Source organism: Corallincola spongiicola (assembly GCF_004284785.1).
Lineage (GTDB): Bacteria > Pseudomonadota > Gammaproteobacteria > Enterobacterales > Neiellaceae > Corallincola > Corallincola holothuriorum.
The window spans coordinates 461,291-518,961 of sequence record NZ_SHLY01000001.1 but is presented as its reverse complement, the minus strand read 5'-3'; the positions used below and the strand labels follow the sequence as shown (position 1 = coordinate 518,961).

General features: G+C 47.1%; 48 protein-coding genes and 1 riboswitch (2 of these 49 running past the window's edge). Of the genes, 26 read left to right on the top strand and 22 right to left on the bottom strand.

What is annotated here, in order from left to right:
• The 4 genes in view from tssL to tagH are tightly spaced (at most 32 nt apart) and all read right to left on the bottom strand, a layout consistent with a single transcriptional unit that may run on beyond the window.
• Positions 1-474 carry the 5' end (the start) of a type VI secretion system protein TssL, long form gene (gene tssL / locus EXY25_RS02235; RefSeq protein ID WP_130565573.1) on the bottom strand. The gene continues 819 nt to the left of window position 1, outside the view, so the window shows 474 of its 1,293 coding nt (coding positions 1-474); its start codon is at positions 472-474; the stop codon falls past the left edge of the window.
• 32 nt (positions 475-506) lie between these two features.
• Entirely contained in the window at positions 507-1,835 is a 1,329-nt protein-coding gene (gene tssK, locus EXY25_RS02230) for a type VI secretion system baseplate subunit TssK (protein ID WP_114336648.1), read from the bottom strand.
• A gap of 29 nt (positions 1,836-1,864) precedes the next feature.
• The gene (gene tssJ, locus EXY25_RS02225; RefSeq protein ID WP_114336649.1) at positions 1,865-2,317 is read right to left on the bottom strand and encodes a type VI secretion system lipoprotein TssJ; all 453 of its coding nucleotides are present in this window, start codon (positions 2,315-2,317) and stop codon (positions 1,865-1,867) included.
• Between the two features lie 5 nt (positions 2,318-2,322).
• Positions 2,323-3,627 carry a type VI secretion system-associated FHA domain protein TagH gene (tagH, locus tag EXY25_RS02220; protein ID WP_165419226.1) on the bottom strand — a complete coding sequence of 435 codons (1,305 nt, stop codon included), beginning with the start codon at positions 3,625-3,627 and terminating at the stop codon, positions 2,323-2,325.
• A 279-nt stretch (positions 3,628-3,906) separates the two neighbouring features.
• Here tagH and EXY25_RS02215 point away from each other — a divergent pair, with 279 nt between their 5' ends.
• Positions 3,907-5,997, top strand: coding sequence for a serine/threonine-protein kinase (locus tag EXY25_RS02215; protein WP_130565571.1), 2,091 nt, complete (start codon positions 3,907-3,909; stop codon positions 5,995-5,997).
• Between the two features lie 96 nt (positions 5,998-6,093).
• Positions 6,094-6,891 carry a crotonase/enoyl-CoA hydratase family protein gene (locus tag EXY25_RS02210; RefSeq protein ID WP_130565570.1) on the top strand — a complete coding sequence of 266 codons (798 nt, stop codon included), beginning with the start codon at positions 6,094-6,096 and terminating at the stop codon, positions 6,889-6,891.
• A gap of 21 nt (positions 6,892-6,912) precedes the next feature.
• On the opposite strand, the gene EXY25_RS02205 is transcribed toward EXY25_RS02210, so the two are convergent.
• The gene (locus EXY25_RS02205; RefSeq protein ID WP_246019477.1) at positions 6,913-8,634 is read right to left on the bottom strand and encodes a mechanosensitive ion channel family protein; all 1,722 of its coding nucleotides are present in this window, start codon (positions 8,632-8,634) and stop codon (positions 6,913-6,915) included.
• A gap of 167 nt (positions 8,635-8,801) precedes the next feature.
• Between EXY25_RS02205 and EXY25_RS02200 the strand changes: the two genes are divergently transcribed.
• From EXY25_RS02200 to EXY25_RS02170, 7 genes are all read left to right on the top strand, one after another.
• Complete coding sequence (locus tag EXY25_RS02200) at positions 8,802-9,029, top strand: PGPGW domain-containing protein (protein ID WP_114336653.1); 228 nt, start codon at positions 8,802-8,804, stop codon at positions 9,027-9,029.
• A gap of 83 nt (positions 9,030-9,112) precedes the next feature.
• Complete coding sequence (locus EXY25_RS02195; RefSeq protein WP_130565569.1) at positions 9,113-9,514, top strand: translation initiation factor; 402 nt, start codon at positions 9,113-9,115, stop codon at positions 9,512-9,514.
• A gap of 4 nt (positions 9,515-9,518) precedes the next feature.
• Entirely contained in the window at positions 9,519-10,025 is a 507-nt protein-coding gene (locus EXY25_RS02190) for a DUF4124 domain-containing protein (protein WP_130565568.1), read from the top strand.
• Positions 10,026-10,163: 138 nt separating this feature from the next.
• Positions 10,164-10,266: riboswitch (TPP riboswitch) on the top strand.
• A 46-nt stretch (positions 10,267-10,312) separates the two neighbouring features.
• Positions 10,313-12,505 carry a TonB-dependent receptor gene (locus EXY25_RS02185; RefSeq protein WP_130565567.1) on the top strand — a complete coding sequence of 731 codons (2,193 nt, stop codon included), beginning with the start codon at positions 10,313-10,315 and terminating at the stop codon, positions 12,503-12,505.
• Between the two features lie 8 nt (positions 12,506-12,513).
• On the top strand, positions 12,514-12,774 hold the full coding sequence (locus tag EXY25_RS02180; RefSeq protein ID WP_130565566.1) for a YkoF family thiamine/hydroxymethylpyrimidine-binding protein: 261 nt from the start codon (positions 12,514-12,516) through the stop codon (positions 12,772-12,774).
• Positions 12,775-12,785: 11 nt separating this feature from the next.
• Positions 12,786-13,424: a nicotinamide riboside transporter PnuC gene (gene pnuC, locus EXY25_RS02175; protein ID WP_130565565.1), complete on the top strand. Its 639-nt coding sequence runs from the start codon at positions 12,786-12,788 to the stop codon at positions 13,422-13,424.
• Positions 13,409-14,305, top strand: a complete 897-nt coding sequence (locus tag EXY25_RS02170; RefSeq protein ID WP_165419225.1) for a phosphotransferase — start codon at positions 13,409-13,411, stop codon at positions 14,303-14,305. Before pnuC ends, EXY25_RS02170 begins: the two co-directional genes overlap by 16 nt.
• Before the next feature lie 137 nt (positions 14,306-14,442).
• Here the strand turns inward: EXY25_RS02170 and gltS are convergent, their stop codons facing one another.
• Positions 14,443-15,675 (bottom strand): sodium/glutamate symporter, encoded by a 1,233-nt coding sequence (gene gltS, locus EXY25_RS02165; RefSeq protein ID WP_130565563.1) that lies wholly within the window; start codon positions 15,673-15,675, stop codon positions 14,443-14,445.
• Between the two features lie 283 nt (positions 15,676-15,958).
• Here gltS and EXY25_RS02160 point away from each other — a divergent pair, with 283 nt between their 5' ends.
• On the top strand, positions 15,959-17,146 hold the full coding sequence (locus EXY25_RS02160) for a Bcr/CflA family multidrug efflux MFS transporter (RefSeq protein ID WP_130565562.1): 1,188 nt from the start codon (positions 15,959-15,961) through the stop codon (positions 17,144-17,146).
• Between the two features lie 96 nt (positions 17,147-17,242).
• Positions 17,243-17,941 carry a glutathione S-transferase family protein gene (locus EXY25_RS02155; protein ID WP_130565561.1) on the top strand — a complete coding sequence of 233 codons (699 nt, stop codon included), beginning with the start codon at positions 17,243-17,245 and terminating at the stop codon, positions 17,939-17,941.
• Positions 17,942-18,004: 63 nt separating this feature from the next.
• Here EXY25_RS02155 and EXY25_RS02150 read toward each other — a convergent pair whose 3' ends face one another.
• Positions 18,005-19,576, bottom strand: a complete 1,572-nt coding sequence (locus tag EXY25_RS02150) for a SulP family inorganic anion transporter (RefSeq protein WP_130565560.1) — start codon at positions 19,574-19,576, stop codon at positions 18,005-18,007.
• A gap of 225 nt (positions 19,577-19,801) precedes the next feature.
• Between EXY25_RS02150 and EXY25_RS02145 the strand changes: the two genes are divergently transcribed.
• The 7 genes from EXY25_RS02145 to EXY25_RS02115 all read left to right on the top strand — a co-directional run bounded on the left by EXY25_RS02145 (position 19,802) and on the right by EXY25_RS02115 (position 25,100).
• Entirely contained in the window at positions 19,802-20,005 is a 204-nt protein-coding gene (locus EXY25_RS02145) for a DUF1289 domain-containing protein (RefSeq protein ID WP_130565559.1), read from the top strand.
• A 79-nt stretch (positions 20,006-20,084) separates the two neighbouring features.
• On the top strand, positions 20,085-21,734 hold the full coding sequence (locus EXY25_RS02140) for a vWA domain-containing protein (RefSeq protein WP_207232091.1): 1,650 nt from the start codon (positions 20,085-20,087) through the stop codon (positions 21,732-21,734).
• A gap of 12 nt (positions 21,735-21,746) precedes the next feature.
• The gene (locus EXY25_RS02135; RefSeq protein ID WP_130565558.1) at positions 21,747-22,283 is read left to right on the top strand and encodes a sigma-70 family RNA polymerase sigma factor; all 537 of its coding nucleotides are present in this window, start codon (positions 21,747-21,749) and stop codon (positions 22,281-22,283) included.
• Complete coding sequence (locus tag EXY25_RS02130) at positions 22,270-23,214, top strand: hypothetical protein (protein ID WP_130565557.1); 945 nt, start codon at positions 22,270-22,272, stop codon at positions 23,212-23,214. The genes EXY25_RS02135 and EXY25_RS02130 overlap by 14 nt, the downstream gene beginning before the upstream one ends.
• Positions 23,215-23,217: 3 nt before the next feature.
• The gene (locus tag EXY25_RS02125; RefSeq protein WP_130565556.1) at positions 23,218-23,853 is read left to right on the top strand and encodes a tRNA-uridine aminocarboxypropyltransferase; all 636 of its coding nucleotides are present in this window, start codon (positions 23,218-23,220) and stop codon (positions 23,851-23,853) included.
• Positions 23,844-24,305, top strand: coding sequence for a hypothetical protein (locus EXY25_RS02120; RefSeq protein WP_165419224.1), 462 nt, complete (start codon positions 23,844-23,846; stop codon positions 24,303-24,305). The genes EXY25_RS02125 and EXY25_RS02120 overlap by 10 nt, the downstream gene beginning before the upstream one ends.
• 135 nt (positions 24,306-24,440) lie before the next feature.
• Positions 24,441-25,100, top strand: a complete 660-nt coding sequence (locus tag EXY25_RS02115) for a YiaD family glycine zipper/OmpA-like lipoprotein (RefSeq protein WP_114336668.1) — start codon at positions 24,441-24,443, stop codon at positions 25,098-25,100.
• A 41-nt stretch (positions 25,101-25,141) separates the two neighbouring features.
• Here the strand turns inward: EXY25_RS02115 and EXY25_RS02110 are convergent, their stop codons facing one another.
• The 5 genes from EXY25_RS02110 to EXY25_RS02090 all read right to left on the bottom strand — a co-directional run bounded on the left by EXY25_RS02110 (position 25,142) and on the right by EXY25_RS02090 (position 30,267).
• A complete protein-coding gene (locus EXY25_RS02110) occupies positions 25,142-25,459 on the bottom strand; it encodes an MGMT family protein (protein ID WP_130565555.1) in 318 nt (105 codons plus the stop codon).
• 6 nt (positions 25,460-25,465) lie between these two features.
• The gene (locus EXY25_RS02105) at positions 25,466-26,275 is read right to left on the bottom strand and encodes an SAM-dependent methyltransferase (protein ID WP_246019476.1); all 810 of its coding nucleotides are present in this window, start codon (positions 26,273-26,275) and stop codon (positions 25,466-25,468) included.
• On the bottom strand, positions 26,259-28,046 hold the full coding sequence (locus tag EXY25_RS02100) for a GGDEF domain-containing protein (protein WP_130565554.1): 1,788 nt from the start codon (positions 28,044-28,046) through the stop codon (positions 26,259-26,261). The genes EXY25_RS02105 and EXY25_RS02100 overlap by 17 nt, the downstream gene beginning before the upstream one ends.
• Positions 28,047-28,262 (bottom strand): hypothetical protein, encoded by a 216-nt coding sequence (locus tag EXY25_RS02095; RefSeq protein ID WP_130565553.1) that lies wholly within the window; start codon positions 28,260-28,262, stop codon positions 28,047-28,049.
• A 205-nt stretch (positions 28,263-28,467) separates the two neighbouring features.
• Positions 28,468-30,267: a tetratricopeptide repeat-containing diguanylate cyclase gene (locus EXY25_RS02090; protein ID WP_130565552.1), complete on the bottom strand. Its 1,800-nt coding sequence runs from the start codon at positions 30,265-30,267 to the stop codon at positions 28,468-28,470.
• A 447-nt stretch (positions 30,268-30,714) separates the two neighbouring features.
• Here EXY25_RS02090 and EXY25_RS02085 point away from each other — a divergent pair, with 447 nt between their 5' ends.
• Positions 30,715-31,137, top strand: coding sequence for a hypothetical protein (locus EXY25_RS02085; RefSeq protein ID WP_130565551.1), 423 nt, complete (start codon positions 30,715-30,717; stop codon positions 31,135-31,137).
• Positions 31,138-31,174: 37 nt separating this feature from the next.
• Here EXY25_RS02085 and EXY25_RS02080 read toward each other — a convergent pair whose 3' ends face one another.
• The 4 genes from EXY25_RS02080 to EXY25_RS02065 all read right to left on the bottom strand — a co-directional run bounded on the left by EXY25_RS02080 (position 31,175) and on the right by EXY25_RS02065 (position 37,343).
• Positions 31,175-32,038, bottom strand: coding sequence for a putative RNA methyltransferase (locus tag EXY25_RS02080; protein WP_130565550.1), 864 nt, complete (start codon positions 32,036-32,038; stop codon positions 31,175-31,177).
• Positions 32,039-32,204: 166 nt separating this feature from the next.
• A complete protein-coding gene (locus EXY25_RS02075) occupies positions 32,205-34,085 on the bottom strand; it encodes a tetratricopeptide repeat-containing diguanylate cyclase (protein ID WP_130565549.1) in 1,881 nt (626 codons plus the stop codon).
• A gap of 157 nt (positions 34,086-34,242) precedes the next feature.
• Positions 34,243-36,132, bottom strand: a complete 1,890-nt coding sequence (locus tag EXY25_RS02070) for a sensor histidine kinase (RefSeq protein ID WP_130565548.1) — start codon at positions 36,130-36,132, stop codon at positions 34,243-34,245.
• Entirely contained in the window at positions 36,132-37,343 is a 1,212-nt protein-coding gene (locus EXY25_RS02065; RefSeq protein WP_165419223.1) for a sugar ABC transporter substrate-binding protein, read from the bottom strand. Before EXY25_RS02065 ends, EXY25_RS02070 begins: the two co-directional genes overlap by 1 nt.
• Positions 37,344-37,574: 231 nt before the next feature.
• Here EXY25_RS02065 and EXY25_RS02060 point away from each other — a divergent pair, with 231 nt between their 5' ends.
• Positions 37,575-39,221 carry an AMP-binding protein gene (locus EXY25_RS02060; RefSeq protein WP_130566025.1) on the top strand — a complete coding sequence of 549 codons (1,647 nt, stop codon included), beginning with the start codon at positions 37,575-37,577 and terminating at the stop codon, positions 39,219-39,221.
• A gap of 67 nt (positions 39,222-39,288) precedes the next feature.
• Here EXY25_RS02060 and EXY25_RS02055 read toward each other — a convergent pair whose 3' ends face one another.
• Both EXY25_RS02055 and EXY25_RS02050 read right to left on the bottom strand, forming a co-directional pair.
• The gene (locus EXY25_RS02055) at positions 39,289-40,977 is read right to left on the bottom strand and encodes an NAD-dependent malic enzyme (RefSeq protein WP_130566024.1); all 1,689 of its coding nucleotides are present in this window, start codon (positions 40,975-40,977) and stop codon (positions 39,289-39,291) included.
• 137 nt (positions 40,978-41,114) lie between these two features.
• Positions 41,115-41,603 carry a YajQ family cyclic di-GMP-binding protein gene (locus EXY25_RS02050; protein WP_130565546.1) on the bottom strand — a complete coding sequence of 163 codons (489 nt, stop codon included), beginning with the start codon at positions 41,601-41,603 and terminating at the stop codon, positions 41,115-41,117.
• Between the two features lie 483 nt (positions 41,604-42,086).
• Between EXY25_RS02050 and gltB the strand changes: the two genes are divergently transcribed.
• From gltB to EXY25_RS02035, 3 genes are all read left to right on the top strand, one after another.
• Positions 42,087-46,694 carry a glutamate synthase large subunit gene (gene gltB / locus EXY25_RS02045; RefSeq protein ID WP_130565545.1) on the top strand — a complete coding sequence of 1,536 codons (4,608 nt, stop codon included), beginning with the start codon at positions 42,087-42,089 and terminating at the stop codon, positions 46,692-46,694.
• Between the two features lie 20 nt (positions 46,695-46,714).
• Positions 46,715-48,202 (top strand): glutamate synthase subunit beta, encoded by a 1,488-nt coding sequence (locus tag EXY25_RS02040; protein WP_130565544.1) that lies wholly within the window; start codon positions 46,715-46,717, stop codon positions 48,200-48,202.
• 313 nt (positions 48,203-48,515) lie between these two features.
• Entirely contained in the window at positions 48,516-50,774 is a 2,259-nt protein-coding gene (locus EXY25_RS02035; RefSeq protein ID WP_130565543.1) for a DUF6351 family protein, read from the top strand.
• 51 nt (positions 50,775-50,825) lie between these two features.
• Here the strand turns inward: EXY25_RS02035 and hinT are convergent, their stop codons facing one another.
• Positions 50,826-51,176 (bottom strand): purine nucleoside phosphoramidase, encoded by a 351-nt coding sequence (gene hinT / locus EXY25_RS02030; protein ID WP_130565542.1) that lies wholly within the window; start codon positions 51,174-51,176, stop codon positions 50,826-50,828.
• Between the two features lie 127 nt (positions 51,177-51,303).
• Here hinT and EXY25_RS02025 point away from each other — a divergent pair, with 127 nt between their 5' ends.
• The 3 genes from EXY25_RS02025 (at position 51,304) to EXY25_RS02015 (ending at position 55,629) form a co-directional block, all read left to right on the top strand.
• Entirely contained in the window at positions 51,304-53,109 is a 1,806-nt protein-coding gene (locus EXY25_RS02025) for a M61 family metallopeptidase (RefSeq protein WP_207232090.1), read from the top strand.
• 28 nt (positions 53,110-53,137) lie between these two features.
• Positions 53,138-55,174 (top strand): HAMP domain-containing methyl-accepting chemotaxis protein, encoded by a 2,037-nt coding sequence (locus EXY25_RS02020; RefSeq protein ID WP_165419222.1) that lies wholly within the window; start codon positions 53,138-53,140, stop codon positions 55,172-55,174.
• Positions 55,175-55,434: 260 nt separating this feature from the next.
• Positions 55,435-55,629, top strand: coding sequence for a hypothetical protein (locus EXY25_RS02015; RefSeq protein WP_130565540.1), 195 nt, complete (start codon positions 55,435-55,437; stop codon positions 55,627-55,629).
• Between the two features lie 197 nt (positions 55,630-55,826).
• Here EXY25_RS02015 and asd read toward each other — a convergent pair whose 3' ends face one another.
• From asd to EXY25_RS02000, 3 genes are all read right to left on the bottom strand, one after another.
• Positions 55,827-56,939, bottom strand: coding sequence for an aspartate-semialdehyde dehydrogenase (gene asd / locus EXY25_RS02010; protein ID WP_130565539.1), 1,113 nt, complete (start codon positions 56,937-56,939; stop codon positions 55,827-55,829).
• Positions 56,940-57,155: 216 nt separating this feature from the next.
• Positions 57,156-57,368, bottom strand: a complete 213-nt coding sequence (locus EXY25_RS02005; protein ID WP_267896986.1) for a DUF3820 family protein — start codon at positions 57,366-57,368, stop codon at positions 57,156-57,158.
• Positions 57,369-57,383: 15 nt separating this feature from the next.
• On the bottom strand, positions 57,384-57,671 hold the 3' portion of the coding sequence (locus EXY25_RS02000; RefSeq protein WP_130565538.1) for a S9 family peptidase. The gene runs 1,776 nt beyond the window's last position; only the last 288 of its 2,064 coding nucleotides appear in the window; its start codon lies off the right edge, out of view — the gene reads right to left on this strand; the stop codon is at positions 57,384-57,386.

The window sequence follows — 57,671 nt, the reverse complement described above, 5'->3', positions numbered from 1 at the left end:
AAGTGAACGATCGAGCAATGTGAAGAAATACTCGCCTCCTAACGTATCAGAGTGAAACGTAGACAACAGGCTTTGGGATGACCATATAGACTGCTCCCCCCATGGTGTATTCAATACGGTTTCATCAATTAATGAACAGATACAGTATCGCGCGCCTTCGATCTGTTCACCATCAATCCCATGCTTCCGCAGATCAGTCTCAAATTCTCTCACAAGATCGATACAGGCTTGACGTAAAGATGGAACATCACCATGACGAGGCGTTGCACGTATCTGTGATACGAGGGAGAGCAATACGCTCGCGCTATCAACCACTAAGTTATCCCCCAAACCAGGGATCTTAGCTTTTGAATGCTTCAAGCTCGGCTGGCTGAATATTACAGTGCTCTCAGCCGCCTGATCGTTTGCGGGTGCAGGTGATAAATCCCTTTTACGACCACCTGGTCGAGGTTTAATAATTGTTGACTCAGACATTACTTATCATCCCTGATATGCCATTAACGCGATTATTGATTAATTGCCCAAAGATCCATCTCTAATCCCGGGTAGTTACCCGACAAATGCACTGCAATACCGCCACTGGCATTCAGGCGTTTCCAATAGTCATTGCTTTTGTCCAGCTCAAAGTAATGATAACCAGCGTGATATGGAATTTGGCGTGGTGCAACCGGTAATACCGCAGCTAAGATCCCTGGCAATTGGTTATTTACCAAATCACGAATATGTTCGACTGGTCCCACTTTAAGCTGGGCAGGTAGGTTACTCCGCAGCTCTTCTGGCGGAATATCGGCCTTAACCGCCAGTACAAATGTCGCGGAAGTGAACAACCCTTTGTCTGGCACAGACGACACCCGAATACCAAATTTAGTCACTTCCATAGGAAGATTAATCGCTGTCTGCTCAAGCACCGTACTCAAGCTTTGGTTTAGGAGTACGTCTAAACTGCCAAACAAACTGGTGAGTTCGTCATGGCGATAGCTTGGCATCGGTTGTGGCCGCTTGCTATCAGAACAAAACGTGCTTAGCTCGCCAACCAAACCATATAACTGCTGCACCAGCGCATAAGGGTGGGTGCCTTCATGGCAAGCAAGTTGCTCGATCAAAGGTTGCTGCCGGTTAATTAATTGCAACATTAAAAAGTCTGCAATTGAACTCGCGGTACCTTGCCCTTGACTGAGTCGGCCAGCTAAAGCATCTCCTCGCTGCGCCAGCATTCCAGCCAACTCTTTGATCAATGCTGCGAGCCTGGGGATCCGTTGCACGTTTAGGCAAGGTGGGACGTATTTAGGATCTAGGGCTACTCCACCTTCTTCTGTGACCTCTAATACTTTGGCAATAGGCATAAAGGTGTATCCAGCCATCTCATCGCCTTCCAGTTTCAGACTCATCACCAACCTGGCGAGTTGCAAAGTTTCTGCGGCATCGCAGCCAACAGAAACATCTATAACCTCATGGTCCGCGTATTGAAACCGGGTAACTTGCCCATCTTCAACAGCAGACAGATTCAAATTATTCGCATGCTCAGTAGGTACGGCAATGTAAATCAGTTTGTTTCTCGTCGATGGCGGGATCGCCAATGCTTGCGGGAGCGCTTCTCTCGCAGGTGCATTTACAGAAACGCCATCCGGCAAGATACCGCTGTACTCACGCAAACCAAATTGGCCGCACTTTAATGCTGCGGTATCTGTTTCATAGGAGGACACCCCCCAAGCAAACGGCAGCAGCTGACTCACTAATGCCCGATGCTGCGCACTAACATGACGCTCCTGCTGTTGAAAATGCTGTGGCCGCAAGAACATACCTTCTGTCCAAGCCACACGGCAAAAATCGCTCATTAGAATCCTTTCCGAACTATTGTTTGGTATTAACGCTGATATACAGCAAGCTCTTCGATATAAACATCAAGGTCATCGTATGCGGTGGTATCAATCTCTATCACTTCACGCCATTTAGCGTTTTCAATATCACGATACGCAACTAAAACCCCGGCATAACGAACATTCGGATTTATCTTCATTTTGAACTCGCTGACCGCACCAGGCTCAAATTCAAACTCATCTTTAACCAATAGATCTGGGCCCAAAACCGATTCAGGTTCATCATAAAGCGTAAAGAAGTCCTGACTGTCGAATACCGTTCGCGAGCTTAATTCGTAAACTTTCACTACCACCGGAGACGGACGCCCCTTAGCATCAGGGTTGCTATCGTCCGCGACGTGAAAATTAAGATAGGTGTAGGGCTCCACCACTGCATTGACGGCTTGGCATCCAACCAAGCAAAAGAATAACAACCCTATTATCTGCGTTTTGTAGAACATCACTATCAGTCCCCTTGTTGATCTTTTTGTTGCTGAATACTCGCTTCGTACGCTTTTACGAAATCGTCCATATACAGGCTTGGCCCCTTTTCACTTAATTCAGAGTGAAGATCCCCATACAGCTGGCAGTAGAGGTTCCAGTAGCGTGCTTTTACCTGCGCCGGGTTCACTTTTTCAAGTAATGTCTGCGCATACTGGCGACTTTCAATTGAGCCTGGTTCTAAAAGCCCAAGCACGCCGACCAGAGTCCCCTCTAACCCGCTCATTAAAGCGCATTCATGCTGAGCTATATCGCGGTGCGCTTCCTGAATGGCTGTGACTGCTGGCAAAAACCCTGGACCGTTCCGATTGAATAGATTGTGTAGCGCGTCCTCAAAAGTCGCAGAAAACTTAAGAGGATTATTTTCACGGGTATTAAACATGGTTTGGTTAACCCGAAACTCGCTCTTAAATTCAGAACGGGAGTGAAGAGTTGCCATTAACCCACTCATCATCTCGTTGAATGCCATACCTAGCTGTCCCCACCACTCGCCCTGATGCTCTTTTGGTATCATCTCTGCAGGGATGCCTGCGCCTTTCATAAACGCTTCCATCCCTGTGCTTGCAACCGAAGGCGCGGCAGATTTACTCACCACTTCTGCAGGCTTTGGTGTTTCAACTGCTGGACTGGCGGCAGCCACAGCTGGGGTTGCTAGGTTACCGACAAGGCTATCCCACTCATCTGGAATAATAGTCTCGGCGGAAGTTGTGTTTGTCTTATTAGCTTCGGTCGATGGCGGGAAAAAACAATCTGAAAGGTCGAAAGACGGTGTGGCAGAATTGTGAGAGACAACAGTTTTCGGTTCGCTCTGCTTGGCCTGATTATTCAACGCGCTCATGCTGAAGCCAAACTCTTCCTCAGCTGCTGCTAATTTTGACGGGTTGTCGTTTAATATCTGCGGATGTACAGGCTCGCTAGCAGCGTGCTTATCATCGTTCACTTTTTCACCCGAGGAGATTTCGATTTCGTAATCTCCCAGTGTTAGCAAGTCGCCTGCAGTTAATAGGTGCTCGTCATCACCCAAGGGGCTAACTGCGCGATTAACATACAAACCATTAGTGGACGTATCACGAACAACCCAACCTTCCTCGGATTGGCATATATCAGCATGACGTCCAGAGATAACTCGCTCAGGATCGGGAAGCTGCCATTCACAATCAGGCGCTCGTCCGATGGTAAGCCGCTCATCACTGTGCTTTGTCAGCGTCTTTGAGATTTCCAGACCAGAGGTAAAACGATGGTAGCTAACAACAGAAAGGGTCAATTCCATTTCTAATCTCTTCTTCATTCCATGAAGGTACTAAGGCGAGTTGAGACTCGCTAAACATCTTCAACTCAATATTTAACAAGGCAAGGCTAATTTGACTTACATTGAATGTCAAATCATTGACACTCAAATTGGATCGACGACAGCTTATTGACCAAAATGCTTGTTTTCTAAACTTAGGATCGCTAAAGTCCGACGTCAGCTCATTTGCAGACAGTTAGGTCAATAGTAATCAGGTTGTCTGCTCGAGGTTGAAGGCAACTCACTGGAATAGGTCGTGACATGGAAAGTCAAAAATCCCGTAATACAGATCCACGAAAAACTGACGGCACCGCAACAACATCTTCGAAGCCAAGCCAACCCGCTATCGCACAGAGCACTCCCCCATCATCTGCAGATAAAACCCTTATACGCAGTGAAAATGGCGCGGGTAAACGCGCAAAGAAACCGACAACAGACGCACCAAATCAACTCATCGGCAAAGTAATCAACGGTCGGTACAAAATTGATAGCTTGCTTGGTAGAGGGGGAATGAGCGATGTATACAAAGCACACGACCTTCTTCTCCAGCAAGCGGGATTAGAAAATACCGCTGTCGCAATTAAGATCTTGCAAAAGCAATTTGTCAACCAACCAGAAGCGCGCCAGCTACTTGTCCAAGAAGCGCGCAGAACACAGCAGCTAAGTCATCCTAATATCATTCGAGTTTACGATTATGGCTTCGAAGCGGGTCAACACTACATGGTGATGGAGTGGCTAGACGGCGAAACACTAGAAGCGGTAATCAAGCGCTCTCGGCCCATCGGCCTGCCCTATAAAAACGCCAAGGCACTGTTAAACCAACTAGCCGATGCCCTGAGCTATGCTCACAGCCAAGGGGTTGTGCATGCTGATCTTAAACCCGCCAACATAATGCTAACCCGGGATGGCACCATCAAAGTTTTTGATTTTGGTGTCGCGCACGCCAAGCATAAATTTAATGACAAATATTCAGCTGTCATTGCAAACACAAACGCACCGGTAAATGGCTATACCCCAACATATGCGTCTCCTGAACTTATCGCAGGTAAAGAGCCTAAAACCAGTGACGATATCTACGCATTCAGCTGTATTGCCTATGAGCTAGCATCCAGCAAACATCCCTTTGATCGCCAGCCTGCAGATATAGCAAAAAAACAGAATATCTCAGCGAAGAAACCTAAACATATTCCGTGGTGGCGTTGGTTCACCTTACGCTCAGGCCTAGCCTTCAGTGCGGACAGCCGGATCGGTAGCATGGCTGAATTTACACACAAATTTAATCGCAACTTATGGCCGCTAGCCACCACCATCATGCTAACCAGTTGCTTGGTATTCGGAAGCGCTCATATCTATCGCATGAAGCAAGATGAACTACTACTTGTTAGCGCCGAATTACAAGCGATGAGAAGTGAAGCGAATCAAGAGCAAGCGATTGCAGCGCTCTCGGCGGCGGAACTTATTAAACTACTGCCAGAGATCCCAGAGCATAAGCAGCTCTTTATCAATGGCGTTTTACGTTCGAACCGGACGCAGCTATTAAGTTTTTATGAACAGCGCATTGATGACATTTTAAATAATAGAGACGGCACCTACCCCGACTACTATGCCATTGAATCCGAACTGAACGCAGCTAAAACACTTTACCCAGACTCTAATCTTTTAGCGCGCTTAGATGTCGACCTACTGCAACGCTGGCAATCTACGGTCGACATCTTAGATGAACGCTTTAACAAGCTATTAGAGAAAGGTAATTACGCTCACAGCGAAGATGGCGATGATATCTACCAGCTACTAGCGGAACTTAAAACCATAGAAAACAGATACCGGCCCAATCCAACGGAAAAAGCTGAGCAACTGTTTGCGAAAGAGTTTAACACTGCGTTAGCCAGCCATGATGTTACCCAATTGAACGTTCTCATTGACGCCGGGGAAGCCGCATTCTCGGAGAGTCCTTCCTTAAATGACCTCATCCTGCTAGGTAAAGAACTAAAGAGTGCCGTTGCCGAAGTAGCGAATTACCAGAGACAACTCGGTTTAGGAAATGCCCCTGACTACCCGTATGAAGCTGCTGATATTTTCTATCATTCAACGTTTAACAGTTTCGATGAGCGGTTAAAACATGCGAATACCGTGGCAAAAATTGACAAAATAAACAAAGATGTCAATGCCTTAGCTAGAGATCTTCCCGGCGACTTTACCCCGTTAGTTAAGATAAGACGGTCGCTTGCGAACCGTTATCTCAACTTTTCAAATTCGTTTATCAAGCAAAGAAAAGTGCGTTCAGCGCAAAAATTGATGGAGAAAGCGAATACGCTGTTTGCCCAACTTGAAGCGGCACAAGTTGCACTTTAGTGCCATTCAATGAGAGTTCAATCTGTTGATTGGGCTCTCAAAACAAACCACTGAGAACTGTTAATCTTACCCTCTAGAAAGTGGTCGGATGAGATAATGTTTAAACGAATTACACTCCAGTTCGAAAACCAAGTTGCCCGCGTTACATTAAATCGCGCAGATAAACACAACGCGTTGGATATGTTGATGTTTACCGAACTAGCGGCGGCACAAAAGGTGATCAAACGGGATCGTCACTGCAGGGCGGTAATCATTGACGCAAACGGTGACGATTTTTGTTCTGGATTAGACATTAAATCGGTATTAACAGATCGTCTTGCCGGACTAAAACTACTCTGGAAATGGCACCCGTGGCAGCCTAATTTAGCTCAGCAAGTGAGTGTTGGCTGGCGAACAATGCCAATCCCTGTCATTGCGGTGATCCAAGGGCGCTGCTGGGGAGGCGGATTACAAATAGCTTTAGGCTGTGATTTTCGCTTCACAACACCGTCAGCTGATTTTTCTGTGATGGAAACGCGTTGGGGATTAATACCAGATATGGGAGGGAATCGCGCCCTAATGGAGCTATCGCGTCGGGACATAGCGATGAAACTGGCTATGTCAGCGGACACCTTTGACGCAAACGAGGCTCTGCGCTTTGGTGTCATCACCGAAATCCACGACGAACCATTGGCCGCAGCAATAGCGTTCATCGACTCTCTTTGCCAGCGATCACCTGATGCCATTTCGGCCATTAAGACTTTGTATCAAAAGCACTGGCTAAGCCCCCTTCCACGTATTTTACGGCGGGAAACTTGGTATCAATGGCGTATTCTACTCAGCCGAAACCAATCTATCGCCGTTGCCAAGCAAAAAGGCAAAGATAAGAGCTATCAAAGACGCCAATCTTGGTAGCTCTTAATCGCGAGAAGTTAATTACTGATCTGCCGGCAGGTTGCCGTTACTGCTTGGTTTCACATCAACAGTGACGGGATCGGCAGATGGAAACAGGTGAACATCCCTTTGTGGGAATGGAATACATATCCCCTCTTTATCAAAGCGCTGTTTGACTGACTTTGTTAGGTCCCAAAATACATCCCAGTAGTCCTCAGTCTTAACCCAGGGGCGCACCCAAAAATCAACCGAAGACTCCCCTAAGTTGGCTACTTTTATCATGATTTCTGGTCGTTTTAGTACCGCCGGATGTGAAGAAACAACGTCATGGAGCACCCTTTCGGCATGGTCAATATCGTCTTTGTAACTGATGCCAAACACCATATCGACGCGTCGTACTTTTTCCGCGGTGATATTGGTGATCACATCATTCCAAATCATATTATTCGGTACGACAATCCGTTGATTATCGATTGTTTGAATAGTGGCACTAACGAGACTTAGCTTCTTCACATTGCCCTGCACGCCACCAGCTATCACCATGTCACCAACGTCGAACGGCCGGTAAATCAGGATCATCATTCCAGATGCAAAATTAGACAAGGTGCCCTGTAAAGCGAAACCAATCACTATCCCTGCCACACCAAAACCAGCCAACAGCGGTGCGAGCTGCACCCCCAATTGGCTTAAACCAATCATCAAGCCAATAAAAAATACGACCTTACCAGCCATAGAGATAAAGAACTCTTGCAGTAGCTTGCTCAATTTTAGCTTTGAATTACTGACCGCTTTGGTCGCGACGGTACGGGCAACATCAGCTAAAAGGTGAAAACCGAACAAAATTGCACAAAATACAATTAACTTAACAATGAAGCTGATCGAATTTTCTCCGAACCAATTAGTTGCAGCTTCTGTCCAATTTTCGAGCAGCCTTGATAGTACTTTCACCTCAAATATATCTTCACTAACAGCCCCAGTACTGGTGATCAATACCTGCTTAAAATAGTCAGAATTCACATCAAGAGATTCAAGCACTGTCACTGCAGCCTCAATACTCTCGGTGCAAATTTCTCGTTTAATTCGCAAGCGGCGTAACGCATATTCGATATCTTCTTTTTCATAGGAAGTGGCTTTGGGGAGCTCTGCCGCCAACTCACCAATTCTAGTGTTGGCGAAATTCAGCAGTAAGCTAAGCTCGTTCGCGCGCAACGTAACATCTGCAACCAATAACGCACTCTGTTCAGTCACATCAACGCCGAGCTTGGACTCCCAACCCAATAGTGCCAAGCGTAACGATAACAAGCGGTTAATCCCCCTCTCTACATTAGCCATGGCTAACTCATTTTTTAGAGCTTGCTTACTATCCAATCCATCAAATGCCGCCCGTTTATCTTCTAGATCGCTATTCCTTTGCTGATAGGATCGGTTGAGTATTTGCCCTTGAGCTACCAAGGTATTAGTGATCAAGGTCCGCGTCTCATCGCTAACCGTCGCATCAGGATTAGCGAGCTCCTCTAGCAATCCAGGTAAAACTTCTGTTTGATAATCGAGCAGAGACTGCACGCGCAGATGCAAAAGCAACCTTTGCTCTCCTTTGGCCGTAGCATACTCATCAATAAGCAATTTGCTTGTTTCATGATTATCAACGATACGCCTAACTTCTGAGTCAATATCATCTGCAAGCGCGGGGAATGTAGCGACGGCCAGCAAGATGGAAAACACCTTGCAGAGAAAAAAGGAGGTGAAGCAACGCTTCCTTTGCATATCTAAGTTCCTGAAGAAGTTATAGATCTAACTACTAGTATGCATGAAAATCCTATAATTCAAGTAATCACCGTGTGGAATGTTCACAGGGTGTTACCAAATACAACTGGCATCTCAGCGGTTCAGAGTAGATATTAGTTATTAAGCGCGTTTAGAAGAGGCGAAGCATGATGAAAAAGGTACTACTCACAATCACTGGCGTCACATTAATATTATTGGGCGCAGCGCTAATCATTACACCGGTACCTGGAATACTATTTATGATCATAGGGCTAGCCTGTTTGAGCCTGGTGTATGAACGTCCTAAATCTTTACTGCGCTTGCTGCAAGCAAAGCTACATCACGGCGCACGACGCATTGATAAACGCCGTATGCAGAAAAAACTCTATCGTTAACATCAATATTGAGGAAATTTGCTTTACCCACGCCATAGGGTTGGTGACAATGTAACAATCATTAAGCTGATTGCCCGCTACAGATGTCTAAGAAATTATCCTCATTTGCCGATCTCGCTGCACTAACCGGTCAGGCAGCACCGTCCACGGTGTCGACCAATGAATCACAACAAGATCTTGTTTATAGCACCGACGGTGGTCGCGTGGTAACACAAAAGCATGTCGATACGACGGCGATAATTGGAGACGGTCGTGTTCGGATATCTCGCTCAACGAAAGGCCGCGGAGGGAAAACTGTTTCAGTTGTGACAGGGCTAGCTCTAACTCATTCAGACCTGCAAAAGCTTTGTAAAACCCTAAAGAAACAACTTGGTTGTGGTGGTGTGGTTCGAAACGGCGAACTTGAATTTCAAGGCGACAAACGCGACCTACTGCTTAACGAACTAACTAAAGCTGGCTACCAAGCCAAATTAAGCGGTGGCTAAAACAATGAAAAAATATCTTACTCTTCTAGTGCTGCTTATCGTTTGTGCCTGCGCTGGTCCATTCTTTATTAAAGGCCCCGATGGCAAACCATTGCTAACCACCGCAACGATCTTTCCTCAAGATCAAAGTACCGTTTGGCGATACTGGAAAAACCGTATTTTGTTATCGTTTAAAATGCTAAGCCGACAGGCGCAGGAGAAATTAGGTGTCGAAGCTGACGCACCTAACGTGTACCGGTGGCAGGACGAACAAGGCAATTGGCATTACGGAGATGCTGAAGCGGGCAATAAAGCGGGCGCTCAAACCGAGCAAGTAAAACTTAAACCGGCAAAAATTGTTGGGCTTGACGGGCCATTACAGGAAGAAGATAAACCCACCGAAGCACCGGCGGCTGCTGATGGTGTCTCTCTCAGTGAATACACCGAGCGTCTCGGTAATATTAAGCTTGATGCAGAAGAAGCAAAGCGACTAATGGAACAAAGAAACGCTGCGCTGGAAAAATCAGAATAGAAAACTCAACAGCAACGTCAACTCCTGGCGTTTCTGGTATTGCTCCCCTATTTCATCATTTGCATCAGTTATGGCTCGCCTTAACATGAGTAGTTGTAAAACTATTGTCACTATTTAGTTAAAACTCATTTATAATTGCTCTCGGCCAAGGGGTGTTCTTGTTCAGAACTGAGACATCAATGATGAACCCTTTGAACCTGAACCGGCTGGTACCGGCGTAGGAATGGCGCTTTTCATCGAGCACAAATACCAGCCCCAATCTTCCCCAAAAACTGGTAAATGCATATATGCTCTTTTCCACTCTACCCCGTAAAACTAAGCTTGCCGCCGCCATCATTACCACTTTGGGTATCCCTCTGCCTGTATTCAGCGCAGCACCTACGGTAGCAGATGAAGATATAGAGCATATCAAAGTTACCTCCAGCTTCCGCTCCGAATCACTACAACACTCAGCTTCGAGCATTACTGTTCTAGACAGTAGCCTGATCCAAGACGAGGGCGGCGAACATTTTGAAGACCTCTTACACAACGTTGCCAATTTAAGTTGGGCAGGTGGAAGTTCCCGGCCAAAGTACTTTCAAATCCGAGGTGTAGGTGAACAAGAGGAGTATCAAGGGGCCCCCAACAGTTCTGTTGGTTTTGTTGTCGATGACATTGATCTTTCTGGCTTGGGAATGACCTCCAGTCTTTATGACATAGAGCAGGTGGAAGTGTTGCGTGGCCCCCAAGGCACCCGTTTTGGCGCTAATGCCCTAGCAGGTATGATCTATACGACCAGTAATGATCCGACTGACACGAGAGAGTTTGGTGCAGAGATCAGTGGTGGCCAAGAAGACCTATTCAGTTATGCAGGTTTTGCCTCTGGCCCAGTTGATAACAGCGGTGATCTGCTCTATCGCGTTTCGATACAGCAACATAACGAAAATGGCTTCAGAGATAACGATTATCTCGGTTCAGACGATAGCAACGAACGTGACGAACTAACATTACGTAGTAAGTTTCGCTGGTTTGCGAGTGATGAATTGCAAGTTGATTTAGCCCTGCTCTACGCCAACTTTGACAATGGCTATGACGCTTGGACATTAGACAATAATGGTTTTACCACCCTAACCGACCAACCTGGTAAGGATAAGCAGGAAACAACAGGCGGCTCCCTTAAGCTAAACTGGGAGCTTAATGAATTTGTTGATCTGGTATCAATATCCAGTGCTGCACATACCAATCACCGTCATGCCTATGATGGCGACTGGGCAAATCCAGAATATTGGTCTGCGTTGAGCTGTACTGATTATTATGATGAAAACGGCAATGGCGATTTCACTGACCAGATCCCCTGTCAGTACGACTACACTTGGGACAAACAGGCCACTCGTGACACTTACACTCAGGAAGTTCGCTTGTTATCTACTGAAGAATCAAGGCTTTTTAGCGGCACTACTGACTGGTTGACCGGGTTGTATATACAACGTTTAGAGGAAGATAATGACCTGGAAAGCTACTATAACGGCTTCCCCGATCTGTTCCTGCAGAGTGACTACGAAGCAACTAGCATTGCGCTATTTGGTCAGTTAGACACGCAGCTCAATGCCGCTACCAGTTTGTCATTAGGACTTAGAGTAGAACAGCGAGACGCTTCATACGATGATGACGGTGGTGACTCCTTTGATCCAGACGAAACGATGTGGGGCGGCCATATCACACTCAACTACTTAATCAATGAACGCTGGCAAAGTTACGGCAAACTGGCGCGCGGATATAAGGCTGGAGGGTTCAACACCGGTTTACCCGATGATTTCAGTGATAACCGAGAGTTCGACAGTGAAACACTGGATAATCTTGAATTCGGCATAAAGGGATACTGGCCAGAGCAGCAAGTATCAGTGCAGGCTGCCCTGTTTTATATGCATCGAGATGATCAACAAGTGGAAGCCTCTACTCAAGATCCGAACAACCCTCAGCGCTTCTTCCTATATACCGCGAATGCAACCAATTCCGATAGCTATGGCTTAGAGTTAGAAACGTCGTGGCAAGCGACGGATAATCTTACTCTGTACTCAAGTCTAGGCTTATTAGATACTGAATTTGACGACTATGTCGTCACCCAAGCAGATGGCTCTGAGCTCGATTTATCTGGTCGAGAACTAGCACATTCTCCCAATTATCAGTTCAGTATTGGTGCCACATGGCGTAACGATGAAGGCTGGTTTGCCAATATCAACTTGAACGGCTCTGATGGCTATTACTACTCAGATAATCACGATCAAAAAGCTGACAGCTACGAGTTACTTAACGCACGTTTAGGCTATGAAAAAGAAGATTGGTCCGTGTATCTGTGGGGCAGAAACATCACAGACGAAAAGTATGGTGTCCGTGGCTTCTACTTTGGGAACGAACCCGATCAGGATTGGGCTCCCAAACTTTATGAACGCTACGGCGATCCGCAACAATTCGGTGTTACTTTCCGCTATCACTATCTATAGGAATCATCATGAAAACGGCCGTCGAAATTAGTCTCTACCCGCTACAGGATAACTACATCGATATCATCAAGTGGTTTATTGGTCGTTTAGATGCTTACCCACAACTCGAGCGTAAAACCAATGGCATGAGCACTCAAATTCAAGGCGACCACAATGCCATTATGACTATTTTAAGTGATGAGATGGCGAACGCCTATCAGAAATGGGGACGCGGTGTGTTTGTGTGTAAGTTTATTCCCGGCGGGGTCAATCTTGACCATAGTGAATAGCGTCATATCTGATGACTGAACAATCTTTTTCATGGTGGCAGCAAGCGATAAACCAACTTCATGGTATGTGGGGATGGGAGTTGGTGGCTGTCATACTTGCTCTGGCCTACCTGATACTAGCAATGAACCGCAGCCAATGGTGCTGGCCTGCTGCATTCGCAAGCACACTCATATATACCGTGCTTTTTTGGCAAGTTGCACTACTCATGGAATCAGCCCTAAATGTCTACTACATGATAATGGCGATTTATGGCTTTTATCTCTGGCACAGGGACACGGCTGAGAACCAACAACTAATGGTTATATCTTGGTCAGGGCAAAAGCACTTTGCTATCGTCAGCGTAGTCACTCTGCTTTCTTTGATTGCAGGCTACCTGATGTCTACCTACACCCATGCTGAGTTTGCTTACTTAGATGCCGCGACCACCTGTTTTGCAGTCTACACCACCTACCTTGTCGCCATCCGTGTACTACAAAACTGGTTGTATTGGATAGTTATCGATGGCGTATCGATCTATCTCTATTTCGAAAAAGGCCTCTATCTAACCGCGTTGCTTTTTGCTATCTACATTGTGCTGGCAATACTGGGCTACTTCAGCTGGCAACGTAAGCATAGGCAGCAGGAACTATCACAGTGTCACCAGAGCTGATCGCCAGAGACTGCTTAGCGCGTGTTCCTCAAGCGCTTCTTTGTGGGCCACTGGAGAGCTTATCCATAAGCCCACTCAATCAAGGCCTTGGCAATACAGTCTTTGCCATCAGCCAGGGGGATAAGCCGCCTAAACAAGTCCTACGCCTTCTCAATCAAAACTTGGCGCTGATTAATCGCCACAATGAAGCTTTGGTCTGGCAACGATGCGCTGATATAGGTATCGCACCCGCACTCCTGTTCTGGAGTCATGAGCATCAATTCTGTGTCACAGACTATGTATGCCAACAAACGCCTTTCGTATTGGATATAGAGGCTCTGAGCCGCTTATTGGTTCGTCTGCATGCTTTACCTGCGCTACCCACCACGTCATATTCATATCAGCACCGCGTTGAATACTACTGGAATAACCTGGCTGAAAAATCACATCCTCAGTGGATCACTGCGCTGAAGCCGTACATCACTCAAATACCAAACATCGTCAGTTCAATTGAACAGAGTAAACTGCCCTCGTGTGTTTGCCATCACGACCTAACACCTGAGAATATTTTGATCGGCAACGACGGAATGCAGTTAATCGATTTTGAGTATGCCGATCAAGGTCACCCACTATTTGACCTTGCCAGCGCAACCGACGCGCTAGATAGCAGCAATAGTGACCTGTTATGGCAACATTACGCAGCACAACGGGGCATTAGTACGAGTAATCGGAACGAACAATTATCGTGGCAGAGCGCACAAACGCTATACACGTTACTCAGTCTATTGTGGGTATTGTCGGAGCAAGTCGTTCATTATCGATGCGAGCAACGCGCGTCAACACTGAACCTTCTTGCCAACCGCTATATGCAACGGCTCTCCAATAACGATTTTTCGTTATAGCAACAGAAAGACGCCGTCGAACGCCGCGCCGGAACCCTACTCTGGGCTCGATAAACACCTGCCACTCCCTGCGTCGTCACAGATTAGCTACTAAAAAAACAGGAAAAGCAGCCCAAGCCACCTTCCCTGCTGGTTTGCTAAAAGTTTGCCAAAAAGAATGGGATCATCAGTGCATTCACCAAATCAATAAAGAATGCACAAACCAAAGGCACAATAATAAACGCCAAATGGGATGTACCATAACGCTGAGAGACTGCAGACATATTCGCCATGGCTGTGGGGGTGGAGCCCAGGGAGATACCACCAAAACCGGAGCACACAACCGCTGCGTCATAGTTTTTACCCATGGCAGGAAAAATAACAAAGATGTTAATCAATATTGCCATGACAAATTGCGCAGCGAGGATGGTAAACATAGGGCCAGCAAGATCAATTAAACTCCATAACTGCATACTCATCAAAGACATCGCTAAAAAGGTACCCAATGCCAGATCAGCGATTAATGCGACTTCAGGTGTTCTTGAGGGCCACTTGGTACCGCTGATGCGAGGAAAAGAATCAGGTAACAAGTTAGTGATTAATATACCGGCGAACAGACAGGTCACAAACAGAGGTAATTGCAAGCCAAGTGAAGCAACACCTTCGTTCAAGAACATACCTAAAATGGCGCTGATATGAATAGCAAGCACGGCATCAAGGAAACCAAACGCGGTGATGTTTTGTCCGCCCGCTTTTTCATCAACAACACCAATATCTATCGGCGCTTGCTGCGCTGGTTTAAGATCATGTCGATTAATAAGGTACTTGGCAATTGGACCGCCCATCAGACTGGCCAATATCAAACCAAAAGTGGCACTGGCAATACCGATCTCCATGGCATTCGAAATACCAAACTCTTCACTGATGCGAGGAGCCCACGCGATAGCAGTACCATGCCCACCAATCAGCGAGACCGAACCACTGAGCATACCCACAGCGCCTTCAAGCCCAAAAGCTGCAGCGACACCTATCCCCGTTAGGTTCTGAATGACCATATAGCTAACGGTCAGCCCCAGCAGAATAACCAAGGGCAAACCGCCTTTAAGTAGGTCTTTCAGGCTGGCGTTAATACCTATGGTGGTAAAGAAATAGATCAGCAGTACATCTCTGGCCTGCAGATCAAACTGTACTTCCACACCAAATAGCCCATAAACAATACCAATAAGGATAGAAATAAGTAGTCCGCCGGTAACAGGCTCTGGAATACTAAACTCTTTGAGAAACCCGATCGCACTGTTCAGCCGTCGACCAATAAACAGAACCACAATCCCGATTGTTACAGTAAGGTATGAATCTAAACTTAGTACGCCGTCGATAAACGTTAATTCCATAATTCCCCCATTATCAACCCCTTTGAAAACGTTTGTTTGGATCTCGTCGACGCTTTCGCCGAACTCGGTTATGCAGTTGAGTCTATCAGCTCTGTTACAAATCGTTACTGTAAAACTAAATAATTCAGATCTTTAACCCCACTAGGCGGTTAGAATAAACCAGTTACGACCACCTTTACTGCACTATAGTTACAAGCGGTATAGCAACATGCGCCGTAAAACAACCTAACGTAGTTTCGGCTATACAAAACTCTTACCTGATAATTAAGGATGCGCTTCTATTATGTGGCGGAGCGTTCTACTTCTTGCCTCTATCGTTGCACTGACTCCCCTTGCTATCGATATGTATTTGCCAGCGATGCCAAGTATGGCGCGCGATTTTTCTACGCCGTTAAGCACCATCCAGGGTTCAATGAGTACATTTTTGATCGGCTTTGCCATCGGGCAGCTGATTCACGGTCCGTTAACCGATGCATTGGGCCGGCGCCCCATCGCCCTGCTCGGTTTAACGATCTTTTCTTTGTCCAGTTTTTATCTCGCTAACGTTACTACGCCTAACGAATTCCTTTGGGTCAGAGTGTTACAAGCACTCGGCGGTGCATCCGGCTCCGTGGTCATCAACGCGATCATCACTGATCGCTATCGTGGACATGAAGCGATCGTAGTGCGTTCAACCATTATTATGGTGATGACGTTAGCGCCAATGTTAGCGCCGACATTAGGCGGCATGCTGCTCCACTTTTTCGGCTGGCGGAGTATTTTTGTATTCTTAGGTGCTTGGTCATTGATGGTGCTGCTATGGAGCTTTTTTGCGCTCAAAGAATCAAACAAACATAGACATGCGCTTAACTTTGGCAACATAAAGAATAACTACCTCAGCGTAGTAAAACGGCCATTATTGTGGCCTTGGTTGCTTGGTATGGCGCTCAATAGTGGCGCTTTCTTTGCCTTTCTAACGGCTTCGCCTTATGTCTACATTGAAGTATTGAAGATCGATCCACAGAGTTTTGGTTTTTACTTTGGGGCTAATGTGGTGGTGATGATGTTAGGAGCCGCGTTTAATAGCCGTTTAGCACGACTATTTGGCCCAAGAACCGTGCTACGTAAGGCGCAACACTGTCAGTTGGCAGCTATTTCAACATTAGTTATATGTGTCTCCATGGACATCGTCTCCCTTTGGCTCCTAGTCCCTTTATGTGCAATATTTATGGGATTAAATAGTTTTGTATTTCCCAACGCCAGTAGCCTGTTACTAGAGAGGTTTAGCATGAACGCTGGTACGACATCGGCGCTGCTTGGTGCCACTCAATTCGCTATGGGCGCGCTATTTAGTATCGCTGTTGCCCAGGGCCATGGCGACGGTGCAGCGCCAATGGTCATAGCCATGTTCTTCGGTGGTTTATGCGCCCATATACTGATTGGGCGAGGATTGAAATTACTCGCAACCGGTGATGTAAAACAACACGCTTAGCCAAACTGTGTGTTAAGTAATACTTTGAACATAAAACAATCAAAATCTAAGAACACTTCGCTATGATATCCCCATAATTAGAGTGAAGGCTGTCAAATGATTGATCTATACCAGTTTCCTCCCTCTTTGGGCGTGCCTAATGCGAGTTCATTGTGCCTTAAGCTTGAGACCTTTTTAAAAATTGCAGGACTAGATTACCGCAACCATTACGGGGCCGATCTGCGCAACGCGCCCAAAAGCAAAATGCCCTACGTTGTTATGAACGGTAAGGTACTAGGCGATTCAGAACTTATCATTGAACATTTGCTAGCTAACGAGGCAAAGCAAGTTGACGCGTGGCTAACTCAAGAGCAAAAGGCGATCGCTAAGAGCTTCTCCCGTTTATGTAATGAGCACCTTTACTGGGTGCTGGTCTATAGCCGCTGGCAGGACGACACCGGATGGGCGCACATAAGGCAGGAGTTCTTTAAACCACTTCCTGGAATTATCCGTCCATTAGTAGCTACGGTACTCCGCAGGAAGATAAAGCGTGACCTTTGGGGTCAAGGGTTGTCTAGGCACTCAGCAAAAGAGATATGGCAGATTGCTGATAAGGATTTACAAGCATTGTCTTTCTACCTGGCAGATAAGCCATATATGATGGGCGAGCAACCCTGCAGTGTTGATGCCAGCGTATTCGGCGTACTCGCCAACGTATGTCTCTCCAAGCCATCAACCCCCCTCACACAACTGAGCCATAACTATCCAAACTTAAACCAATATTGCGATAGGATGATGGCGCGTTTCTACGAGTAGCGGATACAAAAAAGTCAGCCCATAGGCTGACTTTTTTGAAATGACGCAGTTAAAACCGAAGCGTTAGTCTAACTTGTCAGCAGCAACATGATATGACGGATCTTCAATCACATTCACTTCAACTAGGTTACCCGCTTTGCTCAACAACATTCGACATTCAGCACTTAAATGGCGCAGGTGCAAACGTTTACCTTCTGCTAAGTATTTTTCGGCGATCGAGTCAATCGCTTCCAAGCCAGAGTGATCACATACCCTCGCCCGTTTAAACTCAATAACGACATCATCAGGATCGTTTTTCGGATCGAACAACTCTTTAAAATCACTGACTGAACCAAAAAATAGCGGTCCATCCAGCTTATAGATCTTCCAGCCATCTTTATCGATGGAATCCCTGACACCGATATGTTTAGCGTGCTCCCAGGCAAAAACTAACGCAGCGACGATAACACCGACAACAACGGCGATCGCCAGATCTGTCACCACAGTTACACCAGATACCAGGATCAGCACAAATGCGTCATGCCTCGGCACCTTGCTCAAAATACGGAAACTAGACCATTCAAATGTTGCGATTACCACCATAAACATCACACCGACCAGCGCGGCGATGGGGATCTGTTCGATCAGCGGTGCGCCCCACAAAATGAAGCCAAGCAAGAATAAGGCTGCGGCGATACCAGATAAACGACCCCGACCACCTGAGCTGACATTGATCATACTTTGCCCGATCATGGCACAGCCACCCATGCCACCAAAACTACCCGTCACGACGTTAGCCACACCCTGTGCGACACACTCTTTATTACCTTTACCGCGGGTATCTGTCATATCGTCAATCACAGTCACGGTCAGCAATGACTCGATCAAACCAATTGCAGCGAAGATAATTGAATAAGGTAAGATTAACTGCAGCGTTTCCCAGTTCAACGGCACCTGGGGCAACGCAAAACTTGGTAGTTCACCAGCGATACTAGCGAGGTCACCAACGCGCTTGGTGTCTAAATCAAACATCAAAACAACCACACTAACAGTCACAATCGCTACCAGAGCAGATGGAATCGCTTTAGTGAATCGGGGTAGAAAGTGGGTGATCGCCATTGTAACACCCACGGCTCCCAACATTAGGACAAGTTGCATCCCACTTAGCCAGTCACCAGATAACCAGCCCCACTTCCCTTCCGGTGTGAATGACTGCAATTGTGGCAGTTGAGCAAGGAAGATGACAATAGCCAGACCGTTAACGAAACCAAGCATTACAGGTGTCGGCACCATACGAATGAACTTGCCCAGTTTTAACGCCCCAGCTGTGATCTGAATAAAGCCCATCAGAACCACTGACGCGAAGAGGTATTGCACACCTGCATCCGCACCATAGCGCCGAGTAGCTTCAGCCACTAGCGCAACCATCACAACAGCCAAAGCCCCGGTTGCCCCAGAGATCATGCCTGGGCGACCACCGATACAAGCCGTGATCAAACCGACCATAAATGCTGCATACAATCCCACCAGCGGGTGCACACCAGCAACAAAGGCGAACGCGACTGCTTCAGGGATCAGGGCCAAAGCCACTGTCAAACCTGAGAGCAAATCCGCCCGTGGATTTTGCGTTAAAGATGCAAATAACTTGGATAACATTTAAGACCCGACACTTTTTGAAGTAGCTCACAAAAACAGCCGCGTATGCTAACAGAATGTGACATAAAACGCAGCGCCTATTTCTTTTATGCTAGCTGCATAGTAGTCCACATTAACCGTGCCAAAACACATACTGCTCGCTATTAGTGACAAATGGTAAAGATCTGGCATTCTTTAACTTGAGACAGATTAGTCGTCACGCTATCTAACAGATAAGAAGCAAAGATGAACAACAACCCCACGCCCAAGCAGATAGTTTCCCCTTGCATTGGCAACTGCAAGCTCATCGATAATGCGTGTGTTGGCTGTAAGCGCACGTTAATTCAGATCACTAACTGGCGCACGATGTCCTCACAACAACGGGATCAAATCATCAGTGAACTCAATGAAAAACGTTCGTTGGCACCGTTGCAGACTTCAGCACCCTAATAACATTCGCAAACAGATTGCCCCAGATCCCATTCGCCGCGTTTAACAGGGAAACAGCGCGAACAACTAAGGTGATCAAATGCGCCACATTATCCTGCTTTCAATTATTACGGGTGTATTCACCACGGCATGTAGCTATTACAACGAAACCGATAACGAGGAAACGGCCGGCAACGCCGTGGAAGCAGAGATCCAGGCGCGACAAGTCGCGATGGAAAAACGGCAACAAAAGTCCGTTGCCCACAGTGATATGAGTATAGCCTTGGTCATGCCCCGCCCTGCTCGCCAAGCGCCCGCAGAAAAAAATCGAGAAAACTATCAGGCATACACCTCAAATCCTATTACTAAGGTTCTCGAACAACCTGTTTCTACTTTCTCCATTGACGTCGACACCAGCAGCTATAGCAATGTGCGTCGTATCTTAAATCAGGGGGCCTTGCCTAATCATCACGCTGTTCGCGTAGAAGAGATGGTGAATTATTTTAGTTATGACTACCCGGCCCCGAAATCAGTAGAGCAACCCTTCACCGTCAGTACGGAAATAGCCCCTTCGCCTTGGGACAATGATCGTTTACTTCTCCAGATCGGTTTAAAAGGGTATGAGCTCAGTAGCAATAAGGCATTACCACCCGCCAACTTAGTTTTCCTGGTTGATGTCAGTGGCTCTATGCAAAGTGAAGCCAAGCTGCCTTTGGTCAAACGATCATTGCGAATGCTGGCATCGCAAATGCGAGGCGTAGATACGCTGTCGCTCGTTGTCTATGCAGGTCAAGCGGGCATCGTTTTACCACCCACCGCAGGGGATCAAAAAGCAACCATTTTTCAAGCGATTGACCAGCTTGAAGCGGGTGGTTCAACCAATGGCGAAGCTGGCATTATGTTGGCGTATCAGTTGGCCGAAGATGCACTAGTGGCTGACGGTGTTAACCGCATCATATTGTGTAGTGACGGCGATCTTAATGTGGGCACCACCAATATTGACGCGCTAAAACAGCTGGTGGCTCGAAAGCGCGAGGACGGCATCAGTCTCACCACACTGAGCTTTGGCCATGGTAACTATAACGACGAATTGATGGAACAGATTGCTGATGTCGGTAACGGTAACGCTGCCTATATTGATACGCTGCTAGAAGCTAAGAAAGTCCTGATAGATCAGATGGGCGGTACTTTGCTAACGATCGCCAAGGACGTAAAGATCCAAGTAGAATTTAATCCCTCCCGCGTTCTTGAATATCGTCTGATTGGTTACGAGAATCGGATGCTATCAAATGATGAGTTTAATAATGACAAAGTAGATGCCGGTGATATTGGCGCAGGTCACACAGTGACGGCCCTGTACGAGCTCACCATGGTCGATGCAAAACAACCTTCCACAGACCCGTTACGTTACCAAAATGAGCATCAACCACAACCAAGCAAGAGTGAAGAAATTGCGTTTATTAAGTTGCGATATAAGCAGCCAGAAAGCAAACAGTCATTGCTGATTGAACGCCCCGTCACTGCCGACCAGATTAAGAATCCAGCCGCTGTTAGCAACAACTTTAAACTGGCAACCGCGGTCGCTGCGTTTGGACAAAAGTTACAAGGGGGGAAATTTATTGGTGATTTCGATTATGATGCCATTCTGACATTGGCTAATCCGGCCAGCGAGACAAACGCCACACCGCTTCAGAGCCAATTCATCGAACTAGTTGAGCTGGCGAAGCTTAATAGCGAATCAGGTGTATAAGGAGCAGGTGCAATGACCGAGATGGTCACCGATGAACAGTTGATGCTGCGTTTCGCCAAAGGTGATTCGACCGCGTTTAATCGACTGTTCAGTCGTTATAAACAGCGTCTATACGGCTTTCTAAGGCAACAGCTGCCGGGCGCGTTAGCAGATGAACTATGCCAAGAAACATGGGAATCCGTTATTCGGCACTCTGCAAGTTATCAACCAACAGCAAAGTTTCAAACCTACTTGTTCACCATAGGTCGTCGTAAAGTGATCGACCACTGGCGGACACAGAAGCCCAGCGAATCGCTGGATGATAATTTGCTCTACACCACAGGGCCCGAAGTGCGGCTAGCCAGTGAACAAACCGCCAGCGCCTTGATGACGCAAGTTGCCGCACTGCCTTTCGTTCAAAAAGAAGCATTTTTGCTCAAAGAATCAGGCATGAGTGTACAGGAAGTCGCGGATATTACCGGCGTGGGTTATGAAACAGCAAAAAGCAGACTAAAACTGGCATTTAGAAAACTTCGTTCAACACTGGAGGCCCAATATGCAGAGGCCTGATTATGAATTCGAAAAGTACCTGGATGGCGATCATCCAATATCTCAGCAGTTCCAGAAGGAACAAACGGCTCAGCCATCGATGCCAGCTGATCTCGAGCAAAGCATACTCAGCATGGCTCATAAAAGCGCGCGGCGACGCTCTCCTCAGTGGCGCTGGTTAGCCATTGCCGCCAGCTTCGTTCTGGTATCGGTGATCTATCGCGGTAGCGAATGGGCGATCGTGGACAGTCTGACACCATCCGAAACCATGCCTCTGAGTTTTGACGAAGTAGCACAACTTAAGCCGGTACCGCAAAATACCGGCGGAGGCCCAGGCGAGGTAACGCTCGCGAAAAGGTCGATGCGAAGCCAACAAGCTATCGTTGCGGAATCCGAGATTGCAATGCCGATAGTCCCTGACAGTAAAGCGAAGTTTCATGCGCAGTTAAGACCGTCTGGTGACACCGATCTAAGCTACCTGGTCGCCGCAGCGCCAGCAGCAGTAGGCGAATATCAATCTGGCTTAAACAAGCAGTGTCTATTATCTCAGTTCGACCGATTTACAGAACAGCAGTTGGCATTAGAACAATGGTCGAGACATTGGTTACAGATGCGCTATCCCCAGTTGGCGCAATTGGCGGTTGCACGCCAAGAGCAACGCAGTTGGAAGCTTCAGTTCGAACAGCAGTTAGTTCGACAGGTCGGTAGAGATGCGCCACAAGCTTTGCCAGCGGCTTTGCCATTCGCCGATTGGGCGGCAAGCTTTGACACCGATACACTAGAAGCAGCATGCCAAAGTAACGGTGCGCTCTGCGCGTCACTCGCGTCTTGGCAATACCAGCTAGCGCAACAACCTGAAACTCTGGCAGAAGGATTCAGCGACCTGTTCCGCTCAACAGAGTACCAAAGCAAACTACAAGCCATACCGGCACACGTGGAAGGTTGTCAGTAGTCGATGCCCAAGCAACCTGAAGAGAAACGACAGCGCTGTTTGGTGTGCCACTATCCGCGCAAGACCTGCGTTTGTGCTTGGGTATCTCGAACGCAAAACAAAACGCAGGTCTACGTTTTGCAGCACCCGAGTGAGGTTAATAAGGCGAAAGGCACTGTACGACTGCTGCAACTGGCGCTTAGTAATATCAAAGTGGTGGTTGGCGAATCGGAAAGCGATTTCACCTCACTACGAGATGAAATAGTTAAACAGGCGGCCCAAGGAACAAGCGTCGCGGTTCTGTTTCCCACTGACAGCTCAATCTCAGTAGAACATTGGGGCGCCACTGTTGCTCTGCGCCAGCCACAAGCTATCATCGTACTCGATGGAACTTGGCGTAAAGCGCTGAAACTTTACCATCACAACCCTTGGCTAGCCCAATTTAGAAGTCTTGTTCTAAGCACCGCCAGCGAGTCACAATACACCATAAGAAAAGCCCCTAAACAGGAACAGCTGTCAACACTCGAGGCCGTAGCTTGCACGCTTGAACACTTAGAAGAGTTCAATACGCAGCCGCTCTATCGGGTATTCGAAGCAATGATTACTCAGCAGATGAAGATGATGCCCGCCGAAGTAAAAGGAAGGTACCGATGCCGCTAGTACGTTACCTGTTATCCACCTCACAAGTGATCGCTTTGTTAGTCTTGTTGCTTCCAAATGGCTTTGCCAACACCATTGAATTGAAGCCATTCACAACTGATGGATGCAGCCTCTTCCCCGACGGTACACTTATGCAACGAACGCTTTGGCTAGCCTGTTGTGAATCTCACGACATTGCCTACTGGATGGGCGGAACATCGAAGCAACGTGTCGAAGCTGATTTAGCATTAAAACACTGTGTCGCCGATATCGGTGAACCCATGGTTGCCGAGCTCATGCTAAACGGTGTACGTATTGGAGGTACTCCTTTCTTACCCACGCAATTTCGTTGGGGATACGGCTGGCCATACCCAAGAGGCTACGAACCATTAACAGCGAAAGAAAAACAAGAGGCAAGCCAACTTCTGCGAACTTTTATGCAACTAAAAGACTCGAACAAAAAGGTAAACTAGGCTGTTTCTCCCAACTTTATCCAACACTTTTGTCATGGTATGGTTCAAATCTGATATGGCCTGCCCATTTTTCTAATTAGAAAACGATTTTGTTATAAATTTTAAATCATCTATTTGTATTTTAAGGCTTTAAATATGCGTTCAGTTATAACCTCTACAATTTTGATATCTGTATTAGCGCTCTCTGGCTGTCAGACAACACGGCAAAACGCCATGACAGGGGAAGAAGAAACTAACTCAACCACGAAAGGCGCGCTTTTAGGTTGTGCTGGCGGTGCACTGCTTGGTGCCATGATTAAAGATAAAAAAGCCGCGGCGATCGGTTGTGTGGCCGGGGGAGCAACAGGTGGCGCCATCGGTTATCAACTAGACGAACAGGAGGCGGCACTGCGCAAGGAGTTGGTAAATAGTGGTGTTCAGGTGCAGCGAGAAGATGACCGCATACGCTTAATTATGCGTGATCAAATCGCATTTGAAACAGGTAAATCCAGCCTGAGTCCAGCCATTTACAACCCGCTCAATAGCGTAGCTAAGGTACTCGGTGAGTTCGATGACACCGAACTGGTTATCAGTGGCCACACTGACAGCACAGGCTCAGATGCAATAAATGATCGGTTATCCAATGAACGAGCTATGGCTGTTCTGGTATATATGCGTGGTGTTGGTGTAGAGAGCCAGAAAATGCACGCTCAAGGCTACGGTAAGCGTATGCCAATGTGTAGCAACGACACGCAAGATGGTCGCGCATGTAACCGCAGAGTTGAATTGGAATTAATCCCCGCTTCAAAGAGCTAATGCCATGCTTGGTGCCAATAGCAAATCAGACATAAAACTGGCTATTGGTGCCAAGCATATCGCTTCATATCGACGCGCCCTCGCTTCACCAGCACCCCCTCCTTTGTCAAGCAGGCTATCTGACGACGTTCAGACTCTGAGCCCGACATAAAGGCTAACCGCCCATCGGCTTTAATCACCCTATGCCAGGGCAAAGTTGAAGACGGTGGCAAATTACGCAGTACTCTACCTACATATCGCGCATAGCCAGGCAACCCAGCGCGCTTTGCTACATCGCCATAGCTAGCGACCGTACCAACGGGAATTGCCGAGACGACCTGCCAAATTCGTTGATTCAATATATCACTTGCTTCAGGCATAGCTACTTACAACAGGGCATCTTCAGTCACGCCAAGCGATGCTAATGCTTCATGATCCGCTAGCCACTCGAGTTTAGGCGGGATCACTAAGGTAGTAATAGTTTTAAAACTGGCATTGGGTAATTCAGATAAAGGCAACCTTTCTTCGCGATACCCCTCTATGGGTAGAACTGCCGCTTCATAAAGGATCACTTCATGTTCTGGTTCATACCAACGCAACAACTTGGTCACGAGTGCCTGTACACGATCGCTATAAGTGTGAAACTGAGTGCACGTCAGATCGCCAACCACACCAATTTGCCAAAGCACCACCAACGCCGACGGATCTAACGGTCGCTGATAAACTAAGAATTGTGTCGCCTCATAGGACTGCAAACCACTCATGCCAGGATCTAAACCTAGATCAGCATACAAACAGGCGTCTGCAGAGATCGCGGGTTCCATAATAGCTTCATAGCCCTCTTCCCTCGCCTGCTTAATAGCGGCGTGAGGCACATCAGCGAAAACCCCCGGGTGACCATAAAAGATAGCGCATACATTCTTTCCTGCTCGTAAAGGCTCCAGTATTGCGAGTTCCATTTCCCGATAGGTTTGCCTGCGATCTTTCTCTCCATCTTTGCCATACAACAGCGAAAGGTCTATCAACGCCGGATACTTGCCTTTTAACCAGGTCAACGAAAAATCATCCATCATCGCCAACACGACATCTGCTTTATCAAGTTCCGACTCGACGCGTCTAGTCAAATGACGACCTAGCTGTATCCCAAACCCAGTGATCACCAATTTACCTCTAAGCAAATTATTCGCCTTTAACAATGGCTAACTCCTTGTCGCTCTTCGCCGGGCTCTCTTCAATCTCGCGGTACAAAGAGATGCGGTTACGTCCACTATTTTTCGACGCGTATAACGCTTGATCGGCTTGTTCTACCAGTTCACTTAACGTAATAGCTTGCCCTTCAGCAACCGATATACCGAAGCTTAATGTAATCGTGACAGTCCTGTTTTCAGCCTGAATAGGCCTTAAGGCACTTTTGCAGCGCTCAGCAATATGCATCGCCTGCTGATAACTGGCCCGTGGTAAAAACAACACGAACTCTTCGCCACCGGCTCTGGCGATAATGTCATGACCGCGTAATCCCTCTTTTAGCTGATTCGCTACCGTTTGTAGAACGCGATCGCCGATACGGTGACCATAAGTGTCATTTACAGCCTTAAAGTGATCGATATCTGCCATAATTACTGCAAAGGGTTCGCTACAAGCCAAACTGGACTTAAGCAGTTTCTCACCATGCTCATAAGCATGTCTGCGGTTAAACACTTTCGTTAAACCATCAACTTCGGAAAGCTGACGATAATATAGATTTCGTTGCCGGTAGCGCGTCAGCAGCATCAACAGCACAATCAGTAGTAATACTGCACCAGCCAAAATAGAGGCCAATAACCAACGTTGTTGATTGATAGCGTTCTCACGTAACGTCAGCAGTACTTTATCTTTTTCTAGCAGCTCTAGTTGTTGCGCTTGCTGCTCAGTTTCAAATTCTGTTTGCAGGTAGGCGATACGCATCGCCTTGTTGTCATCCATCACTTTCTGCACCGCGATCATATACTGGCGATAGTAGATAAGTGCGGATTTCAGATCCCCTTGCTGTTCACTTAACTCAGCAGCAAGCAGAAAAGGTTGTTGTAGCTCGTCCCAAAGATTGTTTTCTATCGCGTTGGGGATCAAGGATGCTAACATCGCTAATGATGTTGCTGGCGTACCGAGTTCGACGGCCAAACTGGCTTTGGCTAAACGGGTATTTATCACGCCATAGAGGTAGTTGAGCTCAACAAAATCATTTTCCGCCAGCTCGTAGTGCTCCAAGGCTTGCTCATAAGCTAAGCGATTAACATAAACATCCGCTATCACGCTGTGGGCATTGGCTGCATAAAGCTTTTCTGAAGATAACTGGCAATACCCTAACTGTTGCTCTGCTGTTTTTAATGCGGCGTCATACCGAGACATGTTGAGGTAGATGACCGAAGCAGCCTTCGCGACCATACAACGTTCGCCATCTGTCACGCCGTCCGCAATCGTCGATATTGCCACCGCCTGCTCGACATATTGCAACGCCTTATCATGAGCACTAGCGCGGGAAAACAGCTCGGCAGCCAATGTTAAAACAGATAACTGAGCATCTTCAGAATTTACTTTAGGCAACAGTTGTAACGCATAATTTAAATAAGAAAACGCTCGGCCATAATCACTTTCTAGATCCGCGACTTGACTAAGAAGGTGATAAGCTCGCAATTCTTGTGCGGGTTTGAGATCAGAATAAAACAGCTCTGAGATAATATGCTTTGCGGACTCATATCGTCCGTACAAAGTATGCTGATGTGCTTGCAATAATGATAGTCGGTCACGTTGCACTGGTGTTAAGTCCGCAGATGCTTCGAGTCGCTCAATCAATACTTTCACTTGCCCTGTATCGCTAACACGCAATCGCTCAGCGGTAAGCAACAATTGCTCGGTATTGGTTTCGTCGGCACAATAACCAGCTAGCGGTGTCCAATAAATGAACACCGCAATAAGCATTAAATACCGCATCTATTTCGCGTACGAGTTTACTGTTTTCTTGGGGTTGGCCTTGGCCTGTAACCCGGTTAACGCTTCCAAAGCAGCAACATCTTGGGCTAACAACAGCTGCTGTTCTTGAGCCGATAGCTCAGCATCAGCCATTAACTTTTCAGGCTCTAATTGGTATGCAGTAGCAAACGAAGCATCAGATCCTAGCTTATGCATGAAATCAATTAATTTGGACATAGTTCCTTCCTTATTCCGTCAATGGTTCATCTCTCAAATCTATGAATAGTGCAAGAATATTTAATAACCGCACTACGATCTACCTAGTCAAAACTAGCGACATTTACTCGGTAGAGCAAGGTTAAATAAGCAAAAACTGGTTTAAATTCATTATTATAAGAAGGACAAACAAAAATATACCATCGCAGCGCTAATGATAAAGAGACTAATCGGAGAGCGTGGTTAAGACGGGGTTCAATGGCGCTTGATAGAATTCGACCCGATCGCGCCCTGCTCTTTTGGCTGAATAGAGTGCTTTATCCGCACAGTCGATCAACTTATCTAACGATGCCGTTTTATCGGCCTCATCGACTACTGCAGCACCATAACTAAGCGTAACGGTAACCATACGTCCCTGTTCATGAACTGGCACCATAGACAAACGACATCTGTCTATCACTGCCTGCGCTTGTGCTTTGTTCGCCCCGGGCAAAAATAGGGTAAATTCTTCACCGCCGGTGCGGGCTAAAATATCATTTTGTCGAATACTACTACGTAATTGGCTTGCAACTGCTTTTAACATGCGATCACCGGCAGCATGACCATAGGTGTCATTTACCTGTTTAAACCAATCGATATCAGCCATGATGACGGTAAAAGGTAAACTACGTTTTTGATGAGAAGCATATACCCGTTCAGCAATTTCCAATCCGTGTCGACGATTATAGATCTCGGTTAATCCATCCACGGATGCCAAATGCCGGAACTGATGACTATTACTTTTATAACGGGTCATCAGGTAGAAGAGCAGTAAACAGACGCCGACAGTCACGGCCAAAACCGAACCCAATATCCATAACCGCTGGCTACTGGCTGACTCACGCAACTCGAAAAGCTGTTGTTCTTTTTCCAACAACGCGAGTTGACGATTCTTTTCATTGGTTTCAAATTGAGTTTGTAAAAAGGCCATGCGCTGAGCTTTTGCATCATCCATAATGCGGTTGGAAATAATCCGCTGCTTTTTATAATACTCCGCCACAGCCTTGTGATTGCCCTTCTTCTCTTCTAGTTCAGCGGACAATAGCAATGCATCTGCATACTCAACTAGCATTTCAAATCGTTCAGCCTCAGGCACAACGATGTCTAACAATTGCTCAGCAGCCTGATCATCGCCCATTAATACCAATAGCTTTGCTATCTGCAACTTCGACTCAATGATCCCCCAGCGATAGTCAACAGCTTCTAAATGAGCCAGACCTTCAAGTGCTTTCTCATAAGCTTGTTGATAACCGCCACGGGAAGACAACATTTCTGAATAAGTCAGCTTAGCCATGCCCAGATAAAGCACCTCATTGCCAGCCTCGCAAAACTTCAACGCTTGGTTGTAAGTTTCTTCAACCGCCAGATCATTTTTCATCTCTTGATAGACAAACATCAAACCAATCAGTGCGTCACATTGCGCTTTATCCGTACCGATTTGCTTGGCAATAGCCACATCACTTAATGCGTACTCTTTGGCTTTCTCATGGTCTCCGGCACCGATGAACTGCTCGGCAGCAACACTGTACACAATTTGTTGTGAGGCAATATCAGTGGTTAACTCGACTAACGGCAACATCTCATTCAGATAACGAAACGCTCGCTCGTAGTCACTCTCCACGTAAGCCATCTGTGACAACAACGAATAGGCGCGGATCATCTGCTCGGTAGCGAGGTCGTGATAAAACAGGGAATTGATTTTCTGTTTGGCGTGTTCATAAGCACCTTTCAGTATCAACTGATGTGCGTCGACCAAAAGTAACCTATCCCGCTCTTTTTGCGACAGCTGGTCGAAATTGCTATTTAATTCAGAAAGTAGCGCTTGCACTTTGGCTGGTTCTGAGTGGCTAAGGGCTTCAGCCTCAGTCAATAGGCTATGGTAATGAGAAGAGGTTGCGTGAGCTTGAATGCTAGTAAAAAAGATTAACAACAAGGCACAAAAGCATACTGAAGACAGTCTGAACTTCAGTATTTTCTGCTCGCTCAACTTTTTTCCTAACAAAAAATAGACACTCACATAGTATGCGGCATTAAACGGGCCGCTTTCCCTTGTATATTTCGCTAGTTTACTTAATCCAACGATGAGGCGCCACGGTTCCTTTAGCGATAACGAAAATTCAGGTCAGGCCAAAAAATAAAGCTGGGAGGGTTTCCCAAACCGAGTCTATATTTAGAGTGATTCGATTAATTAGGGATGATAACGAATGTCTAACCCCGTCGACAAAATATTGGTATTAGCTACCACATCCTCGCTACCCGATGCCGATTGCTTCATCAGTCATGACTTACCAATAGGTTGCCAGAGGCAACATCGCTGTGGCTTGGCCTTACAAGCGTCCCCATCAAAGCCCTAACTTACAACAAGCCGTAGATTTGACTGATTAGGCAGCTTCATCACCCCGCAGCATTACCATAGAGTAAAAGGAGATATACAATGTCTGTACCCATAACGAAAATCATGTTGATTGTTTCAACTGCTACAGAGGCAAATGCTGACTCTGATATGTTTGTCGAGTTGTATATCGGCGGTTTATCAAGCGCTGAACTCCCCTTAGCAGGTCCACAAGGTGCCTCAAAAATATTTGAGATTCCAACATCAGGCGATCTAAACCTAGATCAGGTATCGCCAACTGATATAGAGCTCAGCGTCGATGGCGATGCGCCATCAAGCTTTAACGCATGGTTACCTAGCAGTTGCTATGTGCTTGGCAAAGGGGATTCAACCGATTATCAATTACTCTGCGCCATTCCTAAGTGGCCCAGTTCAATCTGGTTTTGTGCCGATAGTAATGCCCATGAGGATCCACCCGCCTTTAATGGCGTTGTGACATTGCAGATGGTACTTGACGCCATGTAGCGCCTAAAGGGGCGAGGTGCTGCCCCTTGATTTTTTCCTAATCTTTGATAAACACGCGAAAAGAAACGTCAATAGTCAGCGTTAAATGCTCAAGTGAGGTCACCTTCTCTATCCCCTCTTTCGGTGCGCGATGCATGTGTGGCGTCATTCCCAACAACCGTTCAATATCTACACTAGGCAGATCACGTTTCACTGTCAGTCGCTCACTGTGAGACAGCGAAAAACCAGCCTCTATCGCCCCATCATTGGACGCCGGCTGAAACAGTTTAATTGTCGGATAGAGCAACTTCCGCATTTCGATCAAATGATCTTCATACGTATCAACCAGTATTAGCACGCCACCGGATTTAAGCGTATCAGCAAAAGAGTCATAGCAATGGAAGCCGAATGCACAAAGAATAAGGTCAGTACTCGCCCTATTTACGGGAATAGACTTATTACTCGCTACAATCCATTGAATCGATTTGTCGCGTTTGGCTGCAGCTTGCACTGCCCATTTTGATATATCTAATCCGCAGAGAAGCACCTCTGTCGCCAGTGATAAGCGGCGCAGATGAGTGGCTAATTCAGTCAAATAGTAACCCTCACCACACCCGCCATCAATCACTGTATAACTCTCTAGCGAAGAACGAGTAGTGAGCTGTTTGCTTACAAGATCATTGATTTTTTCAGCTATCGCATCGTAATACCCACCAGCCAAAAAGGCGTGGCGCCACTGCACCATCTGCTTAGAATCTCCAGGGGAAAGGCTGCGTTTGTTTTGCACCGGTAGCAAATTCACATGACCATTACGTGACTTATCAAAACTATGGCCAGTACCACAAACCAAACGCGAGGGCTCAGCGACCAATGGTTTTGCACATAGCGGACAGACAAGCTTATTCAATGGGGAAACTATCATTAACGGATGCCACTTAGAGACTTTCAGCGCATATAGTAAGCCAACCTGCGAACAGCGGCCATCCCTCTATTAGACAAGGCCCTGCATAACTACACATGGTGCCTTGTCGATAGACAATAACGATAGAAAGTTGCCGATGACTTATATCGCTTTGCAATCGGGCGCTCTAGCGTTCAATTTCAACGCAATCACGTCCATTTTCCTTGGCGCGATATAGTGCATTATCCGCCCGTTGGATCAGTTCAGACAAATTACTGTCATCTGCTGTTAATTGCGCCACCCCAATACTGACTGAAACCTTCATATCAACGGCAATAGTCGCGGTATCAATATCTGAGATCTTTTGACGCAACCGCTCTGCAACCTTTGCCGCATGATCCAGTCCGGCTCCGGGTAATAGCGCTAAAAACTCCTCTCCCCCTGTTCTGCCAACTCGATCCTGATAACGCATGACGGACAATGATGCTGGTGCAATCAGTCGCAGCACTTCATCACCACCGTGGTGGCCATAGGTATCATTTATGCGTTTAAAGTAATCAATATCAAACACCAGAACTGAAAACGGCGCGTGTTCAGCTCTCGCATGATCGATCATCTCTTTGCCACGTTGAAGGATGTCACGTCGGTTAGGTAATCCAGTAAGCTCATCAGTTGATGCTAACCGGTGTAGCTGCCGCTTACTGTTCACCTGTCGAATGAGAAACACCAAGGCAACCAATAAAAGTATGCCACCGAGAAACAGCACTATCAGTTGCCATCTCCGTCGCTCCTCTAACGACTCGACCTGCTTTTGCTTAATTAAAGTGTCGGCTTTCAAACGCTCATTTTCAGCTTCTTTTCTTGCGACATCGAACTCAACCTGCATTCGAACCGTTTGCTGTTTACGCAACATAAGATCGAGTTGTTCATGATTGCGCTGATACTCTTCAGTGGTTTCATAGGCTTCCTGCCAGCGTTTCTCTGCTGACAAGGCTTTAGCTTTTGCTTGCAGCAACCAAGCTAAATATCGAAAATTCTTCTCTTTACGAATGCTGGGTTCAGCGAAGTCAAAATAATCAAGTGCCTTTTGGTTGTCACCCAACTGGTAATGTGCTCGTCCGATAAATAAGTGCACTAATGCCGATGTGCCAAAATCTGGATGTTCGTCGAAAATAGCCTCCGACAACGACAAATGCTTAAGCGCTTGCGTAGGTTTCTCTAGAGCAAGCATTACCCCGGCAATGTTTAAACGCGAAAATGCAACGCCGTAATCATCAGATTGAGCTAAATAATAATCTAGAGCATCACTATATAGCGTATAAGCTTGTTGATATTGGCCTTGATCCTCAAGCACCAAGGCAATCTGTTCGCGTATCTCTAACAAGGCACTGACCTTGTCCTCTTCAAGAAAAATACGCTCCAACTGTTGGTAATACTCCAGCGCACGATCAAAGTTGCCTATTCGGCGGTAGGTATTCGCTATCGAAGCCATGTTTTGCCGGATCCAATAGGTGATATCAGCTGATTCGTAATACTTCTGCGCAACAAGTAGATCGCCGAGACCAAGCGCTAATTCCCCTCGATAGGCATAGAGATCGCCACGGCTCGAATATGCATCGGCGATTAATTGCTCATGTTCGCTGTTGATAACTAGCTCAATTGCAAGGTTGTAATCTTGCAAGGCCAGATCGACATCACCATATACTTGCTCGTAATAGCCGCGACAGACATGGAAGTCCGCTATCGCAGCCAAGTCGTTGGCCGCTTCAGCCTCAGCAATATAGTTAGTAGCCACCGCAATGAGCTTAGGTGGTGTCTGAACCTCGTTCGGCTCCAAGCTCCAGCAATGTAGACGTTTCCAACGCATTAACAACGCTTTGTCGGCCACATCAATGGTGTTATATAGCGACTGTAAACGCCGTTGGAATTCTGCCGTAGTGACATACTGCCCTGCTTCTAGCGCATCAAACTCGCGCTCAATTTCTGATGGCGCGGCAGCCCAAATAATGCTGCTGCCCAAAATGACAATCAGCGTTGCCGTTGCTAACCGGCTGAAAATTTTAAACAAGATGAAACCTTATAGCTTTTAAGTTGCAAATATTGGGTATATAGCCCTCAGAACCGCATTTTACCGTGGAACAACGATAAGTTTAGTACTGAATGCAATAGGCTTGATCTCAAACAGACATGTCTAATGCATATTAACGGATCGTAGATAGGCTTGGCTAAGCTGGCGTTAATGGCGCCGTAATTACAAACCGCAAACCACCACTTTGACCATGCGAGGCTGTTATCTTTCCGCCTAGTTTTTGCGTCACCATATTGTAGACGATATGCATCCCCAGCCCGGTGCAGCCCCGGTTTCGACCCGTCGTAAAAAACGGTTCAAAAAGGCGACTCATCACCTCATCGGAGACACCAGCGCCATCATCTTCATAACTCAGTGTTAGATTGTCCGCCGTTGCCTCATAACTAATTGCTATGCGATGGATTTGGTTTTTCTCAAAGCCATGCTTAAAACTATTTAAAACAAAGTTGCAGATAATATGGCTAAATGCACCTGGATAACTGTCAAGTTCTAAGCTCTCATCGCCCTTCACTTCTATTTGTACCTGATACTTCTTGGTTTCCGCTTGCAGGCTAGCGACGACCTCACGCACATACGTACCCAACCGGAAAATTCTGCGATAGCCACTGGACTGGTCGACAGAAACTTCCTTGAAGGTTCTAACCAGTTCGGCTCCCCGATGGAGGTTATATTCGAGAAGTGAGAGCACTTCGTCTGATCGCCCAAAAAAACGCTGTAGTTCGCTACGTTTTAATTTTCCAGCGTCAAAACTATTCACGATAGATCGAAGATCATCGGCCATCGTCGTCGTGGCAGTTAATGAGATACCTAATGGCGTGTTTATTTCATGGGCTACGCCAGCAACTAACTGGCCAAGTTGAGCATTTTTTTCTGTTTCCACCAAATGGCTTTGTAGCTTTCTTAACTGTTCAAGGGTATCTGACAATTCAACATTCGTTGAGCGTAACAACTCGGTACGTTCCAAAACCTTGCACTCTAGCTGAGCCTGATCTTCTATCACTCGGCTGGTAAGCCTATTAACCAGGGCTAAAAGCTGCGCTGGCTCTCGGTAACGGACGTCTACAGAAGACTGACCATAGTCACCAAGGGAGATACGTGCGACAAGGTTAGACAACTGTTTAAACGGTGCTAGGAGTCGCTTTGCCACGATAAACGATACGATAAGGACAGCCGTCAATAGCGCTGCCAGCACTAAGCTAAGTTGAATAATGGTTTTATTAACCTGCGTCGACACCATGGATTTCGGTACGCCGACTTCAATCACTAACGATACGTCAGCACCAGCATCCTGCTCCACGACGTAAGTAATATAGTCGCCGCGATCATACTGGCTGTTATACGCATCGTGATCGTTAATCACGATGGAAAACAATCGCGCCCCATCCAATGTGCCAGACACCTTATCTACCATCTCATCAACATCAATGAACATAACTAACGCACCAGTTAAAGTGGTGGTCGGCGCATCTTTCAAGCTAACAAGATGTAGTGGAGTCATAAAAGTGACAACTGAGCGAGAGTCTCCTTCGTCAAACGATAACGAAATAATATCGACTTTGATTTCATCGGTGTGATCGGCGAGAAGATTTGTTTTCAAAAAGTCCTGCAATTGGGAATCAATCGCTGATAAGTCGTACAACAGATACTCAATAGGACTTGCTTCTGTGGCTACGCCGAGACTATCGAATATCACTGCGCCGACGCCGGATTGCTCTCTAACCAGCCAGCGATCGAGTTTTGCAGTAGCATAGCCGGCGAAAGCACCATTTCGTGACGCTTGTGCTACATCATTGTCGCTCCCAATTTCGACGACGCGCTCCATTGTTCCGGTGATGTCTGCTGCAATTAGCCCACCAACAGCATCGGCTTGCAACCTGGCGCGGTTTTGACTTTGATCGACGAGAACTTCCTGCAAGGTGGATACAAAACCAACGCTGATTAACAGAGCAGGCAGCAAAGCAAAGCCAACAATGACTGCGACTAAAATACGACTTAACTGTGGTTGATCTTTATCCGTAATATTCATTATTTCTGCGTTTCTGTCTGACGTCGCAGCTCTCGCTCAGCATGGGTTTGCATAAACTCAACCGCCTGCTCTCCGGTCGCTTTACCTCGCATATAGAGCGCAACTCCCTTAGCCATACCGATCCATGCGGCGGACATTTCTGGCGACGGAGGCATGGGGATCGTGTGCTCCATCTGCGCAAAAAACACTGCCATATCTGGATCATCTTTGAATGATTGCTTAATCTCGCTATACGCCTGTGTTGTTGTCGGCATCATCCCAGTCTCTTGATACATCACTCTCTGGGCATCTGCCGTCAGCATGAACCGAACAAAACTCTCGATATCTGATTTTCGGTGTCCGTTTAAGGCGTCCCCCGGAAACATCAAGGTAATTGAAGAGCTCATTGACCGCATTCGAGCGCCGTCGACCTTTGGTAACATGGCAACACCGAAATCTTGTCCAAGCTTTTGCTTTAGCTGGTTAAATGCCCAGTCGCCATTGATCGCATAGGCGTACTCACCGGCAATGAACTTTTCATAAACACACTCATAGGAACAGCGCATGTTAATAACGCCGAGTTCAGTTTGTTGCCGATAGTACTCTAAGCCTTTCGCAATCTCCGGCGAGCCAAGTTGTATGCCACTGTCATCAACAGGTACTCCACCAAATGCCGTCAAAAATGGTATCACCCAGTACATTTCCATCGGCTTCCAGGCAATTAGCTTTGCTCCTTTCCCCTCTACAATCTCTCGTTGAGCGATAAGCCCTGCCCAACTGTTCGCAGACTCAGCAACCAGGCTCTTATTGAAGTAGAGCATCAAGTGGTTGCCGTATAGCAAAGGAACGCCATACTGTTTGCCGCCATCAGTCACACTGCTTGTTGCCCCCTCGATCATCGGTTGGCTAAACGGTTCAGCGATCTCTGATAACTTCAAAATGGCACGGTTACCAATAAAGTCTGATGGTGCAAAGATAATGTCAGGGGCGACGCCCTCACCCACAGCTCGAATCGAAGAGGCTTTCAGGTCACCAGTCGGCATGTGCTGCACAACAAGCGTTATCCCGGTCTCAGCGTGAAATTGCTGACCAAGCTTGGTAAACGCACTTTCTGCTTCAAATTTTTCGTACCAAAGTACGAGTTGGCGCTCTTTGCCCAATACCCCTGCACTGATCGGCAGTGAAGCGACTAAGATCAACCAAATAAATCTAACGAAAAAAGTGTATCTCATTGTCATGTCGCCCTATTTCTCCTGAGTAGTAAGCATGGCTAAGATAGAATATTTTTTCCTCTTCTTGGGTCAAATAATCATTCGTTAACGGGGAACCAAATCACGGTCTAGCAATCAGATTGCCTAAGTCTGCTCCGTATTGGCATTATCATCACCGAGCAACTATATCTAGCTAACTGTAGCCAGTACATTTTCATCCAGAATAATAAGGTGGAACCCACTTTGATAAGAATGCCCATTGATGAGTTAAAGCACCGCAGCGAACAACACCCCGACAAGATCTATTTACGCCAACCGGACAATGGCCAGATTCAAGACTATAGCTGGGCACAGGTATACAGCACTGCAACGCAGCTTGCCGGCGCGTTAGTACATCAAGGGTTAAAAAAAGGCGATCGTGTCGCTATTATCGGGAAGAATTGCGCAGAGTGGTTTATAGCTGACTGGGCGATCATGATGGCAGGAATGATATCGGTTCCTATCTATCCAACGGTCGGTAGAAAAACGCTGGCTCACATACTTAATCACAGTGAAGTAAAGCTAGCGTTTATCGGTAAGTTAGACAATAGCCATGCCCTATCTGAGGTGGTAAAGAATACCGCATTCAGCAAGTTGCTCACCGTTGCCATGCCTTATCCAACAGTTCCATGTGATTTTAGCTGGGCCAATTTCTTAAACGTGGCACCGCCTCTTGCTGACCTTCATACACCTGATGATGATGAAGTGATGACCATCATCTATACCTCTGGCAGCACCGGCACCCCAAAAGGCGTTGTGATGAGTTACGAGGCCTACCGCTATGCCAGTGCCCAAACCCAATTGAGTTTAGGCGTACTTGATAGTGATCGCGTGATATCTTATCTGCCTCTAGCTCATATCACCGAGCGAGGCGTGATCCAAGGTCCTAGCTTGTATGCGGGCTGTACCGTCTACTTTGTTGAGTCGTTAGCTACCTTTATTGAAGATCTCAACCGGGCACAACCAACATTTTTCCTATCCGTGCCCAGGCTTTGGAACAAATTTCTTGCCAATATTCATGCGCGACTGTCGCCGAAGAAGTTATCATTTCTTCTGTCACTCCCTATCGTAGGTAACCTCGTTGCGCAAAAAATACGCCGCACGTTGGGGCTGGATAAAGTCAGGGTTTTCGGCTCAGGCTCGGCGCCGATATCGCCGGAAATACTCCGTTGGTATAAAAAACTGGGAATGAACATTTCCGAAGGCTGGGGAATGACAGAAACCGGTGGGCTTTCCTGCTGTAACCTACCTTTCAACGAACTGCATATCGGTAGCATCGGCAATCCTATAGAAGGTACTGAAATTAAACTGTCGAAACAGGGAGAGATACTGATACGCTGCCCCGGACTGTTCCAAGAGTACTATCAGGATCCTGAACTCACCGAAGCCAGTTTCACTGAAGATGGCTTCTTTTGTACCGGAGACAAGGGCACTTTTAACAGCGAAATAGGCGCCTATCAGATCACTGGGCGTGTCAAAGAGCTATTCAAAACAGAAAAGGGAAAATATGTTGCCCCCGTGCCACTGGAGTCTCGCCTTGGTGAAAACGAATTACTAGAGCAGATCTGTGTCATGGGCACGCTAATGCCGCAACCGGTCGCCGTTGTCGTATTAAGCGAGACCTCCACTAAAATGAGTAACTCGGCGATCGAACTTAGCTTATCGGCAACACTCGAAAAGATTAATCGACGTTTGGAAGCCCATGAAAAGATCGCTCAGATATTCGTAGCTAAAGACGAGTGGACAATAGAAAACGATCTATTAACCCCAACCCTTAAGATAAAACGAGCGGATATCGAGGAGCGTTATCTTCCGTTGATCGCCAACCTTTCAGAAAAAAAGGTAGCGTGGGAACAATAGCTGCCCAGGTAAAATTAGAAATAGCGTACTGAATCGATATCAGCACGCTATTTCTATTAAAGAGGGATCAGAATGAGGTACGTTTGTAACGACGGTATTCCGGCTTCCAAAAGCTGTCATCAATAGCTTGCTCTAGGGCGTCGTCACTGATCTGAGTAGCCACGCCATCTGCCATTGCAGCAATAGCGACATCAAACGCAATTTTCCGGCTGACCAATTGCACATCTTCCATCGGAGGCAGCAATGCGCCGTCGCCATTAATCGCCAGCGGAGACGTGTCAGCTAAAGCGCGACTAGCAGCCATCAACATATTATCAGTGATACGCTTGGCACCGCAGGCCAGCGCCCCCAACCCAATGCCTGGGAATATGTAACTATTATTACACTGTGCTATCTCAAACACCTTTTCACCTAATGCGACGGGCGAAAATGGACTACCCGTAGCAACAAGCGCTTCTCCCTGTGTCCATTGCAATATCTCTGCGGGCGTCGCTTCAACCCGACTGGTCGGGTTCGACAATGGCAACACGATCGGCCGAGAGCAATGCTGATGCATCTCTCTAATTATCTGTTCAGTAAATAGCCCTGGCACCCCAGAAACGCCGATCAATACACTCGGTTTCCCCTGCTTCACGACGTCGAGCAGCGACACATTGCCCTCTTCGTCACTCCAGTGGCCGGTTGACTCGATACTTTGGGTCAATTTTTGTTGAAACGGCAACAAATTGGGCATCCCATCTTGGAGAAGGCCCCAACGATCGACCATATAAACCTGTGATCTCGCTTGGCTATCTGAGATCCCTTCGGCCACCATCTGCGCAATAATTGCTTCAGCGATCCCACACCCAGCGGAACCGGCACCAAGAAAAGCTATACGTTGTTGGTGCAGAGCGCTGCCAGCCGCTTTACAGGCCGCGAGTAATGAACCAACCGTAACCGCTGCAGTACCCTGAATGTCATCATTAAAGCAACATAGTTTATCTCGATAACGTTCTAGTACGGGCATCGCATTCTTCTGAGCGAAATCTTCAAACTGCACCAGCGCGTCAGGCCAGCGTACTTTAATCGCTTCCATCACATCATCAACAAATCGGTAGTACTCATCGCCGGATATACGGGGATGACGCCAACCCAGATACATGGGATCATCGATGAGCTGGGGGTTGTTGGTGCCCACATCTAAGACTAGGGGCAGCGTGTAGGCGGGGCTAATGCCACCACAAGCGGTATAAAGACTCAGTTTTCCTATCGGGATCCCCATGCCACCAATACCTTGATCACCCAACCCCAAAATACGTTCGCCATCGGTAATAACGATCACTTTTACATTGTGACGAATAGAGTTATTGAGAATATCTTCGATACGCTCCCTGTCGGGATAACTAACAAATAGGCCACGAGAACGACGGTAATTGCGAGAAAACTGTTCACAGGCGTGACCAACCGTCGGCGTATAGATGATCGGCATCATCTCGGAAATATGAGCAGCAACCAGCTTATAGAACAGTGTCTCATTGGTGTCTTGAATGTTACGTAGATAGATATGCTTATCTATGTCAGATTCAAACGCTTTATACTGCAGATACGCACGCTCACCTTGCTCCTCGATGCTCTCAATAGCACTCGGAACCAACCCTTCAAGATTAAACTCTCGCCGTTCAAGCTCGGAGAAACCACTACCCTTGTTGAGTAAGGCAGTTTCTAACAGAATAGGGCCAGCATAAGGAATATAGACGGGGCGTTTATCAGGCATCAGATGACTCGTTATTGGCGCCAACGGGCGATTGTTTTGTTTAGATATATCTTAAAACGCAGTTAAGACTGCAATTTCAGACAGTGTACCACCGCCATCCTTTTGATAGAAAAACAAAAGAATGGCGCTTCAAGTCATTTTTAATCTCGAAAATTATCGAACTGAAGCGCTTGATCTAACTCTTCCGCCCTTAGCATTGCGATAACGGACTGCAGGTCGTCACGCTTTTTGCCGGTAACCCGCACCTTTTCACCTTGAATAGACGCCTGAACCTTTAGCTTTTTCTCTTTGATTAACTTGACTATTTTTTTTGAAAGCAAAGTGTCGAGTCCCTGCTGAAAACGCACAATACGACTAAATGACTTACCTCTATGGATATCCTTTTCGTCGATTTTAATCGCTTTGGGATCAACATTTCGTTTAACCATTGCGGCACGCAGCATGTCTTCCATCTGCTGCAGTTGGAAATCACCTCCTTCCGCTTTAATGGTTACCACCAGTTCCTTTAAATCAAAGCTCGCTTCGACATTTCTAAAATCAAAACGGTTGTTCAGCTCCCGACTCGCATTTTCCACAGCGTGTTTCACATCCACGACATCGACTTCAGAAACAACATCAAACGTAGGCATCTCTATTATTCCTCATACACAAAAACATAGGGTTAGAAGCGGTCAACGTATTCTAAACGCTAATCTGCTTTGAATCATGGCTTTGGATGCACAGATATTGCAAAATTAACCCTCACTGGAAGAATAGATTTGCTGCTATTTCAAGCAGTATTATGCATATCCATAGCTAAAACCTAAATATTCATGCATATTTTTCGAATAAAAAGCGAGAAATTACCCACGCATAATGGTATAAACCACGGTTCGGATCTTTCTTAATTGTACGGAGCCTAATGCTCTGCGCATAAAAATGCGCGTCTGACCAAGCGTGTTCCCCCTTGGTCGTCGTATTAAAGAAAGTGACATTACAGGGATCGATCGGCACTGAGGCGGTAACACGCGCCCAGCTACTCATAGAAGTAAACGCAATAGCGTAAATGCCTGATCCAACGAAAATAGGTGCATCCCGTTAACCGACACGCACCCAGATATAGGAAGTGTTAGATGACCACTAGTAGCAAACAATCTACTGGCCTTTATCGCTCTGATTTCGAGCATGATAGTTGTGGAATTGGCTTTGTCGCCAGCTTAAAAGGCGAGAAGTCTCACGACATTATTGAAAACGCTCTGACCATGCTGACCTGCATGGAACATAGGGGTGGTACCGGCTGTGACGTTGATAGTGGTGATGGTGCCGGTATTCTGATCCAGATCCCTCACGATTTTTTCAATGCAGAGTCAAAAAAACTTGGCTTTGCCTTACCTGCAGCCGGTGGTTACGGTGTTGGTATGGTGTTCTTCCCACCAAGCCTCGAAGAAGCAGCCAAATGTCGTAACATTCTGAATCAAAACATTCAGAAATTAGGTATGACCTTGCTTGGCTACCGCCCAGTGCCAAGAGACAACTCTAGCCTCGGTCAAGCCGCGCTCGATACCGAACCAACTACCGAACAGGTATTTATCGAAAAGCCGGCCGAGCTGACGCAGCAAGAATTTGAGCGTAAGCTTTTTGTATTGCGCAAATACACTGGCCACACACTGAATAACAGTGTGGTGAAAGAGAAAGACGATTGTTATGTCGCTTCACTTTCAACACGCACAATTGTCTATAAAGGGCAGTTAACGACCGCTCAGGTGCGTAAGTATTATCTGGATCTGCAAAACGATGATGTAACTTCATCGTTGGCCATGTTCCATTCGCGCTTCTCTACCAATACATTCCCAGCATGGCGTCGCGCCCAACCATTCCGTTATATGTCTCACAACGGCGAGATCAACACGGTAAAAGGTAACGTCAACTGGATGGCCGCCCGTGAAGCGCTGTTTGAAACAGTCAACTTCACCGATGCAGAGATGGAGATGTTGCTTCCTATCTGTAACCGCGGAAATTCTGACTCAGCTAACTTGGATATGGCGGTTGAGCTGTTAGTACTCAGCGGTCGCCCGCTGGCACAAGTGATGATGATGGTGGTACCAGAAGCCTGGCAGAGCCAGACTGACATGGACCCTGTTAAGCGTGCATTCTACGAGTACTACAGCTGTATCATGGAACCATGGGACGGACCTGCGTCTATCTCGTTCACAGACGGTAACGTCATCGGTGCAACACTAGACCGGAACGGCTTACGCCCTTCTCGCTATCTTGTCACTGATGATGGCATCGTTGTCATGGGTTCAGAAACCGGTGCATTGGTTGTTGACCAATCAAAAGTGGTACAAAAAGGCCGCCTGCAACCCGGTAAGATCTTCATCGCTGATCTGGAGCAAGGTCGCATCATTGCTGATGATGAAGTGAAAACAGATATCTGTTCACGCCAGCCTTATGCAAAATGGTTAGACGAGAACAAGATCGTTATTGATGACCTCCCTACCCCTGCCGCATCAGTTGCTCAACCCGTGCTAACCGATCTGCGTAAACGCCAGAAAGCGTTTGGTTATAGCAACGAAGACTTGAACCTGATTCTGGCTCAAATGGTCGGTACAGCAAAAGAGCCTTTAGGCGCCATGGGCATAGACAGCCCACTGGCTATCCTGTCTGACAAGTCGCAGAATTTGTCGAACTACTTTAAACAGTTGTTCGCCCAGGTCACTAACCCGCCTATCGACCCTATCCGTGAAGAGATGGTGATGTCGCTGCGCACATATGTTGGTGGCAACCAGAATCTACTCACAGAAACACCCCTTCACTGCCATAAGGTTGAGATTAAGCAACCCGTCCTCAGCAATGCGCAGTTAATGAAGTTGAAGCACATTGATCATAACCATTTCCAGTCAAAAACACTGGATACGGTATTCGCAACGACAGGAAAAGATGGCGAACTAGAGAAAGCGATTGATCGCGTTTGCCGTTATGCGAAAGATGCCGTCGAAGATGGCTACTCAATCATTATCTTGAGCGACCGCGCTACAGATAGCGATCATGCCGCCATCCCTTCACTGCTGATCACTTCAGCCGTTCACCATTACCTGATCCGCGAAGGCCTACGCACTAAAGCGGACCTGATCATTGAAGCGGGTGACGTACGTGAAACCCATCACTTTGCAACACTAATCGGTTATGGTGCATCTGCAGTAAACCCTTATCTGGCGCTGGAAACATTGCTGGAACTGCGCAATGACGGCGTAATTAAAAGCGAATTCAGCGACCAACAGGTTTTCGATAAGTACGTTAAAGCCGTCAATAGCGGCTTGCTGAAGATCTTCTCGAAGATGGGTATTTCGACGTTGCAGTCATACCAAGGCGCTCAGATCTTCGAAGCCTTGGGTATCAGCTCTGACGTGGTTCAGAAATACTTCACCGGCACAGTGACTCGTATCGAAGGTATCGGCCTTAACGAGATCGCTAAAGAAACCCTTGATAGCCACCGTGAAGGATTCCCACCAGCGGATCGTATTCATGTCGATGACTTGTTGAAGTCAGGCGGTGATTACGCATGGCGTAAAGACGGTGAACGTCACCTCTTTAACCCAACAACCATTCGTCTGTTACAGCACGCAACAGAAGAAAATAACTACGACACGTTCCGTGAATACGCGAAAAACGTTGATGACCAGAGCACAGAGGCATTCACTCTCCGTGGTTTGATGAAGTTCAAATCTGATCGCGCTTCCGTACCGTTAGAAGAAGTCGAATCAGTAGCAAACATCTTCAAACGCTTTGCGACTGGCGCCATGTCATTTGGCTCCATCTCTTGGGAAGCTCATACTACATTGGCTATGGCCATGAACCGTATTGGCGGCAAGAGTAACTCTGGTGAGGGCGGCGAAGATCCAATCCGCTTCACACCTGAAGCCAATGGCGATTCGAAGTTATCGAAGATTAAGCAGGTTGCTTCCGGTCGTTTCGGTGTCACTAGCTACTATCTGGCAAACGCAGAAGAATTGCAGATTAAGATGGCACAGGGCGCTAAGCCGGGTGAAGGTGGACAGCTGCCAGGTCACAAGGTCGATGCATGGATCGGTAAAACACGTGGCTCTACACCTGGCGTAGGTCTGATTTCACCGCCGCCACACCACGACATCTACTCCATCGAAGATTTAGCACAGCTAATCTACGATCTGAAGAACGCAAACCGCGAAGCACGTGTCAACGTTAAGCTGGTATCAGAAGCCGGCGTTGGCACCATTGCCTCTGGTGTATGTAAAGGTTACGCAGACGTTGTCCTTATCGCTGGCTACGACGGTGGTACCGGTGCATCGCCTCTGAGTTCAATTAAGCATGCAGGGCTGCCATGGGAACTTGGCCTATCTGAAACGCATCAAACCCTAGTACGCAACAAGTTGCGTAGCCGTATTACGGTGCAGGCCGATGGCCAAATGAAGACGCCACGTGACTTGGCCGTTGCCACACTGCTGGGTGCCGAAGAATGGGGTATTGCAACCGCAGCCTTGATTGTTGAAGGTTGTACCATGATGCGTAAGTGCCACCTCAATACCTGCCCTGTCGGTATTGCGACTCAGGATCCTGAGCTGCGCGCACGCTACAAAGGTAAAGTAGATAACGTCGTTAACTTCTTCACCATGATGGCCGAAGGTCTGCGTGAACTGATGGCTGAACTGGGCTTCCGCACCATTAATGAAATGGTTGGTCAGACTCAGTGCCTCGAGATTCGTGACGATATCGACCATTGGAAATTCAAGAGCGTTGACCTCACCCCAGTACTGTTTAAAGCAGACAACCATGGTGGTGAAACCCTTTATAACAGCATCCCGCAAAAGCATCTGATTGATGACATTGTCGACCGCAAGCTAATTGCTGATGCCAAGCCAGCTCTCGACAATCAGACCGAGGTCAACCTAGCCTACGAAATCATCAACACAGACCGCAGTGTCGGCACCATGTTGTCCAACGAGATTTCGAAGAAGTATAAAGGCGAAGGCCTGCCGGAAGACACGGTTAAGGTTAAGTTCAACGGTTCTGCGGGCCAAAGCTTCGGTTGCTTTGCAGCCAAGGGGATCCGTTTCGAGCTCGAAGGTGACTCTAATGATTACTTCGGTAAAGGGCTTTCCGGCGGTAAATTAGTTGTTTACCCAGCCAAAGAGGCGCCTTTCGCGCCACGTGACAACATCCTTATCGGTAACGTTGCCTTCTTTGGTGGCACTGACGGTATCTCCTTTATTCGCGGTATCGCTGGCGAACGCTTCTGCGTACGTAACTCTGGCGTCACTGCGGTTGTTGAAGGTGTAGGTGACCACGGTTGTGAGTACATGACCGGAGGTAAAGCCGTGATTTTGGGTGCAACAGGCCGTAACTTCGCTGCAGGTATGTCCGGCGGTGTGGCTTACGTACTAGACGTCAATGGCGACTTCGCTGACAAGTGCAACATGGAGATGGTTGAGCTTGAGAAGATCGAAGACGCGGCAGAAAGCGCAGAGCTCAAGGCCCTGATCGAACAACACAAAGAAAATACCGGTTCAGATGTGGCAGAAGAACTCTTAGCGGATTGGGATGCAGCCATCGCCAAGTTCGTTAAAGTAATGCCTGTCGATTACAAACAGATGCAAGCCTACATGAATGTTGCACGTGCCAGTGGCAAGTTTGAATCCGACTATGACGTGGCTGTTGAAGCCTTCGACATGCACCTGAAAAATCTGGCAGCTCAGAAAGCCTGAGCCGGAAAGGAGAAGAAATCATGGGTAACCCAACAGGATTTTTGAAAGTAGAACGTGCGCTGCCAGCTGATCGTCATCCAGAAGAGCGCCTGATCGATTGGTTAGAAGTGCATGAACATATGCCGGAAGATGGCATCAAAGAGCAAGCCGGTCGTTGTATGGATTGCGGCGTGCCATTTTGCCAATCAGGCGAATCACAGTACGCGCCAGCCGTTGCTGGCTGCCCGGTAAACAACGTCATCCCTGAGTGGAATGATTTGGTTTATAACGGTCGCTGGAAGCAAGCGCTGCAGTTACTGCACAAAACCAACAACTTCCCCGAGTTTACCGGTCGCGTCTGCCCTGCCCCGTGTGAAGGCAGCTGTGTTCTCGGCATCAATGCCGATCCGGTCACTATTAAGCATCACGAATACGCGATCATTGAACGTGGTTTTGAGGAGGGCTGGGTAGTTGCTGAGCCTCCTTCACGCCGCACAGGTAAAACTGTCGCTGTTATCGGTTCAGGCCCTGCGGGCCTCGCAGCCGCTGCGCAACTTAATCGTGCTGGCCATATGGTTACCGTTTATGAGCGTGCTGACCGTATCGGTGGCTTACTGATGTATGGCATTCCTAACATGAAGCTGCAGAAAGAGATCGTTCAGCGCCGTGTGGATCTGTTGGCTGAAGAAGGCATCGTCTTCGTCACCAACACTGAAATAGGTAAAGATATCTCTGCAGACGAATTGAAGAGCAACTTTGATTCTGTTGTTATCGCAACGGGTGCTACCGTGCCAAGGGATCTGCCTGCAGAAGGCCGTCAGCTGAATGGCATTCACTTCGCGATGGAGTTCTTGGGTAAAAACACCAAGAGCCTGCTCGACAGTGAACATAAAGACGGTAACTACATCAATGCCAAAGACAAAAATGTCGTGGTAATAGGTGGTGGTGATACCGGAACCGACTGTGTGGGCACATCATTGCGCCACGGCTGTAAGAGCGTTATTCAGCTTGAAATTATGCCTGAGCCGGCAGCAGAGCGTGCTGATAACAACCCTTGGCCTCAGTGGCCGAAGGTGAAATTGGTTGATTATGGTCAGCAGGAAGCCGTCGCGGTACAGGGTGATGACCCGCGTGATTACCAGATGATGACTAAGCACATCGAAGATGATGGCAAAGGCAACGTCAAAGCTGTTCATACTGTCGCCATTGAATGGCAAAAGACTGACGATGGCCGTATGGCGCCAGTTGAAGTACCAGGTAGTGAGAAGGTCTACCCTGCGGATATCGTGCTGTTAGCCATGGGCTTCATGGGTCCAGAAGGTGGTTTGCTTGATTCATTGGGCGTTGAAAAAGATACGCGCTCAAACGCCAAAGCTGACTATGACAAGTTCGCCACTAACGTGCCGGGTGTATTCGCTGCGGGTGATGCCCGTCGCGGACAAAGCTTAATTGTTTGGGCTATCGACGAAGGCCGCCGCGCAGCACGCGAAGTAGATACGTTCTTGATGGGTAAAAGCTACCTGCCGTAAGGTATTACGCTGATACTCGCTGTATATAGAAAGCCCTTCTCTGAAGGGCTTTTTTTATTCCCCAAATAGCCAATGTTAGACTTTTCAATAAAATACAAATACTACAAACATCTAACTAGAAAGCTCTTCATCAAAGCTATCCTTCCGACAGTGCGTTTTTGGTATGTTTTATTCGCTAATTTTCTGAGAAAACTAACCCTTTGTAACCTTGGAAGTTATATCAATAACCAGAATAATAGGTGGGTCTGGCACCACACACGTAACTATACCTCACCCATAATTACTAGACGGTCTATCAAGCTGGAGTTTAGTCATGGGGTACCGGCCGTCTATTTCACGCTTAAAGATTTTATTACAGATAGTGCTAGTCTCGATAATCAGCTTCTACGGTTGGCAATGGTTAACTTTTGTAGACAAGTACCAGCATAGGCAAGTAGCTAACTACCCAAATGAATATCGGACGATACCGATATTGTCGACAGTAAAACGGCATATACGTGATACCCCGCGCCCTGTAGAGTCATTTCCATTTCCAATCCCACTGGGGGGCGTAGGCCCTGACAAGCCGCTTTATGCCGGCAGCAACCAATACCCATTCTTTTGCATGAGTGTGGACTCCCAATTGGGACAGCCGTTGGTCGATAATAATGCAGGCTTAGGGGTGCCGATCTATCAACAAGCCTTTGCAGGGAACGAAAGTCATATAATTGGACATAGTAAAGATTGCCTAATAGAGACGACTTTGCACTACTACTATCAAGAAAAAGATGGCTCATTTACACGCTTTAATTTCGACGCCCCACCAGAATACGAAGAAGTTGCAAAAATAGACTTAGGCAGTGAGTTAACGCCGTATATTATCCGCGTAGAAACGGGCAGTATTAATCGCTATCTCTATATGATTGCAATGCCGGTAAGCTGGCCAAAATCGCCCGAAAGAGATTCATCACAGCTTTGGAACAAGCGCCTTATCTACCAATTTAAGGGCGGTTCGGGGATTGGTTTTAGGCAAGGAAAGCTTAGGGTACGTGGGCTTATCGAGAGGCGCTCAGCACAATTGGCGCAAGGCTACGCCTTAGTTACATCAACAGCTAATCGCACCAGCTATACCTATAATATGCTGCTCGCCGAAGATACCGTTGCCAGAGTGAAATCCCAGTTTGTCAGCCTGTATGGCGATCCTATTTATACTGTAGGCGTTGGGGGTTCTGGCGGAGGATTGGCGCAATACCTGATAGCCCAAAATCGACCGGGGTTGATTGACGCTGCCCTCCCCCTATATAGCTACTCTGACATGGTGTCGCAGACAATATATGGCTTAGATTGTGAACTAATTGAGCATTATTTTTCTGTCACGTCACTCAATCGTTCTAAGTGGAGCGACTGGAATTTAAGGCGCTCGATCTTGGGCGTTAACACTAAGCAAGGACATATCCATAGATACGCTTGGCTACAACCCATAAACCAACTAGCGGCTGGGGTATGGCCCGAATACCCCCAAGGAAACAGTGAATGTCAAAATGGCTGGTTTGGTTTAACTTCACTCATACACAATCCAAGACAAAGCTACCTACGATCCTATTTTTCCAAAGCGGTTAGACAACAAGTTCACTGGAGCTACTGGGAAGATATGGTCGGATTCTTTGGTCGTGACAAGAGCGGTCATGCCAACACGACATGGGACAACCGTGGTGTGCAATATGGTCTTAACGCCCTTAGAAATCGAGAAATATCGCCTGACGAGTTCCTTGATCTAAACCGGCAAATAGGAGGATGGAAGCCACAAAATGAGATGGCGCCAGAAAAGCTATATACCGTTTTCGGTCCACAAAAAAAGCCATTATGGATGAGCTTATGGAGCCGGCACAATATTACGGCACCAGTTACGAACACCGGAGTAGCGCCTCGCAGTAAGGCCAGCTTAAAGGCGATAAAATCAGCCTATCGCAGTGGTCAAATATTTATCGGTAATATCAACATCCCGGTTTTAGATATAAGACACTATCTCGAACCAGAGCTTAACATGCACCATGTTTCAGCTAGCTTCGAAGCGAGACAGCGCATAATCAACTGGAAAGGTAACCGAGACAATCAGGTGATCTGGGTGGCGCACCCAGATTTCGATCCACAACAAGAAGCATTCAAGGCAATGGACAACTGGATGATGAACTTATTGTCTAGTCCAGAGCGCACTGCAGCAAACAGCCGCCCTACCGCCATCCAAGATCGTTGCATTGATGCCAATGGTGACACCATCGCACAAGGCCCAACCGTATGGGATGGGAAATGGAATGCTAGAAAACAAGGGAAGTGCCACCAAACATACCCCATGTTTAGCACATCTCGGATCCAAGCAGGAGGACCTTGGCAAGGTAGTGTATTTATTTGTCATCGAATACCTATCAAACAAGCCATTGCTTCAGGCATATATGGTGATATAGATATGACAAAGCACCTTCACACATTAGGCAAAATATTTCCTGATGGTGTCTGCGACTATACGAAGGGAGATAAAGGGCGCCCCTTAGACCTAATGCCACCAAAGCACACTCTCAATCTGACACCGGTGTAGATAGCGGAAGCTAAATACCGGCCAAGACCAAATTCGCCTTTCAGGAAACCACTATATCGCCAACATTGGCCCTAATGATTTGCCACCTAGCAGGTGCATATGAATGTGATAAACCTCCTGACCACCATGGTGATTGCAGTTAACTATTAATCGATAGCCATCATCGGCGATCCCTTGCGCTTTCGCTAATTTTGCAGCCACAGTGAATAAGCGTCCCAAAGCGAGTTCATCTTGTTCTGTGACATCGTTGATTGTCGGGATAAGTTTATTTGGGATAATCAGAATATGTTGAGGCGCCTTAGGGGATATATCTCTAAAAGCAGTCACCAATTCATCTTGATAAAGCAACTCTGTAGGGATCTCTTGGCGTATTATTTTACTAAAGATAGTTTCTTCGGCCATGACTAACTTCCAATGTAGATAAGTAAGCTCTTTTTTTAGCGCATTCCTCACGGTTTATCGAGTACTAGCGTGCGACAATTTGCAGTGGCTTACTAACCTTAACTTTTCCGGTTCAATTTTCATACAAATGATCGAATACACGCTCTGCCCGTCCGATCCTCACGCCCACCTTTTTGATGTGGCCATAAAATTCACCCCTAACACTGGTGATCCGCATCGCCTTTGGCTGCCGAATTGGATCCCCGGCAGTTACATGATTAGGGATTTTGCCCGCCACGTTGTCGAAATTACGGCTGACCAAAAAGGGTGTGTTTTACCAATTAGCAAGCTCGACAAACATAGCTGGCAAGTTACACCTCTTAATGGTGAACCAATAGAGGTCAGGTACCGAGTATTTGCATTTGATAGCTCAGTACGTGCCGCTTTCCTGGATCAATTACGTGGTTTTTTTAATGGCACGAGCGTATTTCTTGCCGTCGAAGGACGGGAGGATGAGCCAGTTCAGCTAAATTTGGAGCCTCCCACAGATCCACAGTGGGCGCACTGGCGTGTAGCGACCTCATTGCAGGAAGCTGGCGCAGAACGCTACGGTTTTGGCCTTTATAGCGCAGATAATTATGACGAACTGATCGACCACCCTGTCGAGCTTGGCGACTTTTCACTAGCCACGTTCAGCGTGTTCGGCGTGCAACACGACATTGTTATAGCTGGTCAGCATAATGCTTGTTTAGAAAGGCTTTGCCGAGACCTAAGAGAGATATGTCACCACCATATAAATTTCTTTGGTAAGCCAGCACCAATGGAACGTTACCTGTTTTTGATCAATGCCGTCGGTAAAGGATATGGAGGCCTGGAGCATCGCAACTCAACAGCCCTGCTCTGTAGCCGCTATGACCTACCCGAAACAGGTAGCGACAAGAAAGATAAAGCTTATCGCACATTTTTGGCTCTTTGCAGCCATGAGTATTTTCACAGCTGGAATGTCAAAAGGATCAAGCCAGATACCTTTGTGCCTTATCTGCTCACGAGAGAGACACATACTGAGCAACTTTGGCTGTATGAGGGGGTCACCTCCTACTACGACGAGCTAAGCCTGGTTAGGTGCGGATTAATCGGTCATGATGACTATTTGGAGATGCTTGCCGAAACAATCACCAGAGTACAACGAGGGTTAGGCAGGAAACGCCAAACCGTCGCAGAATCAAGCTTCGATGCTTGGACCCGTTTTTACCTGCAAGACGCTAACGCAGCCAATGCGATTGTCAGTTATTACACCAAAGGGAGCTTAATTGCCTTAGCATTAGATCTGTCATTAAGGCGAAATACGCAACACCAATGCTCCCTCGACCTCGTTATGCAGACCTTATGGCAAGAGTTTGGCCGGACAGGGCAACCAACACGTAACCATACCGTAATCGATATTATCGAGCGCCTTACCGGGCTGGACTACGAGCCGTTTTTCGATAAGTACCTATACAACACTGATGAGATCCCTCTCGAAGAATTGTTAACAGAAGTAGGCATAGGGCTCAAGCTAAGAGTAACTGCGTCGATACAAGATAAAGGGGGCAAGCAAACCACAGAGCACTCCCTCTTTTGGCAATTTGGCGCAACCATTAGTAGTGATATTGCAGGCGTAAAAATAGTTTCAGTCCATAATGGAAGTGCAGCAGAAGATGCTGGAATGTCTCCAGGCGACTTGCTAGTCGCTTTTGATGGCGTGCGCGTTAGTGCAGAAAATTTTAATGAGAGATTTCAGCGACACACGAAACAGTGTCAACGTGGTGACCAAATAACGATGCATGTATTTAGAGACGATAGGATGTTAGTGATGGCCCTCCCGCTCCGTGCGCCAATGCCGGATACCGCTGTGTTGAGCATCACAAATCATCAACGTGCAATTGACTGGCTAGACGGTTGCGCATTTAACTAATTGAGAGAATATGTTTAAGGCTGAATCAATGAGCAATAATAAACGTCCCAAAGGCAATCTTCTGGCCATGTTTCAAAACATCTCTGTCGTACTGAGGGTAAGCCTTGGCTTCGCCATTTTAGTAGTGCTGATGTTAATAATCAGTGGTGTATCGCTGTTAGGGATGACCGGGTTAAACTCGCAACTGCTCAAAGTGACCAATGAAGCAGTACCTCTGGTTGAAGAAGCAAATAAGGCGAGCATCGCACTGCTTACAGCTAACCGCCACTTTAAAGACTTTATCACTTCAAAAGATTCGGCGGCGATGGACGCTGCCGAACTCGCCTTTTCCACCAGCGAAACTCAGTTCAAAGAACAACTAGCCGGGTTAACCTCGTTAACTAAAAATCAAAACGACATTAATAACCTGCTAGAGCAACTTGGTAGTCTTGATGAGTCGTTCTTTGGCGAAGCAAAGGCGGCGATGGCAAGCTATCGTTCGATTCAGGCCAGTAAAAAAGATGTAAGCAGCCAAGTGGCTGATTTTTATATTATGTTGCCGCAGTTGAAGAAGTTTATCGCTGATAAAGTGCAAAAATTGCAAGATGACTATATTCGCAACTTAGCTGACGAATACTATGTCGCGTTAAATGGCCTAGAAGGCCCAACCGTAAAAGCGCTAAGTTCAGATCAACTGAGCGATATCGACAATACAATCTCCCAGAATGAAAAACGCCGGGGAAATTACGAGTCTAAATTAGTTGATCTTGAAGATGAGATTCCAGATCTACGAAACGATGTAGGTTTTATGCTTGACCGTCTTGATAAAGCACTGACTGCGCCAGATGGGGCCTTGGCTAATCATCGACAACTCATTTTCCTTACCGACGATGTATTTAACAAAGCCAGCGCAGCAGCACAATCGATTGCCGATGCGGTGTCGGTGTTCGATCAGGTAACCTCTGCTGCTACCACCTTTGTAAACACCGCTTCCGATGATGCCAGCTCTGCGCTAAATAAGGGACTAAGCCTTGTTGCCATCCTCGGTCTGTTATCTATCCTTATCGCCGCGGTAATTGGTTGGAGCACAGCAATTGGTATCCGCCGCCCGCTAAAGAATATCCTCGATGTACTGTCTGCCATTGTCGATGGCGACATGACCCACACTGTGACAGTGAAAGGCGAGAACGAATTTGGCCAATTAGGCAGTTGGGTGAACAAGCTCAATCAACAAATGCGCGATATTCTGGGCCAGCTAACCACTGCTTCCCATCACCTATCTCAGGTCGCAGTTTCAAATCAACAAACCAGCACGCATTCGCGGGATGAGCTGGACCGCCAGCGACATGAAACGGCGAGTGTGGCGACAGCGATGACAGAGATGTCCGCTTCGGTAAAAGAGGTCACCTACTCCGCTAATATTACGCTAGAAAAAGTCCTTGAAGTTGAGTCAGCTGCCAACACCGGACGCGAAGTGATGAGTCATAACATCACCACGACCCATCAACTCTCTGAGAAGCTTAAGCAGTCTAATGAAGTGATTGGCCAGGTTGACGGCTACAGCAATAATATCGGTGGGATCTTGGTGGTTATTCGAGGAATAGCGGACCAGACCAACTTACTCGCGTTGAATGCTGCTATCGAAGCGGCACGGGCTGGAGAGCAAGGCAGAGGCTTTGCGGTCGTGGCCGACGAAGTAAGAAACCTTGCACAAAAAACGGGGGAATCGATCACTGAGATTCAAAGTATGATTGAGAGCCTGCAGTCCAGTGCCAAACAAGCCGTTGAGGTTGTTTCTGAGTGCTTTAATGAGATGGAAGCCAGTGTCATGCAAGCCTCTGATGCCAATAGCTCAATGGAAGAGATACAAGGAATTATCGCGCAGATAAGCGATATGAGTAGTCAAATTGCTGCAGCAGCAGAGGAGCAGCAATGCACTGCCGACGAGATCACCCGCAACATAAATCATATCTCTGACATCTCTGATGAGAACTACGAAGGAATTGAAGCGATCGCCAAAGGTAGCGCTGAACTTGAACGCTTAGCAAAAGAGCAAGATCAACTGGTCGACCGATTCAAACTATGACGTAAAGCAAATCATGAGAAGCCACACTCTCGTGTGGCTTTTTTGTATTTGCAGTCAGCTAAAACCCCACCACAGCTAAATAAATGACAAACAATTTATATGTCTGTTTTTTATACACTTAGCATCACATTTAATCCAGATCACAACTCTTTATTAGAATGTGCGTATCCTCCCAAGCTAAACAATCGAAAGGGTTTTCCGTTTTACAAGAGTGCAAAGATTACCCAAAATATAGTCACTTGTTAGCGAGAACACAGAGTATGAAAATGACGAAAGGCGTTAAAAGTTTTGTTAAGTCACTGGCGTGTGCAACCCTGCTTTGGTTGTTCTTCAGCTGGCTTACTGGCTCACCTACACTTTCTATCGTTACTGCCGCCCTAGTATTATCTGCCGGCGTACTTGCGTTGATAGAAGAGCTTGTTCACACAAAGAAAAGTGATCATTTGGTGTTATAGACATCAGCTTATAGCCTGCTTCTCTTGCCTTGTGGCAGGCACTCACTTTATTTTTCAAAGTCCCTAATAGAAACTCAATCTAGCTTCCCAAGCTATCAGTTGACGCAACACCTCTCTTGCAGTTTTTCCTTTATCGATAAACATAAAAAAGGCCACCATTTAGGCAGCCTATTGGCAATCTGTTAACGAACAGACGCTTACTTGTCGAGCAAAATACGCAACATGCGACGTAACGGTTCGGCAGCGCCCCATAACAGCTGATCACCGACTGTAAAAGCTGATATGTATTCAGGCCCCATAGAGAGCTTTCTAATACGTCCAATAGGAACACTCAACGTGCCAGTCACCTTGGTCGGCGTCAGCTCTTCAACCGTGATTTCACGATCGTTAGGGATCACCTTAACCCAGTCATTGTGAGAAGCGAGTATTGATTCAATTTCACTGACAGGTAGGTCTTTATTTAGCTTAATAGTCAGCGCCTGACTATGACAACGCATCGCGCCAATACGAACACAAAGGCCATCGATAGGTACGGGCGACTCACTACGACCTATGATCTTATTAGCTTCAACTTCAGCCTTCCACTCTTCGCGGCTCTGACCGCTAGGCATTGGCGTATCAATCCAAGGGATCAGAGATCCCGCTAGCGGCACACCAAATTGATCGGTAGGGAATTCACCGTTACGCATTCTATCTGCAACTTTACGGTCAATATCCAAAATGGCCGATGCCGGGTCATCCAGCTCCGCTTTCACTTCATCACGCAAATCGCCCATTTGACTGATCAATTCACGCATATTGCGTGCACCGGCACCCGATGCCGCTTGATATGTCATTGGGCTAACCCAGTCTACTAGGCCTTTTTCAACCAAACCGCCAATCGCCATCAATAGCAAGGAGACGGTACAATTCCCACCGACGAAGGTTTTCACCCCAGCGTCAAGACCTTGTGAAATAACGTCAGCATTGACCGGATCAAGAACAATAATGGCGTCATCGTCCATACGTAGGCTTGATGCAGCATCAATCCAATAACCTTGCCAACCAGCTTCACGTAATGGTTCAAATACAGCCTTGGTATAATCACCACCCTGACAGGTAATAATCACGTCCATCGCTTTAAGCGCATCAATGTCGTAAGCATCTTTCAACGGTGTCACCGGTTTACCAATATCTGGGCCGGGCTGTCCCGCCTGAGATGTGGTGAAGAAAGTGGTATCGACCAATGAAAAATCGTTCTCTTCTTGCATACGCTGCATCAACACAGAGCCAACCATGCCGCGCCAGCCTATTAAACCTACGTTCATCATGCTGCTTTCGCTATCCTCTGATTACAGGCCAAACCATAAGTCGCGGTTTAGCACAAGGGGGTTCAAACCAAACTGAACAGGCTTTATGGCAAGTCAAAGTGCCACTCTGGCAAGCCTACTGAACAGAGCAGCCCACAATACCGATTTTTGAGCTAAAAAGGAATCCTCACAGGGGGGGAAATAACTCTCCCCACCACGCTTATATGCTTGCAAACACTATGACTGTGCCGCGTCTTTAACCGCGCGCTTTACAAATCCCTCTAAACCTTCCAGCTTTACTTCATATACTAAAGCAAGTAATTCGCCGAGCTCTCCTTTCGGAAAGCCCTGCTTTGCCAGCCAAACCATGTAAGGCTCGGGTATGTCGATCAATGGTCTACCCGCATACTTACCGAATGGCATCGACATCTCTGTTAGCTTTCTTAACACACTGGCATCCAACGTTTAGCCCTCGTCCGACGGATCTGACAGTCGTTTGCTGCTAGGCCCACCATATTGTTCAAACCACCACAAGATATGAGCAACTTTACTCATGAGATTTGATGGCCGCGCTGCAATCCCATGACCTGCACCAGGGATCCTAACCATTGCGGTATCGACCCCAGCAAGCTTTAACGCTTGATAGTATTGCTCTGTTTCAGAAATTGGCGTGCGGTAATCAGATTCCCCGGTCAACAGCATGGTAGGTGTTTTAACGTTTCCAACATAACTGATCGGCGAACGCTTCATATA

Coding starts and splice junctions, on each gene's coding strand:
- tssK (WP_114336648.1), bottom strand. CDS start 1,835: ATGAGCGATTTTTGCCGTGTGGCTTGGACAGAAGGTATGTTCTTGCGG.
- tssJ (WP_114336649.1), bottom strand. CDS start 2,317: ATGTTCTACAAAACGCAGATAATAGGGTTGTTATTCTTTTGCTTGGTT.
- tagH (WP_165419226.1), bottom strand. CDS start 3,627: ATGGAATTGACCCTTTCTGTTGTTAGCTACCATCGTTTTACCTCTGGT.
- EXY25_RS02215 (WP_130565571.1), top strand. CDS start 3,907: ATGGAAAGTCAAAAATCCCGTAATACAGATCCACGAAAAACTGACGGC.
- EXY25_RS02210 (WP_130565570.1), top strand. CDS start 6,094: ATGTTTAAACGAATTACACTCCAGTTCGAAAACCAAGTTGCCCGCGTT.
- EXY25_RS02205 (WP_246019477.1), bottom strand. CDS start 8,634: ATGCAAAGGAAGCGTTGCTTCACCTCCTTTTTTCTCTGCAAGGTGTTT.
- EXY25_RS02200 (WP_114336653.1), top strand. CDS start 8,802: ATGATGAAAAAGGTACTACTCACAATCACTGGCGTCACATTAATATTA.
- EXY25_RS02195 (WP_130565569.1), top strand. CDS start 9,113: ATGTCTAAGAAATTATCCTCATTTGCCGATCTCGCTGCACTAACCGGT.
- EXY25_RS02190 (WP_130565568.1), top strand. CDS start 9,519: ATGAAAAAATATCTTACTCTTCTAGTGCTGCTTATCGTTTGTGCCTGC.
- EXY25_RS02185 (WP_130565567.1), top strand. CDS start 10,313: ATGCTCTTTTCCACTCTACCCCGTAAAACTAAGCTTGCCGCCGCCATC.
- EXY25_RS02180 (WP_130565566.1), top strand. CDS start 12,514: ATGAAAACGGCCGTCGAAATTAGTCTCTACCCGCTACAGGATAACTAC.
- pnuC (WP_130565565.1), top strand. CDS start 12,786: ATGACTGAACAATCTTTTTCATGGTGGCAGCAAGCGATAAACCAACTT.
- gltS (WP_130565563.1), bottom strand. CDS start 15,675: ATGGAATTAACGTTTATCGACGGCGTACTAAGTTTAGATTCATACCTT.
- EXY25_RS02160 (WP_130565562.1), top strand. CDS start 15,959: ATGTGGCGGAGCGTTCTACTTCTTGCCTCTATCGTTGCACTGACTCCC.
- EXY25_RS02155 (WP_130565561.1), top strand. CDS start 17,243: ATGATTGATCTATACCAGTTTCCTCCCTCTTTGGGCGTGCCTAATGCG.
- EXY25_RS02150 (WP_130565560.1), bottom strand. CDS start 19,576: ATGTTATCCAAGTTATTTGCATCTTTAACGCAAAATCCACGGGCGGAT.
- EXY25_RS02145 (WP_130565559.1), top strand. CDS start 19,802: ATGAACAACAACCCCACGCCCAAGCAGATAGTTTCCCCTTGCATTGGC.
- EXY25_RS02140 (WP_207232091.1), top strand. CDS start 20,085: ATGCGCCACATTATCCTGCTTTCAATTATTACGGGTGTATTCACCACG.
- EXY25_RS02135 (WP_130565558.1), top strand. CDS start 21,747: ATGACCGAGATGGTCACCGATGAACAGTTGATGCTGCGTTTCGCCAAA.
- EXY25_RS02130 (WP_130565557.1), top strand. CDS start 22,270: ATGCAGAGGCCTGATTATGAATTCGAAAAGTACCTGGATGGCGATCAT.
- EXY25_RS02125 (WP_130565556.1), top strand. CDS start 23,218: ATGCCCAAGCAACCTGAAGAGAAACGACAGCGCTGTTTGGTGTGCCAC.
- EXY25_RS02120 (WP_165419224.1), top strand. CDS start 23,844: ATGCCGCTAGTACGTTACCTGTTATCCACCTCACAAGTGATCGCTTTG.
- EXY25_RS02115 (WP_114336668.1), top strand. CDS start 24,441: ATGCGTTCAGTTATAACCTCTACAATTTTGATATCTGTATTAGCGCTC.
- EXY25_RS02110 (WP_130565555.1), bottom strand. CDS start 25,459: ATGCCTGAAGCAAGTGATATATTGAATCAACGAATTTGGCAGGTCGTC.
- EXY25_RS02100 (WP_130565554.1), bottom strand. CDS start 28,046: ATGCGGTATTTAATGCTTATTGCGGTGTTCATTTATTGGACACCGCTA.
- EXY25_RS02095 (WP_130565553.1), bottom strand. CDS start 28,262: ATGTCCAAATTAATTGATTTCATGCATAAGCTAGGATCTGATGCTTCG.
- EXY25_RS02085 (WP_130565551.1), top strand. CDS start 30,715: ATGTCTGTACCCATAACGAAAATCATGTTGATTGTTTCAACTGCTACA.
- EXY25_RS02080 (WP_130565550.1), bottom strand. CDS start 32,038: ATGATAGTTTCCCCATTGAATAAGCTTGTCTGTCCGCTATGTGCAAAA.
- EXY25_RS02070 (WP_130565548.1), bottom strand. CDS start 36,132: ATGAATATTACGGATAAAGATCAACCACAGTTAAGTCGTATTTTAGTC.
- EXY25_RS02065 (WP_165419223.1), bottom strand. CDS start 37,343: ATGAGATACACTTTTTTCGTTAGATTTATTTGGTTGATCTTAGTCGCT.
- EXY25_RS02060 (WP_130566025.1), top strand. CDS start 37,575: ATGCCCATTGATGAGTTAAAGCACCGCAGCGAACAACACCCCGACAAG.
- EXY25_RS02050 (WP_130565546.1), bottom strand. CDS start 41,603: ATGCCTACGTTTGATGTTGTTTCTGAAGTCGATGTCGTGGATGTGAAA.
- gltB (WP_130565545.1), top strand. CDS start 42,087: ATGACCACTAGTAGCAAACAATCTACTGGCCTTTATCGCTCTGATTTC.
- EXY25_RS02040 (WP_130565544.1), top strand. CDS start 46,715: ATGGGTAACCCAACAGGATTTTTGAAAGTAGAACGTGCGCTGCCAGCT.
- EXY25_RS02035 (WP_130565543.1), top strand. CDS start 48,516: ATGGGGTACCGGCCGTCTATTTCACGCTTAAAGATTTTATTACAGATA.
- hinT (WP_130565542.1), bottom strand. CDS start 51,176: ATGGCCGAAGAAACTATCTTTAGTAAAATAATACGCCAAGAGATCCCT.
- EXY25_RS02025 (WP_207232090.1), top strand. CDS start 51,304: ATGATCGAATACACGCTCTGCCCGTCCGATCCTCACGCCCACCTTTTT.
- EXY25_RS02020 (WP_165419222.1), top strand. CDS start 53,138: ATGAGCAATAATAAACGTCCCAAAGGCAATCTTCTGGCCATGTTTCAA.
- EXY25_RS02015 (WP_130565540.1), top strand. CDS start 55,435: ATGAAAATGACGAAAGGCGTTAAAAGTTTTGTTAAGTCACTGGCGTGT.
- asd (WP_130565539.1), bottom strand. CDS start 56,939: ATGATGAACGTAGGTTTAATAGGCTGGCGCGGCATGGTTGGCTCTGTG.